General features: G+C 60.4%; 53 protein-coding genes and 1 pseudogene (2 of these 54 running past the window's edge). 33 read left to right on the plus strand and 21 right to left on the minus strand.

Features of this window, described 5'->3' with window-relative positions; genetic code table 11:
* The 6 genes in view from ACYZT8_RS28915 to ACYZT8_RS28940 are tightly spaced (at most 57 nt apart) and all read left to right on the plus strand, a layout consistent with a single transcriptional unit that may run on beyond the window.
* Positions 1-480, plus strand: partial view of an ABC transporter ATP-binding protein gene (locus tag ACYZT8_RS28915; RefSeq protein WP_461977804.1) — the 3' portion only. Its footprint begins 222 nt before the window's first position; 480 of the gene's 702 nt are visible here — the last part of the coding sequence; the start codon falls outside the window, past its left edge; it ends in the stop codon at positions 478-480.
* Positions 464-1,687, plus strand: a complete 1,224-nt coding sequence (locus ACYZT8_RS28920; RefSeq protein ID WP_461977805.1) for an ABC transporter permease — start codon at positions 464-466, stop codon at positions 1,685-1,687. Before ACYZT8_RS28915 ends, ACYZT8_RS28920 begins: the two co-directional genes overlap by 17 nt.
* The gene (locus tag ACYZT8_RS28925; RefSeq protein ID WP_461977807.1) at positions 1,677-3,221 is read left to right on the plus strand and encodes an SUMF1/EgtB/PvdO family nonheme iron enzyme; all 1,545 of its coding nucleotides are present in this window, start codon (positions 1,677-1,679) and stop codon (positions 3,219-3,221) included. The genes ACYZT8_RS28920 and ACYZT8_RS28925 overlap by 11 nt, the downstream gene beginning before the upstream one ends.
* A gap of 47 nt (positions 3,222-3,268) precedes the next feature.
* On the plus strand, positions 3,269-4,003 hold the full coding sequence (locus ACYZT8_RS28930; protein ID WP_461977809.1) for a hypothetical protein: 735 nt from the start codon (positions 3,269-3,271) through the stop codon (positions 4,001-4,003).
* A 4-nt stretch (positions 4,004-4,007) separates the two neighbouring features.
* Positions 4,008-4,514: a hypothetical protein gene (locus tag ACYZT8_RS28935; protein ID WP_461956288.1), complete on the plus strand. Its 507-nt coding sequence runs from the start codon at positions 4,008-4,010 to the stop codon at positions 4,512-4,514.
* A gap of 57 nt (positions 4,515-4,571) precedes the next feature.
* The gene (locus ACYZT8_RS28940) at positions 4,572-5,996 is read left to right on the plus strand and encodes a vWA domain-containing protein (protein ID WP_461977811.1); all 1,425 of its coding nucleotides are present in this window, start codon (positions 4,572-4,574) and stop codon (positions 5,994-5,996) included.
* On the opposite strand, the gene ACYZT8_RS28945 is transcribed toward ACYZT8_RS28940, so the two are convergent.
* Positions 5,993-6,580 (minus strand): TetR/AcrR family transcriptional regulator, encoded by a 588-nt coding sequence (locus ACYZT8_RS28945; RefSeq protein WP_461977813.1) that lies wholly within the window; start codon positions 6,578-6,580, stop codon positions 5,993-5,995. The two genes, ACYZT8_RS28940 and ACYZT8_RS28945, sit on opposite strands and share 4 nt — an antisense overlap.
* A 115-nt stretch (positions 6,581-6,695) precedes the next feature.
* Between ACYZT8_RS28945 and ACYZT8_RS28950 the strand changes: the two genes are divergently transcribed.
* On the plus strand, positions 6,696-7,619 hold the full coding sequence (locus ACYZT8_RS28950) for an ABC transporter six-transmembrane domain-containing protein (protein ID WP_461977815.1): 924 nt from the start codon (positions 6,696-6,698) through the stop codon (positions 7,617-7,619).
* A 116-nt stretch (positions 7,620-7,735) separates the two neighbouring features.
* On the opposite strand, the gene ACYZT8_RS28955 is transcribed toward ACYZT8_RS28950, so the two are convergent.
* Together ACYZT8_RS28955 and ACYZT8_RS28960 are read right to left on the minus strand one after the other, a co-directional pair.
* Positions 7,736-9,712: a methyl-accepting chemotaxis protein gene (locus ACYZT8_RS28955; protein WP_461977817.1), complete on the minus strand. Its 1,977-nt coding sequence runs from the start codon at positions 9,710-9,712 to the stop codon at positions 7,736-7,738.
* Positions 9,713-9,894: 182 nt separating this feature from the next.
* Complete coding sequence (locus tag ACYZT8_RS28960) at positions 9,895-10,815, minus strand: LysR substrate-binding domain-containing protein (protein ID WP_438658613.1); 921 nt, start codon at positions 10,813-10,815, stop codon at positions 9,895-9,897.
* Positions 10,816-10,974: 159 nt separating this feature from the next.
* On the opposite strand from ACYZT8_RS28960, the gene ACYZT8_RS28965 reads away from it, so the two are divergent.
* Positions 10,975-12,372, plus strand: coding sequence for a NorM family multidrug efflux MATE transporter (locus ACYZT8_RS28965; RefSeq protein ID WP_461977819.1), 1,398 nt, complete (start codon positions 10,975-10,977; stop codon positions 12,370-12,372).
* Between the two features lie 153 nt (positions 12,373-12,525).
* On the opposite strand, the gene ACYZT8_RS28970 is transcribed toward ACYZT8_RS28965, so the two are convergent.
* Positions 12,526-14,199 (minus strand): putative bifunctional diguanylate cyclase/phosphodiesterase, encoded by a 1,674-nt coding sequence (locus tag ACYZT8_RS28970; protein WP_461956294.1) that lies wholly within the window; start codon positions 14,197-14,199, stop codon positions 12,526-12,528.
* Positions 14,200-14,461: 262 nt separating this feature from the next.
* Between ACYZT8_RS28970 and rep the strand changes: the two genes are divergently transcribed.
* Positions 14,462-16,471, plus strand: a complete 2,010-nt coding sequence (rep, locus tag ACYZT8_RS28975; protein ID WP_461977821.1) for a DNA helicase Rep — start codon at positions 14,462-14,464, stop codon at positions 16,469-16,471.
* Between the two features lie 69 nt (positions 16,472-16,540).
* The gene (locus ACYZT8_RS28980) at positions 16,541-17,113 is read left to right on the plus strand and encodes a xanthine phosphoribosyltransferase (protein ID WP_010465159.1); all 573 of its coding nucleotides are present in this window, start codon (positions 16,541-16,543) and stop codon (positions 17,111-17,113) included.
* 129 nt (positions 17,114-17,242) lie between these two features.
* Here the strand turns inward: ACYZT8_RS28980 and ACYZT8_RS28985 are convergent, their stop codons facing one another.
* From ACYZT8_RS28985 to dadA, 6 genes are all read right to left on the minus strand, one after another.
* Entirely contained in the window at positions 17,243-19,165 is a 1,923-nt protein-coding gene (locus ACYZT8_RS28985) for an acetyl-CoA hydrolase/transferase C-terminal domain-containing protein (protein WP_461977823.1), read from the minus strand.
* A gap of 136 nt (positions 19,166-19,301) precedes the next feature.
* Positions 19,302-19,715 (minus strand): c-type cytochrome, encoded by a 414-nt coding sequence (locus tag ACYZT8_RS28990; RefSeq protein ID WP_461977825.1) that lies wholly within the window; start codon positions 19,713-19,715, stop codon positions 19,302-19,304.
* Positions 19,716-19,896: 181 nt separating this feature from the next.
* A complete protein-coding gene (locus ACYZT8_RS28995) occupies positions 19,897-20,445 on the minus strand; it encodes a cupin domain-containing protein (RefSeq protein ID WP_008150195.1) in 549 nt (182 codons plus the stop codon).
* Between the two features lie 126 nt (positions 20,446-20,571).
* The gene (gene alr / locus ACYZT8_RS29000) at positions 20,572-21,645 is read right to left on the minus strand and encodes an alanine racemase (RefSeq protein ID WP_461977827.1); all 1,074 of its coding nucleotides are present in this window, start codon (positions 21,643-21,645) and stop codon (positions 20,572-20,574) included.
* Between the two features lie 96 nt (positions 21,646-21,741).
* Positions 21,742-22,095 (minus strand): RidA family protein, encoded by a 354-nt coding sequence (locus ACYZT8_RS29005; RefSeq protein ID WP_109626698.1) that lies wholly within the window; start codon positions 22,093-22,095, stop codon positions 21,742-21,744.
* Positions 22,067-23,371: a D-amino acid dehydrogenase gene (gene dadA, locus ACYZT8_RS29010; RefSeq protein WP_461977829.1), complete on the minus strand. Its 1,305-nt coding sequence runs from the start codon at positions 23,369-23,371 to the stop codon at positions 22,067-22,069. Before dadA ends, ACYZT8_RS29005 begins: the two co-directional genes overlap by 29 nt.
* A gap of 157 nt (positions 23,372-23,528) precedes the next feature.
* On the opposite strand from dadA, the gene ACYZT8_RS29015 reads away from it, so the two are divergent.
* On the plus strand, positions 23,529-24,017 hold the full coding sequence (locus ACYZT8_RS29015; protein WP_010465173.1) for an Lrp/AsnC ligand binding domain-containing protein: 489 nt from the start codon (positions 23,529-23,531) through the stop codon (positions 24,015-24,017).
* Positions 24,018-24,155: 138 nt separating this feature from the next.
* Here ACYZT8_RS29015 and ACYZT8_RS29020 read toward each other — a convergent pair whose 3' ends face one another.
* Positions 24,156-24,509 carry a YkgJ family cysteine cluster protein gene (locus tag ACYZT8_RS29020; RefSeq protein WP_007947437.1) on the minus strand — a complete coding sequence of 118 codons (354 nt, stop codon included), beginning with the start codon at positions 24,507-24,509 and terminating at the stop codon, positions 24,156-24,158.
* 147 nt (positions 24,510-24,656) lie between these two features.
* On the opposite strand from ACYZT8_RS29020, the gene ACYZT8_RS29025 reads away from it, so the two are divergent.
* The gene (locus ACYZT8_RS29025; RefSeq protein WP_461977831.1) at positions 24,657-25,949 is read left to right on the plus strand and encodes an NAD(P)/FAD-dependent oxidoreductase; all 1,293 of its coding nucleotides are present in this window, start codon (positions 24,657-24,659) and stop codon (positions 25,947-25,949) included.
* Between the two features lie 127 nt (positions 25,950-26,076).
* Here ACYZT8_RS29025 and ACYZT8_RS29030 read toward each other — a convergent pair whose 3' ends face one another.
* Positions 26,077-26,322, minus strand: a complete 246-nt coding sequence (locus tag ACYZT8_RS29030; protein ID WP_461977833.1) for a DUF1127 domain-containing protein — start codon at positions 26,320-26,322, stop codon at positions 26,077-26,079.
* A 179-nt stretch (positions 26,323-26,501) separates the two neighbouring features.
* On the opposite strand from ACYZT8_RS29030, the gene ACYZT8_RS29035 reads away from it, so the two are divergent.
* Together ACYZT8_RS29035 and ACYZT8_RS29040 are read left to right on the plus strand one after the other, a co-directional pair.
* Entirely contained in the window at positions 26,502-27,935 is a 1,434-nt protein-coding gene (locus tag ACYZT8_RS29035; RefSeq protein ID WP_461977835.1) for an aminotransferase-like domain-containing protein, read from the plus strand.
* Positions 27,936-27,995: 60 nt separating this feature from the next.
* Positions 27,996-29,564 (plus strand): phospholipase D family protein, encoded by a 1,569-nt coding sequence (locus ACYZT8_RS29040; protein WP_461977837.1) that lies wholly within the window; start codon positions 27,996-27,998, stop codon positions 29,562-29,564.
* A gap of 164 nt (positions 29,565-29,728) precedes the next feature.
* Here ACYZT8_RS29040 and ACYZT8_RS29045 read toward each other — a convergent pair whose 3' ends face one another.
* A complete protein-coding gene (locus tag ACYZT8_RS29045) occupies positions 29,729-30,874 on the minus strand; it encodes an MFS transporter (RefSeq protein WP_461977839.1) in 1,146 nt (381 codons plus the stop codon).
* A 155-nt stretch (positions 30,875-31,029) separates the two neighbouring features.
* Positions 31,030-32,523, minus strand: coding sequence for an aldehyde dehydrogenase (locus ACYZT8_RS29050; RefSeq protein ID WP_461977841.1), 1,494 nt, complete (start codon positions 32,521-32,523; stop codon positions 31,030-31,032).
* A gap of 237 nt (positions 32,524-32,760) precedes the next feature.
* Here ACYZT8_RS29050 and ACYZT8_RS29055 point away from each other — a divergent pair, with 237 nt between their 5' ends.
* Positions 32,761-33,123, plus strand: coding sequence for a cupin domain-containing protein (locus ACYZT8_RS29055; protein WP_131060694.1), 363 nt, complete (start codon positions 32,761-32,763; stop codon positions 33,121-33,123).
* A gap of 187 nt (positions 33,124-33,310) precedes the next feature.
* Here the strand turns inward: ACYZT8_RS29055 and rpmG are convergent, their stop codons facing one another.
* Positions 33,311-33,466 (minus strand): 50S ribosomal protein L33, encoded by a 156-nt coding sequence (gene rpmG, locus ACYZT8_RS29060; protein WP_007894709.1) that lies wholly within the window; start codon positions 33,464-33,466, stop codon positions 33,311-33,313.
* An 11-nt stretch (positions 33,467-33,477) separates the two neighbouring features.
* The gene (gene rpmB / locus ACYZT8_RS29065; protein ID WP_007894701.1) at positions 33,478-33,711 is read right to left on the minus strand and encodes a 50S ribosomal protein L28; all 234 of its coding nucleotides are present in this window, start codon (positions 33,709-33,711) and stop codon (positions 33,478-33,480) included.
* Between the two features lie 444 nt (positions 33,712-34,155).
* On the opposite strand from rpmB, the gene ACYZT8_RS29070 reads away from it, so the two are divergent.
* Complete coding sequence (locus tag ACYZT8_RS29070) at positions 34,156-35,742, plus strand: ABC transporter substrate-binding protein (protein WP_461977843.1); 1,587 nt, start codon at positions 34,156-34,158, stop codon at positions 35,740-35,742.
* Between the two features lie 135 nt (positions 35,743-35,877).
* Here the strand turns inward: ACYZT8_RS29070 and radC are convergent, their stop codons facing one another.
* Complete coding sequence (gene radC, locus ACYZT8_RS29075; RefSeq protein ID WP_461977845.1) at positions 35,878-36,552, minus strand: RadC family protein; 675 nt, start codon at positions 36,550-36,552, stop codon at positions 35,878-35,880.
* Positions 36,553-36,689: 137 nt separating this feature from the next.
* Here radC and coaBC point away from each other — a divergent pair, with 137 nt between their 5' ends.
* The 4 genes and pseudogenes from coaBC (at position 36,690) to argB (ending at position 41,068) form a co-directional block, all read left to right on the plus strand.
* Positions 36,690-37,898, plus strand: coding sequence for a bifunctional phosphopantothenoylcysteine decarboxylase/phosphopantothenate--cysteine ligase CoaBC (gene coaBC / locus ACYZT8_RS29080; protein WP_077748581.1), 1,209 nt, complete (start codon positions 36,690-36,692; stop codon positions 37,896-37,898).
* A 5-nt stretch (positions 37,899-37,903) separates the two neighbouring features.
* Positions 37,904-38,359 carry a dUTP diphosphatase gene (gene dut, locus ACYZT8_RS29085; RefSeq protein WP_010465200.1) on the plus strand — a complete coding sequence of 152 codons (456 nt, stop codon included), beginning with the start codon at positions 37,904-37,906 and terminating at the stop codon, positions 38,357-38,359.
* Positions 38,360-38,719: 360 nt separating this feature from the next.
* Positions 38,720-40,123: pseudogene (locus ACYZT8_RS29090) on the plus strand (phosphomannomutase/phosphoglucomutase); the annotation flags it as partial.
* 39 nt (positions 40,124-40,162) lie between these two features.
* Positions 40,163-41,068, plus strand: coding sequence for an acetylglutamate kinase (gene argB, locus ACYZT8_RS29095; protein ID WP_045059191.1), 906 nt, complete (start codon positions 40,163-40,165; stop codon positions 41,066-41,068).
* Between the two features lie 168 nt (positions 41,069-41,236).
* On the opposite strand, the gene pyrE is transcribed toward argB, so the two are convergent.
* A complete protein-coding gene (pyrE, locus tag ACYZT8_RS29100; protein WP_461977848.1) occupies positions 41,237-41,881 on the minus strand; it encodes an orotate phosphoribosyltransferase in 645 nt (214 codons plus the stop codon).
* Positions 41,882-41,963: 82 nt separating this feature from the next.
* Here pyrE and ACYZT8_RS29105 point away from each other — a divergent pair, with 82 nt between their 5' ends.
* Positions 41,964-42,743: an exodeoxyribonuclease III gene (locus ACYZT8_RS29105; protein ID WP_007934608.1), complete on the plus strand. Its 780-nt coding sequence runs from the start codon at positions 41,964-41,966 to the stop codon at positions 42,741-42,743.
* Between the two features lie 171 nt (positions 42,744-42,914).
* Here the strand turns inward: ACYZT8_RS29105 and ACYZT8_RS29110 are convergent, their stop codons facing one another.
* Both ACYZT8_RS29110 and rph read right to left on the minus strand, forming a co-directional pair.
* The gene (locus ACYZT8_RS29110) at positions 42,915-43,283 is read right to left on the minus strand and encodes a DUF4870 domain-containing protein (protein ID WP_461977850.1); all 369 of its coding nucleotides are present in this window, start codon (positions 43,281-43,283) and stop codon (positions 42,915-42,917) included.
* 27 nt (positions 43,284-43,310) lie between these two features.
* A complete protein-coding gene (gene rph / locus ACYZT8_RS29115) occupies positions 43,311-44,033 on the minus strand; it encodes a ribonuclease PH (RefSeq protein ID WP_010465211.1) in 723 nt (240 codons plus the stop codon).
* Positions 44,034-44,313: 280 nt separating this feature from the next.
* Between rph and ACYZT8_RS29120 the strand changes: the two genes are divergently transcribed.
* From ACYZT8_RS29120 to ACYZT8_RS29150, 7 genes are all read left to right on the plus strand, one after another.
* A complete protein-coding gene (locus ACYZT8_RS29120; RefSeq protein ID WP_008150145.1) occupies positions 44,314-45,177 on the plus strand; it encodes a YicC/YloC family endoribonuclease in 864 nt (287 codons plus the stop codon).
* 12 nt (positions 45,178-45,189) lie between these two features.
* Entirely contained in the window at positions 45,190-45,810 is a 621-nt protein-coding gene (gene gmk / locus ACYZT8_RS29125; RefSeq protein ID WP_461977852.1) for a guanylate kinase, read from the plus strand.
* Between the two features lie 167 nt (positions 45,811-45,977).
* Entirely contained in the window at positions 45,978-46,241 is a 264-nt protein-coding gene (rpoZ, locus tag ACYZT8_RS29130; protein WP_007894670.1) for a DNA-directed RNA polymerase subunit omega, read from the plus strand.
* Between the two features lie 57 nt (positions 46,242-46,298).
* Positions 46,299-48,404: a bifunctional GTP diphosphokinase/guanosine-3',5'-bis pyrophosphate 3'-pyrophosphohydrolase gene (spoT, locus tag ACYZT8_RS29135; RefSeq protein ID WP_403099825.1), complete on the plus strand. Its 2,106-nt coding sequence runs from the start codon at positions 46,299-46,301 to the stop codon at positions 48,402-48,404.
* A 24-nt stretch (positions 48,405-48,428) separates the two neighbouring features.
* The gene (locus tag ACYZT8_RS29140; RefSeq protein ID WP_003229509.1) at positions 48,429-48,809 is read left to right on the plus strand and encodes a RidA family protein; all 381 of its coding nucleotides are present in this window, start codon (positions 48,429-48,431) and stop codon (positions 48,807-48,809) included.
* 58 nt (positions 48,810-48,867) lie between these two features.
* Positions 48,868-49,608 carry a hypothetical protein gene (locus tag ACYZT8_RS29145; protein WP_461977853.1) on the plus strand — a complete coding sequence of 247 codons (741 nt, stop codon included), beginning with the start codon at positions 48,868-48,870 and terminating at the stop codon, positions 49,606-49,608.
* Between the two features lie 309 nt (positions 49,609-49,917).
* A complete protein-coding gene (locus ACYZT8_RS29150; RefSeq protein ID WP_461973989.1) occupies positions 49,918-51,186 on the plus strand; it encodes an IS110 family RNA-guided transposase in 1,269 nt (422 codons plus the stop codon).
* Between the two features lie 109 nt (positions 51,187-51,295).
* Here the strand turns inward: ACYZT8_RS29150 and ACYZT8_RS29155 are convergent, their stop codons facing one another.
* Complete coding sequence (locus ACYZT8_RS29155) at positions 51,296-52,153, minus strand: SDR family oxidoreductase (RefSeq protein ID WP_461977855.1); 858 nt, start codon at positions 52,151-52,153, stop codon at positions 51,296-51,298.
* A 189-nt stretch (positions 52,154-52,342) separates the two neighbouring features.
* Here ACYZT8_RS29155 and exbB point away from each other — a divergent pair, with 189 nt between their 5' ends.
* From exbB to recG, 5 genes are all read left to right on the plus strand, one after another.
* Positions 52,343-53,311, plus strand: coding sequence for a tonB-system energizer ExbB (exbB, locus tag ACYZT8_RS29160; protein ID WP_461977857.1), 969 nt, complete (start codon positions 52,343-52,345; stop codon positions 53,309-53,311).
* A gap of 6 nt (positions 53,312-53,317) precedes the next feature.
* Complete coding sequence (gene exbD, locus ACYZT8_RS29165) at positions 53,318-53,746, plus strand: TonB system transport protein ExbD (protein ID WP_090177980.1); 429 nt, start codon at positions 53,318-53,320, stop codon at positions 53,744-53,746.
* On the plus strand, positions 53,743-54,492 hold the full coding sequence (locus tag ACYZT8_RS29170) for an energy transducer TonB family protein (RefSeq protein WP_461977860.1): 750 nt from the start codon (positions 53,743-53,745) through the stop codon (positions 54,490-54,492). The genes exbD and ACYZT8_RS29170 overlap by 4 nt, the downstream gene beginning before the upstream one ends.
* Positions 54,493-54,759: 267 nt before the next feature.
* Complete coding sequence (locus ACYZT8_RS29175; RefSeq protein WP_461956318.1) at positions 54,760-55,689, plus strand: LysR substrate-binding domain-containing protein; 930 nt, start codon at positions 54,760-54,762, stop codon at positions 55,687-55,689.
* A gap of 9 nt (positions 55,690-55,698) precedes the next feature.
* A protein-coding gene (recG, locus tag ACYZT8_RS29180; protein WP_461977861.1) for an ATP-dependent DNA helicase RecG crosses the window boundary here: on the plus strand, positions 55,699-56,425 show its beginning. The gene runs 1,349 nt beyond the window's last position; the window shows 727 of its 2,076 coding nt (coding positions 1-727); its start codon is at positions 55,699-55,701; its stop codon lies off the right edge, out of view.

Raw genomic sequence — 56,425 nt, forward strand, 5'->3', positions numbered from 1 at the left:
CTGCTGGCCAGCGACGACCAGCCAGCCTTGGCGGCCGTGCGTTCGCGTCATCTGGGGTTCATTTTACAGAGCGGCGGATTGCTGCCGTTTTTGAGTGTGCGCGACAACATCAGCTTGCCGCGTCGCTTGCTTGGTATGCCGGTCAAGAGCGCGCACATCGATCACGCGGTTGAGGTGCTGCGCCTGCAAGGCTTGCTGGATAAGCAGCCACAGGCGTTGTCGATCGGGGAACGCCAGCGCGTTGCCTGCGTTCGCGCGATTGCCCATGAACCGCTGTTGCTGTTGGCCGACGAACCGACCGCCGCGCTTGATCCGCACAGCGCCCGGCGTTTGTTCGAGTTGCTGCTGAGCCTGGTATCGAACATGGGCCTGAGTGCGCTCGTCGTGTCCCATGACTGGGCCTTGCTGAAAGATTTCGGCTTGCCGCGACTCGGCGCTATCAGCCGTCAGGGAGAGACTCTGTTTGAACCGATGGACTGATCGCTTGCGCCTGCTGGGCTCACTGGCGCTGCAAGACCTCTGGCACGACCGCAAGGTCTCGCTGTGCATCGCCGCCTCCCTGGTGGCGGTGATCGCGCCGTTGCTGCTGCTGTTCGGTCTCAAGCACGGCGTGGTCAGCCAGTTGCAGGACGAACTGCTGCGCGACCCGCGCAACCTTGAAGTGAAGATGCTCAGCAACGGCAACTACGACACTGCCTGGATCGAGCGTTTGCGCCTGCGCCCCGAGACCGGTTTTGCCCTCGGCCAGACGCGCTCGCTCAATACCCAGGCGGACCTGCTGATCGGCATGCAACGGTTTGTCGAAGGTGCAGAAATCATCGCCACCGAGCCGGGCGACCCACAACTGAACCTGGCGCCGCTCAACCCGGTCGGCAATCAAGTGATCCTCAGCGCCCGCGCCGCGCAACGTTTGCAGGCCAAGGCCGGCGACAGCGTGCAGCTGCGAGCCTTGCGCCGTCTGGAAGGTGTTAACGAGCGCGGCGAAATGACGCTGACAGTGCTGGCGGTACTCGACGGCGCCCGCTTCGGCCGCGCGGCCGGGTTTGTCGCCCCGCCGCTGCTGCTGGATCTGGAGCGCTTTCGCGACGGTTATCAGGTCAGTGCGTTCGGCGTTATCACCGGCAAGCCTCTGGGCAATCTGCAACCGCTGTACGCCCGCGCCCGTGTGTATGCACGTGACATCGATCAGGTCGCGCCGCTGGAACGCTGGCTCAACGAACAACACATCGAAACCTCGAGCCGGCTGGCCGACATCGACAACGTCAAAGCCATCAACCATGTGCTGGGGCTGATCTTCGGCGTGATCGCCGTGGCAGCGCTGATCGGCTGCGTGGCATCGATGGTCGGCGCGTTCCTGGCCAACATCGACCGTAAGCGAAAAAGCCTGGCGGTCCTGCGTCTGCTGGGTTTCAAGCGCCGGGCCGTAGGCGGTTTTGTGGTCCTGCAGGCGCTGGTGCTGAGCTTTGCGGGCTACGTCGGCGGGCTGGGTTTTTACGCCGTCGGCAGCCATTTGTTCGACTACTTGCTGGGCAGCAGCCAGGCCACCGGCACCTTCGTCTGCCAAATCACACTCTGGCACGGCTTTGCCGCCCTGCTCCTGACCTTTCTGGTCGCTGCGCTGGTGGCCGTGATCGGCGCCCTGCGAGCCATCAACATCCAACCTGCGGAGAGTCTGCGTGAGCTATAAACGTTTTGGCTTGCTGTTGCCCCTGAGCCTTGGCTGCCTGCTCGACGCCTCGGCAGCGGGCTGGGAAGAGAAGTTTTACAACCCGATGCCGGACGCCGCCGATGTGGTGCTGCCGATGCCCTGCGAAGGCTCGATGGTGTTTCGCAAGGTGTTCATCCCCGTGGCCGGGCCGCTCGATGACTACCCAATCAACATTGGTCAGGACGGCGCGGAATATGGCTACGTCGAACAGACCCGACCGACGTTCATCGCCGGCAGTTTCACTGGCGCGAAAAACGACAAATCCCGCTACTACCTGATGGCCAAGTACGAGATGAGTCAGTTGCAATACGCCGCGCTGACCGAAGCAACCTGTCCCACCGCCGCCACCAAACTGCGCGTGCCGCAAACGGCGGTGAGCTGGGTGCAAGCCGTCGAAGCGGCCGACAAATACAACCTGTGGCTGCGTAAAAACGCTGCCGGCAAATTGCCGAAAGAAGACGGTGCGCTGGGCTTCCTGCGCTTGCCGACGGAAGTCGAGTGGGAGTTCGCCGCTCGCGGCGGCCTGGAAGTCGGCGCGGCGGAATTTCGCGACACGCGTTACCCGATGCCCGACGGCATCAACGCCTACGAGTGGTTTGCCGGGGCGCAATCGTCCAACGGCAAAGTGCAGTTGTCCGGCCTGCAAAAACCCAATCCATTGGGCCTGCACGACATGCTCGGCAACGTCGACGAGATGATGTTCGAACCGTTTCGCTTGAACAAACTCGACCGCCAACACGGCCAGGCCGGCGGCTACGTGGTCCGCGGGGGCAACTACCTGACTGCGCAAGCCGATCTGCGCACCGCGTTGCGCAAGGAAGAGCCGTACTACAACGCCGAAGGTCAGGTAAAAAACAAAACCACCGGCCTGCGACTGGTGCTGGTCTCCCCGACCCTCACCTCTCGCGAACGGGTCGCCAGCATCGAAAGCAGCTGGAAGAAACTCGGCACTGGCAGCAAGGAAACTGAATCCGCCGACAAAGGCACGGTTCAATCCCTGAACACCCTGGCCTCGGGCGTCGAAGACAAGGCGCTCAAGGAAAAACTCCAGGCCCTGGAAAACCAGCTGCGCGCCAGCAATCAGCAGCAGGAAGAAACCCGCGACCAGGCGATTCGCGCCAGCCTCAATCTGGGCGCATTCTTGTGCACCAAGATGCTAGACGACGGCCAGTACGTGGACTTCCTGCAAAAGAACTACAAGCTCAATTGCGAAAGCGCGGACAAAGACGCCAGTTGCGACATGCGCAAAGGCAAACTCGACGAGCAGAAGGATCGCCTGCACAAGCTCAGCCGCTACTACGCCAGCAGCCTGGTGGAATCGGCAACCTTGTACGGCCAGCCGCTGCTTGAAACACAGGTCCCGGTGATGGAAGAAATCATCACCCGCAACAAACAGCTGCAAGACCTCAAACCTTATTTGCGCACCCACTGGGCCAATCAGAAGGCGTTCCTGCAAAAGCAGAAGATCGACACTGAAGCCTGGCTGAACAGCTGCAAAACCGTTACTCAATAATTCACCTTAATAACAACGCATCAACACCGTCACCGAGGAGTTTCACCATGTCGCGCAGCCTTTGGACTCGCTTCAAGCTACAGATCGCTTTCGTTGTCGCCGGCAGCCTGCTGCTGACCGGTTGCGCCAACACCGGTAGCTCCATGCTCGGCGAAAGCGACGGGACCGACCCACGCCTGACCCAGGGTCAAGACGCAGAGTTCTTCAGCAAGTCCGGCTACCAGGCCTGCGCGGTCGGCGCCGGTGTCGGCATCCTCGCTTGCGCGCTGTCCAACAGCAGCAACAAAGCCGTGTGCGCCGTCGCCGCCGGTATTACCGCGTGTGGCGTGGCCATGGGCGCGAACTACTACCTGGATCAGCGTCGCAGCGAATACTCGGACACCACCACCCGCTTGGCTAAAATGAACAGCGACGTCGAACAAGACACCCAGAACGTGATCGCCCGTACCGCGACCGCTCAGCAAGTGATCAATGATGATCAGGCGAAAATCGCCCAGATCAAAAAGGACATCGCCAACAAGAAAGTCGACAAGACCCAGGCCCAGGTGCAAATCGCCGAGATCGATTCGAACATCGCACGCCTGCGTAAAGACCTCGGCAACATGCGCATCAAAGTCACCGAGTACACCAAAGTGGCAAACGCCGAGCGTGCACAAGGCGCCGCCGGCGCCGAGATCAAGCAGGTGGACATGAACATTCTGAAAATGAACCAGAAAGTCGCTGCCCTGCAGAAGGAAGTCGACGGTCTGTACAGCCAACGCTCCGCAATCACCCTGGGCTAAGCACATGACGCTACGACAACTGGCGATCCTCACTGCCGTCCTGGCCTTGAGCGGTTGCGCGACCAAGCCGGGCGAATGCGATGCGACCAATCGCGACAGCAGCATGCTGACCAAGATGAACTGCGACTACTCCGGTGGTTACAGCGATCAGGTCAAGCAGAAGGAACTGGCCCTGAGCGAGTCCCGTCAGCAAAACGCAATGTTCCGTCAGGTGTACGAGAACATTCAGGCCCAGCAGCTCAGTACCAAAACCGACCTGGCCAGCCAGCAGAAAGCCCAGGCGGCGCTGAATCAGTCGCTGGGGCAACTGCTGACCTCACTCAAGGCCCGGCGCGGCAATGAAAGCCAGGTGCAGAAGCAGATTGCCGGCCTCGAGCAGCAGCTCAAGGCTTCGCAAGCGGCGCCAATGGCCAAATCAACGCCAGCGACGCTGGCGGCCAAGAAGGAAGAGCTGAAGGCGTTGCAGAAGAAAGTCAATCAGCTGCAATTCAGCCTCGGTTACGAAGAGTAACTTTTCACCCCGCAGGCTTCCCGATGGAGGCCTGCACTCTTTTCAGGAATCGTCGTCATGCAGCGGGTCATCAGGGATGCGCAAGCCACACCGGAGGGGATGAGTGCACTGCAAGCCAAAGTCGCCCTCATCCAGAAACACTTTCCACCGACCGTCGCCAGCCTCTTCGCCATCCCGCGAATGGGCAGCGGCGAGGTGCTGGAATGGTGGACCGAACTGGGTGGCCAACCCACACCCTATGCCGACCTCAACGAGGACGCGCAACGACGATTGCTGGAAACCTATGAAGTGCGTCAGACGTCCCTCGGACAGCTGGCGGACGAACTGCAAAAACGTGGTCAACCCACGGTAGCGGATGACCTGCGCAGCCTGCTCGGCACGCCCGAACTGGACAAACTCTACAGCCTCAACGGTGAGCCTTTGGTGGTGCGCTGGAACCAGCGTCCGCCAAAACCGATCGTGCCGCCGGTGGTTCCTGTGGTGCCGATCGTGCCGCCGTCGCGCCGTGGCTGGTGGATCGCGGCGGCCTTGCTGGCGCTGCTGTTGCTGCTTCTGGCGCTGTGGCTCTGGTGGTTCCTGCACCGTGAACCGGTTGTCGTGGTTCCACCGGTAGCGCCGGTTGCACCGGTGGTGACGCCCGTGGAGAAACCGGTTGAGCCGGTTCCCGAGCCTGTCGTGGAACCGGAGCCTGCTCCGAAACCAGAACCCGCGCCAGAACCGGTACCGCCACCCAAGCCGGTCCCACCACCAAAACCGGTCGTGGTCGCGCCACCACCGCCACCGCCGCCACCTCCAGCCCCGACGCTGGACAATTTCGCGTGCCGCAAAAAAGCGCCGAACGCGGAGATCCCGCAATTCGTGGTGGTGCTCGACACCTCGGGTTCGATGGATTTGAACATCAAGTCGGTGAAAGCCGACGAGGACTGGTTCTTCGGCAATGAGATGAACAAGTACCTGGACCCGAACCGCACCATGCAGATCTTCGCCAAGCCCAGCCGCATGGACGTCGCGAAGGAATCGCTGGCCGGCATGATCAATGGGCTGGACCCGAAGATCGACACGCGCCTGATCACCTTCGCCGGTTGCGAAAGAACACCGGACCAGGGCGTGTTCAAGCTTGGCGACCGCCCGCGGCTGATCAACGGGATTCGAGGCCTGGTGCCCAACGACGGCACACCGCTGGCCGACAGCCTGGCTTACGCCGCCAGCAAGGTCGACGGGCGCAATAACGATGCCGTGATCGTGATGTTCGTCGACGGAGAGGACGGTTGCCAGAAAGACGTTTGCGCGGTCTCCCGCCAAATCGCCAGGGAACAACCGCGCCTGCGGGTCAACGTGGTGAAAATCGGCGCCGGTGGCCCATCCCGTTGCATTGCTGAAAACACCGGAGGCCGGGTTTACAGCAGCACCAACGCGGCGGAGTTGGGCAAGCAGTTGAAACTGGCGAGCAAGGAAGTGTCGAGCAACGCCAAATGCGATTAGTCGCCTGCCTGGGCAAACCCCAGTAACAACGCGGCGACTTCCATGACTTCATCCAGGGCCGCTTCGGCGGCCTCGGCTGAAGGTTGCAACAGCAGGTCATCGGCATAGCCCATCGCTTGCGCAAAGATCTGCCTCGCTGCCCGTTCGGGTGAATCGCAGCGAAACACCTCAGTGACGACACCTTGCGCGATGATCTGCGCCAGCATCGCCTGCCATTGGGTGTTGACGGCCAAGTAAGCAGCCGCCAGCTCGGCGTCGTGCATCGCTTCATCCCACGCGTCCAGCCACAGCGCCCAGCCATCGTCGGCGGAGGCCGGCAGGCAATCCTTCAGAAAACCCTGCAACGCCGTCAGAGGTGCAACGCCCGCCAGCGGTGCGCGGACTTCTTCGAGCTGCTCGTTGGCAAAGCGTACGAAGGCTTCGCGTCGCAACTCCTTCCAGTCCGTGAAGTAGTGATAAACGTGACTGCGTGACAGTCCCGCGTGTTCAGCCAGATCACGGGTAGACACATCGGCGAAACCTTTGCTGCGAAACAGCTCCAGGGCGGCGGCGATGATCTGGTCTTTGCGTTCAGTGCGCGACATTTGGAAATAACCTCGTGGCGCCGGGTAGATGGACGGCGCTTGCTTCTTGAGCGGTCGCTCAAGGATACTTGAGCAGTCGCTCAATAGTAGCGTTTATCTTCCTTTTGGTGCACCCATGACAGCCGTCACCCCACACATCCTGATCGATGAAAGCAAAAAACTCGGTCAGCAATCCGCCAGCCAGACGCTCAAGGCCATTGCCAGGGCCTATCCCGCAAAGCTGTTTATTACGCTATCGCTGGTGGCGCTGGAGAACGCGCTGCTGCTGGCGTATCCGCTGTTTGCCGGGTTTGCCGTGGACTCGATCATCCGCGGCGATGCCACCAGTGCGCTGTTTTATGCGCTGGTGGTGCTGGCGTTCTGGGTGGTTGGGGCGGCACGCAGGGCGGTGGATACGCGCACGTTTACGCGGATCTATGCCGACCTCGCCGTGCCGGTCATCCTCAATCAGCGCCAGCAAAACCAGAGCACTTCCACATCGGCGGCGCGGGTGGTGCTGGCGCGCGAATTCGTGGATTTCTTCGAGAAGCATGTGCCGACCATTGCCACGGCGCTGGTGTCGATTGTCGGCGCGGCGGTGATGCTGCTGGTGATCGAACCATGGATTGGTCTGGCATGCCTGGGGGCGTTGCTGTTGTGCATGACCTTGCTCCCACGGTTCGCCCGGCGCAATCAGGAGCTGCATGAGCGGTTGAATGATCGGCTGGAGAAAGAGATCGGGCTGGTCGAGAAGGTCGGCGCTGATACGTTGCAGCGCCACTATCGAGTGCTGTCGCGGCTGCGAATCTGGCTCTCGGACCGTGAGGCAATCGCCTATCTGTTCGTAGGCTCGGTGGCGGCGGTGTTGTTTGTGATCGCCATCAGTCAGCTGGCGCTGTCGCCGGCGGTGAAGGCGGGGCATGTGTATGCGGTAATGACGTATCTGTGGACGTTTGTCAGCAGTCTGGATGAAGCGCCGTCGATGGTGGATCAGTTGGCGCGGTTGAAGGATATCGGCAAGCGGGTTGATCCGGGGCTTGGGGATAAATCTGAAAATTGAGGTGCTGCCATCGCGGGCAAGCCCGCTCCCACAGGATTTGAGTCGTTCACGAGAGAGTGAAACGACATATACCCTGTGGGAGCGGGCTTGCCCGCGATAGCTATTTCAGAGGCGACTCAACGAAACCGGTCAACCTCATGACGCAAGTCCGCCGCCAGCTTCTCCAGCTCTTTGGCAGTCACGGCCAGGTTCGACACCACTTCGCGCTGCTCACTGTTCGCCAGCGCAATGCTTTGCAGGTTGCTGCTGAGCAACGTCGCGGTGCTGCTCTGCTCCTGAGTCGCGGTGGTGATCGCCGCGAATTGCTGCCCCGCCGAACGGCTCTGCTCATCGATCCGCGCCAGGGCCGAGGCCACATTGGCGTTCCGTGACAGGCCTTCCTGCATCAGCACATTGCCTTGTTCCATGGTGCTGATGGCGTTGCCGGTTTCCTGCTGGATGCTTTGAATCATCCCGGAAATTTCATCCGTGGCCTGACGCGTGCGCGAAGCCAGGTTGCGCACCTCGTCGGCCACCACCGCAAAACCACGGCCCTGCTCACCGGCACGGGCGGCTTCGATGGCCGCGTTTAGCGCTAGCAGGTTGGTTTGATCGGCAATCGAGGTAATCACCCCGACGATGCCGCCGATTTCCTGGGAGCGCTGACCCAAAGTGTTGATGACTGTTGCTGTGCTGTTCAACGCGCCGGCGATTTGCTCCAGCGACGAGGACGCTTCGTCCATCGACGTACGACCGATCTGCGTTTGTTGTGCGTTTTCCTGCGCCAGACGCTGGGTGCTGCCCATGTTGTCGGCAATGTTCAGCGACGTCGCGCTGAACTCTTCCACGGCGCCGGCCATGCTGGTGATTTCGCCGGACTGCTGCTCCATCCCTTCATAGGCACCACCGGACAGGCCGGACAACGCCTGTGCACGGCTGTTGACCTCGCCCGAGGCCTTGCGGATGTGCTCGACCATGGTCGACAAGGCCTGGCTCATCTGGTTGAAGGCACGGGCGAGCTGACCGATTTCGTCATTGCTCGACACGTTCAGGCGCACGCTCAAATCACCGGCGCCCAAGGCTTCTGCCTGACGCACCAGATCACCCAGTGGCGCAAGTTTGCTGCGCAGCAACCAGACCGCCGAGCCGACTGCGATCAACATCGCCAGCAGACTGCCAATCGCCAATTGAATGCCGACACTCCAGGTCACGGCGCTGATTTCGTCCTGCGGCATGCTCGCCACGACCGACCACGGGCCGCCTTCAAACGGCACCGCCACGCTGTAGAAGTCTTCGGACTTGTCGCTCCAGAAATCACCCTTGCCCGGTTTTTTTGCCAGATCAACGATGGCCGGCACTGCCTGATCCAGCGCTTGCACACCCGCGATCGGCACCAGCCACTTTTTCTGCTCATCGAGCAACGCCAGCGAGCCGGTCTGGCCGATACGGAAGCGCTTGAGGTTTTCGAACTGCGCGTTCTGCGCATCGGTGTAATCGAATCCTACGAACAGCACGGCAATCACCTTGCCGCTGCTGTCGCGCACGGGCGTGTATTGCGTCATGTAGGAGCGGTCGAACAGCAAGGCGCGACCGACGTAGCTCTGCCCCGCCATCAAGCGCGCATAGGCCGGGTTAGCGTGATCCAGCAAAGTGCCGATGGCCCGATTGCCGTCCTGCTTGGTCAGGGAGGTACTGACCCGAACGAAGTCTTCGCCACTACGCACGAACACGGTCGCGACGCCCGCCGTCATTTGCTTGAATTCGTCGACTTCCTTGAAGTTGTTGTTCAACACTTCGCTGCCCAGGTGCAGGCCAGGGGTCTGGGTGCCCGCCACGGCAACCGGCTCGCCCGGGTGCACGCTCAGACCCGCGCTGAAGCGCTTCTCGAACAAACCGGCCAAGCGCTGGGTGCTCTCACGCAACGTGCCGTGAAAGGTGCTCAACTGATCGGCCAGCAACCGGGCTTCACTCGCCAGGTGCTCTTCGCGGGTGGCGAGGTTGGCGGTGTCCAGCGAACGCAGGGCGAACACGGTACTGCCAGTGATGACAATCGCCAGTATCACGGCAAGCGCAAGACCAAGCTGTGAGGCGATCCGGGCACGAGGTTGAGACATGACAGCTCCTGGCCCAGTGACCGGATCATCCTGATCACGATGCGCACTCGGCAAAAATTCAAATGGGAATTACGGCGAACCTGCACGAAGGTTCCACCTGCAGATTTTCGGCGGCAAACCTGAATACTTGAGTAATTAGCCAGGATATGGCGCAAGGCCTCTATTGCAGGGGCTCTATCGATTCAGCTCAAACGCTCGACATCCGGTAAATCCATGGCCCGGACCTCGCCTTGGAGGAAATCGCTGAGCCTGCGCAAACGTTCACCTCCAGGACGGGTTTTCGGCCAGACGAGGTAATAATTCTCGCCACTGGCGACAGCCGTCGGCCACGGCAAACTCAGACGACCCTGAGCGACATCCTCCGCCACCATCAGCAAATCACCCATGGATACGCCGTAGCCCCGCGCCGCAGCAATCATGCCCAGCTCCAGCGTGTCGAACACTTGCCCGCCCTTGAGCGACACCTGATCGGCCAGGCCCATGCGTTGCAGCCAAGTGCGCCAGTCACGCCGGTCCGGTGCGGGATGCAGCAGTTCAGTGCTGGCCAGACGTGCGACATCCCACGGTTGATCGTCCATCAGGTTCGGCGCACCGACCGGAATCAATTCCTCCGGGAACAGCAGTGTGGCCTCCCAGTCCGGTGGAAAATTCCCGGTGCTGAGGATGACGGCGCAGTCGAAGGGCTCGTGGTTGAAGTCCACCGTGTCGATGTCCATCCAGGCGCTGGTCAATTGCACTTCGTTACCCGGTTGCAAGTGCCGGAAGCGACTCAGGCGCGCCAACAGCCAGCGCATGGTCAACGTCGACGGGGCCTTCATGCGCAGGATGTCGTCTTCGGCACGCAAGGTATTGCAGGCACGTTCAAGCGCGGTAAAACCTTCACGAATGCCGGGCAGGATCAGCCGCGCGGACTCGGTCAGTTGCAAGTTGCGCCCGCTGCGATGAAACAACCGGCAGGCAAAATGCTCCTCGAGCGTACGAATGTGTCGACTGACCGCGCTTTGGGTGATCGACAATTCTTCCGCGGCGCGGGTAAACGAGCTATGCCGCGCCGCCGCTTCGAATGCGCGCAGGGCATACAAGGGAGGAAGACGACGGGACATTCGGAAAGCTCCTATAGCGCGGTTACGCCACGTTAGCAGAAACTTGTCAGCATGAGTCTGACTCATGCCACCCATCCTTTTTATCCCTTTGTGAAAACCCCGCAGAGCGCCGAGAATCGGCTCTTTCCTGTTTACTTTGATAATCGAGGCGTGATGACCATGCAGCATCCAGCACGTACCGAACTCTGGGCCATCCTGCGGCTGGCGGGGCCGTTGATTGCCTCGCAGTTGGCGCACATGCTGATGGTCCTCACCGACACCTTGATGATGGCGCGCCTGAGCCCGGAAGCGCTGGCCGGTGGCGGCCTGGGCGCGGCGACTTACTCGTTCGTGTCGATCTTCTGCATCGGCGTGATCGCGGCGGTCGGCACCCTGGTGGCGATCCGTCAGGGCGCGGGCGACATCGTTGGCGCCGCGCGACTGACCCAGGCCGGATTGTGGCTGGCGTGGTTGATGGCGTTGGTGGCCGGTCTGCTGCTGTGGAACCTCAAACCGGTGCTGCTGCTGTTTGGCCAGACCGAAACCAACGTTCACGCGGCCGGGCAGTTTCTGCTGATCCTGCCGTTCGCCCTGCCCGGCTACCTGAGCTTCATGGCCCTGCGCGGTTTCACCAGCGCCATCGGCCGGGCGACGCCGGTGATGGTCATCAGCCTCGGCGGCACCGTGGCCAACTTCCTGCTCAACTATGCGTTGATCACCGGGATGTTCGGCCTGCCGAAAATGGGCCTGGTGGGCATCGGGCTGGTCACCGCGATTGTCGCCAACCTGATGGCCGTGGCGCTGGCGCTGCACATCCGTCGGCATCCGGCTTACGACGCTTATCCGTTGCGCCAGGGTCTGTCGCGGCCAAACCGGCAGTATCTGAAAGAGCTGTGGCGCCTCGGCTTACCTATCGGTGGCACCTACGCGGTGGAAGTCGGGTTGTTTGCGTTCGCCGCGCTGTGCATGGGCACCATGGGCAGTACGCAACTGGCGGCGCACCAGATCGCCCTGCAGATTGTTTCGGTGGCGTTCATGATCCCCGCGGGGCTGTCTTACGCGATCACCATGCGCATCGGCCAGCATTACGGCGCCGGGCAGTTGCTGGATGCGCGTCTGGCCGGACGGGTCGGGATCGTCTTCGGCGCGGCGTCGATGCTGAGCTTTGCCATGGTCTTCTGGTTCCTGCCGAATCAGTTGATCGGCTTGTTCCTGGACCACAACGACCCGGCATTCCGGGACGTCATCAATCTGGCTGTGAGCCTGCTGGCGGTGGCGGCGTGGTTCGAGCTGTTCGACGGCACGCAAACCATCGCCATGGGCTGCATTCGCGGGCTCAAGGACGCCAAGACCACGTTCCTGGTCGGGCTGGGTTGCTATTGGCTGATCGGTGCACCGGCCGCGTGGTGGATGGCGTTCAACTTGAACTGGGGGCCAACGGGCGTCTGGTGGGGATTGGCGCTGGGGCTGGCGTGTGCGGCAGTGAGTTTGACGCTGGCGTTTGAGTGGAAGATGAAGCGGATGATTCGGCGGGAGCCGTTGTCAGGAGCCAGTTTCCAAATCGCGCAGCCAGACTGAGATTCCCTGTGGGGGAGCTTGTGTGGCGAGGGAGCTTGCTCCCGCCGGCCGATCCGCGCCCGGGCGAAGCAGTCGCAAAGCGTTTGGGGCCGCTTCGCGACCCAGCGGGAGCAAGCTCCCTCGCCACAAAAGCTCCCACATTTTTGTCCGTGTTTAGACCACGACTTCCAGGGCGGGCTGCTGGCTGCTTCCGAAGGTCAGATACTCAACCAGCTCAGCCAACGGCAACGGCTTGCTGATCAAATACCCCTGCACCTGATCGCAACCAAACCCGCGCAACAAATCCAGTTGTTCCGCCGTCTCCACGCCTTCGGCAACCACTTCAAGATTGAGGTTGTGCGCCAGGTTGATCATGGCGTGGACCAGTTTGCGGTTCTCTTCACGCTCCTCCATGCCGCCGACAAAGCTCTTGTCGACCTTCAGCAAGGCAATCGGCAGGCTGTTGAGGTGTACGAAAGATGAGAACCCGGTGCCGAAGTCATCCAGCGAGAAGCGCACGCCCAGGCGCCCGAGTGCATCCATGGTCTGCTTGACCAGATCACTGCGGCGCATGACCGCGGTTTCCGTCAGCTCGAACTCCAGCCATTGCGCCTCGACGCCGCGCTCGGCGATCAGCCGGCTCAGGGTCGACAGCAATTGGCTGTCCTGAAACTGCCGGAACGACAGGTTGATCGCCATGTGCAGCGCCGGCAAACCGCGTTCGCGCAATGCCTGCATGTCCCGCAGGGCCCGGGAAATCACCCAGTAACCCAGCGGCACGATCAAACCGCTTTGTTCGGCCAGCGGCACGAACTCGCTGGGCGCCAACAAGCCGCGCTCGGCATGCCGCCAGCGCACCAGCGCTTCGAGGCCGACGATCTGGCCGTCCTCAAGGTTCATGCGAGGCTGGTAATGCAATTCCAGCTCGTCACGGCGCAAGGCGCGGCGCAGCTCGCTTTCGAGGTCGGCCATGCTGCGGGCGTTGCGGTTGATGCGTTCGTTGAAGATATGAAAAGTGCAGCCCTGAGTGCTCTTGGCTTGCTGCATGGCAATGTGCGCGTGCCACATCAGCGGGTCGGCGCCGGCCTGGGCCCGGGCGTGGGCGATGCCCAGGCTGGAGCCGATCAACAGGCTCTCGCCGTCAACCCAGTAAGGCTCGGCCAGTGCTTCGGTGATGCGTTCGGCCATCCACTCGGCACGCTGAGGCGCACGGCGGGTGTCGATCAGCAGCGCGAATTCATCGCTGCCCAGCCGCGCCAGTTGATCGCCGGCCTCCAGCTGGCTTTTCAGCCGCGCGACCACTTGCAGAATCAAGCGGTCGCCGGCCTGGTGGCCGAGGGCATCGTTGGCGTGACGGAAGTTGTCGAGATCGAGGTGACCGAGGGCCAGGCCACGTCCGTCGTTTTCCGCCAGACGCGCGGCCAGCAGGGTCTGGAAACCCTGGCGGTTGGCGATGCCGGTCAGCGGGTCTTGCTCGGCCAGGCGTTGCAGGGTGTTCTCCAGCAAGCCGCGCTCGCGCACATGGCGCAGGCAGCGGCGCAGCATGCCGGGATCGAGATGATCACGCACCAGCCAGTCGCTCACACCATCGGGCGGCGTCAGTGGCTCGTGCTCAAGCAGCAACACCGTCGGCAAGCTGCAACGGCCAGGCAGAGGCTGAAGTGCAGGAATCGTCAACAACACCGCGCTGCGGTTGTCATCGAACAGACTGCTGACCGACTCCCAGCTTGGCGCGCTGATGAGCACGGCCGAGCTCCCCATCGGAGCCAGACACTCGCGCAACAACGCTGCCCACGCCGGCTCTTCGGCCAGTAACAGCAAACGCAAGGGTTCGACAGGCGTAGACAAGCTAGCTCCCTAGACTCTGCAAAGATGTAGGCGGCGGGCATTATGCCGCGCCGGTAACCAATGACCAAATGACATCAGTTATCAAACGTGGCTTTGTGTCTGGAATACGAACATTAGCCGCAAATACACCGCGCATCCTGCTTGAAAGTATCAAAACCGGCAATTAGAGATAGCGTATTGCGTCACAAGTCGGAGAGAGCAGCACAATTCGCTGAGCCTGTTAAAATGCCGGCCCATTTCGCAAATGACTCCCTGATTTCGTATGTCCCGACTCAATCCCCGGCAGCAAGAAGCCGTGAACTACGTCGGCGGCCCTCTATTGGTGCTCGCCGGTGCAGGCTCCGGCAAGACCAGCGTGATCACCCGCAAAATTGCGCACCTGATCCAGAACTGCGGCATCCGTGCCCAGTACATCGTCGCCATGACCTTTACCAACAAGGCCGCGCGCGAGATGAAGGAACGGGTCGGCACCCTGCTCAAGGGCGGCGAAGGCCGTGGCCTGACGGTGTGCACCTTCCACAACCTGGGCTTGAACATCATCCGCAAGGAACATGTGCGCCTGGGCTACAAACCGGGCTTTTCGATCTTTGACGAAACCGACGTCAAAGCCTTGATGACCGACATCATGCAGAAGGAATACTCGGGCGACGACGGCGTCGACGAGATCAAGAACATGATCGGCTCGTGGAAGAACGACCTGATTCTGCCCGCCGAAGCCCTGGAAAACGCGCGCAATCCCAAGGAACAGACCGCCGCCATCGTCTACACCCACTATCAGCGCACGCTCAAGGCGTTCAACGCGGTGGACTTCGACGACCTGATCCTGCTGCCGGTAAAGCTGTTCCAGGAACACGCCGACATCCTCGAAAAATGGCAGAACAAAGTCCGCTACCTGCTGGTGGACGAATACCAGGACACCAACGCCAGCCAGTATTTGCTGGTGAAGTTGCTGATCGGCACGCGCAACCAGTTCACCGTGGTGGGCGACGACGACCAGTCGATCTACGCCTGGCGCGGCGCCCGTCCGGAAAACCTGATGTTGCTCAAGGACGACTATCCGTCCCTGAAAGTCGTCATGCTGGAGCAAAACTATCGCTCCACCAGCCGCATCCTGCGCTGCGCCAACGTGCTGATCTCGAACAACCCACACGAATTCGAAAAGCAGCTGTGGAGCGAGATGGGCCACGGCGACGAGATCCGCGTGATCCGCTGCCGCAACGAAGACGCCGAAGCCGAGCGCGTGGCCGTGGAACTGCTGACCCTGCACTTGCGCACGGACCGGCCGTACAGCGATTTCGCGATTCTGTATCGCGGCAACTACCAGGCCAAGCTGATCGAGCTGAAGCTGCAGCACCACCAGATTCCGTATCGCCTGTCCGGCGGCAACAGCTTTTTCGGACGTCAGGAAGTGAAAGACCTGATGGCCTACTTCCGCCTGATCGTGAACCCGGACGACGACAACGCCTTCCTGCGGGTGATCAACGTCCCTCGCCGGGAAATCGGTTCGACCACGCTGGAGAAGCTGGGCAACTACGCCACCGAGCGAAAAATCTCGATGTACGCCGCCACCGACGAAATCGGCCTGGGTGAACACCTGGATGCGCGCTTCACCGATCGCCTGTCGCGCTTCAAGCGCTTCATGGACAAGGTGCGCGAGCAGTGCGCTGGCGAAGACCCGATCTCGGCGCTGCGCAGCATGGTCATGGACATCGACTACGAGAACTGGCTGCGCACCAACAGCTCCAGCGACAAGGCCGCCGATTACCGCATGGGTAACGTCTGGTTCCTGATCGAGGCGTTGAAGAACACGCTGGAGAAAGACGAAGAAGGCGAGATGACCGTCGAAGACGCCATCGGCAAACTCGTCCTGCGTGACATGCTCGAACGTCAGCAGGAAGAGGAAGACGGTGCCGAAGGTGTGCAGATGATGACCTTGCACGCCTCCAAGGGTCTGGAATTCCCTTACGTGTTCATCATGGGCATGGAAGAGGAAATCCTCCCGCACCGCTCCAGCATCGAAGCCGACACCATCGAAGAAGAACGCCGCCTGGCCTACGTGGGCATCACCCGCGCCCGTCAGACCCTGGCGTTCACCTTCGCCGCCAAGCGCAAGCAATACGGCGAGATCATCGATTGCGCGCCGAGCCGCTTCCTCGATGAACTGCCGCCGGACGATTTGGCGTGGGAAGGCAACGACGACACGCCGGTCGAAGTCAAAGCCGTTCGCGGCAATACCGCATTGGCCGATATACGCGCGATGTTAAAGCGCTAGAATTGCCTACTTTTTAACCAAACATTTTTTACAAACTAGGCGCACCCGGCGCCAGTAGAGGAACGCTTCATGGAAGCACTGCACCAGAAAATTCGCGAACAAGGCATCGTGCTTTCCGATCAGGTCCTGAAGGTCGACGCCTTTTTGAACCACCAGATCGACCCGGCCCTGATGAAGCTGATCGGCGACGAGTTCGCTGCGCTGTTCAAGGACTCGGGCATCACCAAGATCGTCACGATCGAAGCCTCGGGCATTGCCCCGGCGATCATGACCGGCCTGAACCTCGGCGTACCGGTGATTTTTGCCCGCAAGCACCAGTCCCTGACCCTGACCGAAAACCTGCTGTCGGCGACCGTTTACTCGTTCACCAAGCAGACCGAAAGCACAGTGGCCATCTCCCCGCGACACCTGACCAGCAGCGACCGCGTGCTGATCATCGATGACTTCCTGGCCAACGGTAAGGCGTCCCAGGCGCTGATCTCGATCATCAAACAGGCCGGTGCGACCGTGGCCGGTTTGGGGATCGTGATCGAAAAGTCGTTCCAGGGTGGGCGTGCTGAGCTGGATGCGCAGGGTTATCGGGTTGAGTCGTTGGCTCGCGTGCAGTCGCTGGCTGGCGGCGTCGTGACCTTCATCGAATAAACCAGTTGCACCACCGAACCTGTGGGAGCCGGGCTTGCCCGCGATGGCGGCGGAACATTCAACATCAATGTTGCATGTTTTGGCCTCATCGCGGGCAAGCCCGGCTCCCACAGGTTTTTTGTGTGGCTGCTATTGCGCGGTGGCTTTCAGGCCGGTAAGCAGCAGCCGCTGAAACAAGTCCTCTTTCAAACCCTCCGGGCTGGTCAACTGCATCCGCTCCAGATGCTCGGGAAACTCCGACGCCTGCGGCGCATCCAGCGCAGCCTTGCCCAGCTCCAGAATCTCCGTGAGCTTGAACTTGCTCTTCAGCCAGTTCAGCGCCCGCAACAGATCCTTCTCCTCAGCCGTGAAATCACAGCCCAACGGATACTCCGGAAACAGCTGCGGATGCCGCGACTGAATCGCCTGCAAGCGTTCCGGGCTGTTGTCGGCAAAACGCGGATCGATACGGAAACTCTTTGGCAACTTGCCAACGTTTTGCGCCTGCTCGATCAACCCCGGCTGGAAGCGTGAGTCGCTGATGTTCAGCAACGCCTCGATCACTGCCGCATCGGTCTTGCCACGCAGATCGGCGATGCCGTACTCGGTGACCACGACGTCGCGCAAATGCCGCGGGATCGTACAGTGGCCGTATTCCCAGACGATGTTCGAGCTCACCTCTCCGCCCGCCTCGCGCCAGCTGCGCAGAAGCAGCACCGAACGCGCGCCTTCCAGCGCATGGCCTTGGGCGACGAAGTTGTATTGCCCGCCGACACCGCTGAGTACGAGTCCGCTTTCGAGCTGATCGGCCACGCCCGCGCCAAGCAGGGTCATGGTGAACACGGTGTTGATGAAGCGCGCATCCAGGCGCTGCAAGCGTTTGAGTTCTTCCTGACCGTAAAGCTCGTTGATGTAGCTGATGCGGGTCATGTTGAATTCGAGTCGCTTGCTTTGCGGCAACTCGCGCAAGCGCTCATAGAAACTGCGCGGCCCGAGGAAAAACCCGCCATGCACGCTGATGCCGTCGGTTTGCGAGGCCTCATCCAGCGTGCCGGCATTCGCCTGTTGCTGGGTCGGCACGTTCGGGTAGACCTTGCGCCGCACGATCCCGGCGTCGGCCAGCACCAGCAAGCCGTTGACGAACATTTCGCTGCAACCGTAAAGGCCCTTGGCGAATGGATCGATGCCGCCCTCGCGGTCGATCAACTGCGCCCATTGGCTGAGATTGATATCCGCCAGCAACGCCTTGTAACCGTCATTGTCGGCCTGGCGCGCCAACAACGCCGCGGTCAGGGCATCGCCCATGGCGCCGATGCCGATCTGCAAGGTGCCGCCGTCGCGCACCAGGGTACTGGCGTGCAGGCCGATGAAGTGATCCTGGAAACCCACGGGCATGTTCGGCGTGGAGAACAACGTGGTGTTGTCCTTCTCGTCGATCAGCAGGTCGAAGGCGTCGATGCCGATTTCGGCGTCCCCGGGCATGTAGGGCAAATCGTTGTGGACTTGCCCCACCAACAGAATCGTCTCCCCCGCCGCCCGGCGTTTGGCGATCATCGGAAACAGGTCGAGGGTGATGTCCGGATTGCAGCTCAGGCTCAGGCGATCGGGATGCTCGGAATGGCTGGCCACCAGTTGCGCGACCAGGTTCAAACCGGCCGCGTTGATGTCCCGCGCAGCGTGGCTGTAGTTGCTGCTGACGTAATCCTGCTGGGCCGACGTGCTATGGAGCAGGCTACCGGGCTGCATGAAAAATTGCTGGACATGGATGTTCGCCGGCAGGCTGTCTTTGTGCAGGCCGGCGAGGAAATCCAGCTCAGGATAATCGCCGAACACCCGCTCGATGAAGGGTTCGAGAAAGCGCTTTTGCAAACCGTCGCCCAATGAAGGACGGCCCAGGCACAGGGCGGTGTAGATCGTCAGCTGCCGTTCGGGCAGTTGCGCGACGCGCTGGAACAATGCGTTGACGAAGTGGTTGGGTTTGCCCAGACCGAGGGGCAGGCCCATGTGGATATGCGCTGGCAAACGTGCCAACACGTCATCGACCGCCTGCTCGATAGAACACAGCTGCACCATCTGATCCTCCCTTACATTCCGTGAATTGGGGTTGGACCGAGCTTGCCGGGCCTTTGCTGCAAAGAATAGTCCCCGAACACAAATCGCAGGCACAAAAAAGCCGCTCGTGAGCGGCTTTTTCGCTGGAGATGAACGCTTATTTCAAGCCAGACATCTTCTGGATGGCGCCTTTGAGATCAGCGTCTGTGCAATCGGCACAGGTGCCTTTCGGTGGCATGGCGTTGATACCGGAGATCGCCTTGGCGAGCAGACCGTCAACACCCCCTTCCTTCTTGGAGCGCTCGCCCCAAGCAGCGGCATCACCGACTTTCGGCGCGCCCAACAGGCCGGTACCGTGGCAAGCGTTGCAATGTTTCGTAATCACTGAGTCAGGAGTTTTGGCATCACCGCCGCCCGCCGAAGCAGCGACTTCCATCCCCTTGCACTCTTTGCCCATCACACAGACCTGGCCGACTGGCTCAAGGCGCTTGGCAATATCGTCGTTCGTCGCAGCTTGAGCGCTGACAGCCCATAGGGCCAATACGGTTGCTGGTGCAGCCAGCATTTTCATAATTAGGTTCACGCGTTCACCCTCAATGGTGGCTAGTCACGCCCACGGCCACGGTTCGCAGGCGGGCGCAAGTATAACGGTAAGCCCGCCGCACTGAAACAACCCCAAAGTCGAAGGGGTCTTATGCGTGGCGGAAAAACAACTTGGGCACCTCCGCAATGCTGGCGGGACGCCTCTTTTCTTAGAAATTCGCTGGAGTAGCTGCGCTGATTAGTCGCGCCGGCGCATCGAACGGATTACGGAAACGGTGTGGCTTGGTACTTTCAAAGTAGTAGCTGTCGCCGGCTTCGAGCACAAAAGTTTCGAGTCCGACCACCAGTTCCAGTCGGCCTTCCAGCAAAATGCCGGTTTCCTCGCCCTCATGGGTGAGCATCTCGTCACCGGTGTCGGCGCCAGGCGGGTAGATTTCATTGAGGAACGCGATAGCCCGGCTCGGGTGCGCCCGACCAACCAGCTTCATAGTCACTGCGCCATCGGAAATATCGATCAGCTCGTTGGCTTTGTAGACGATCTGCGTCGGTTTTTCCTGCAGGATTTCTTCGGAAAAGAACTCGACCATGGACATGGGAATCCCGCCCAAAACCTTGCGCAGCGAACTGATCGAGGGACTGACGCTGTTCTTCTCGATCATGGAAATGGTGCTGTTGGTGACGCCCGCGCGTTTGGCGAGCTCACGCTGCGAAAGACCTTTGAGCTTTCGGATGGATTGCAGTCGTTCACCGACGTCCAAGCTTGCGCCTCCAAGATTCAGGTAGTAGAAATATTGAGCGTTATCATGGCGACAGCGTTCAGTATTTACAACACTTTGGCCTGAATCCTGTTCAGCCAGTTGACTTGCGGTACGGACCGCTGACCGCTAACCCTCGGAATAGAGCTTTGGCACGCGGCGCAAGTTGCAGAAGATCTGATAAGGAATTGTGTCAGCGGCTGCAGCCACCTCGCTGGCGAGGATGTTTTTGCCCCACAACTCCACGGTCGAACCCAGGCCGGCTTGCGGCACATCGGTCAGATCGATGCAAAGCATGTCCATCGATACCCGGCCAATCAACTGGCTGCGCTGTCCGGCGACCATCACCGGTGTGCCGGTGGGTGCATGACGCGGGTAACCATCTGCATACCCCATGGCCACCACGCCAACGCGCATTGGCTTGGGGGTGATGAATTTGGCGCCGTAACCAATCGGCTCGCCGGCCGGCAGTTCACGTACGCAAATCACTTTCGATTCCAGGGTCATCACCGGTTGCAGACGAGAGGCCACGGCGTTGGCTTCTTCAAACGGCGTGGCGCCGTAGAGCATGATGCCCGGGCGCACCCAGTCACTCGGAATCTGCGGCCAACCGAGCACCGCCGGCGAGTTACGCAGGCTGACCTCCGCGGACAACCCCTGGCGCGCCGCTTCAAACACCGCAACCTGTTCGGCGCTGGCCTGCTCGTGCAGCTCATCGGCGCGGGCGAAGTGGCTCATCAAGACAATCTTCGCCACCTTGCCGCTGGCCAGCAGCCGTTGATAACCCGCCTGAAAATCCTTTGGATGCAAGCCAACCCGGTGCATGCCCGAATCGAGTTTGAGCCAGACCGTGATCGGCTTGCTCAACGAGGCGTTTTCGATGGCTTCGAGCTGCCACAACGAATGCACCACGCACCAGAAATCATGCTCGACGATCAGCGACAGTTCATCGGCTTCGAAAAAACCTTCCAGCAACAACACCGGTGCCCGAATGCCCGCGGCGCGCAGCTCCAACGCTTCTTCGATACAGGCCACGGCAAACCCGTCCGCGTCGGCTTCCAGCGCCTGGGCGCAACGCACCGCGCCATGGCCGTAGGCATCAGCCTTGATAACGGCGAGGGCCTTGGCCCCGGTGAGTTCACGGGCGATCTGGAAGTTGTGGCGCAGGGCTTGAAGGTCGATCAGGGCACGGGCTGGACGCATGGCGGCAGGCTTCTAGGCGGTCATGGGAATAAAAACCGGCGCTGGCTGACGGCGTGAACCGCCAACAGCACCGGGAGAGGGATCTTTCTGACAGGCTTACGGCAGAGCGGCTACAACCGACAGCTCAACCAGGATTTCCGGTTCGCACAGCTTCGACTCAACCGTCGCGCGGGCCGGAGCGACGCCTTTTGGCAGCCACTTGTCCCATACCGCGTTCATGCCTTCGAAATGCGCATCGATGTCTTTCAGGTAAATCGTCACCGACAGCAAACGGCTTTTGTCGGTACCTGCCAGATCGAGCAAACGCTCGATGTTGGCCAGGGTTTCACGGGTCTGCTGTTCAATCCCGGCACTCATGTCGTCGCCGACTTGCCCTGCCAGATAAACGGTGCCGCTGTGGACAACGATCTGGCTCATGCGCTCATTGGTGAGCTGGCGCTGGATTGACATGTTTTGCGGACTCCTGAAGTTTGGTGCCGTAACGGGAAATATCGAGGCCTTCGGCGCTGATCTGCGGCGTTTTCTTCGCTATCAAGTCAGCCAGCAAACGGCCGGAGCCGCACGCCATGGTCCAGCCGAGTGTACCGTGGCCGGTGTTCAGGAACAGGTTGCTGAACGGCGTGGCGCCAACGATTGGCGTGCCGTCCGGGGTGGTCGGACGCAGACCGGTCCAGAAACTCGCCTGGGCCAGATCGCCGCCCTGAGGATAAAGGTCGTTGACGATCATCTCCAGGGTTTCGCGCCGACGCGGGTTCAGCGACAGGTCAAAACCGGCTATTTCAGCCATGCCGCCGACGCGGATACGGTTGTCGAAACGGGTGATCGCGACCTTGTAGGTCTCGTCGAGAATGGTCGACGTCGGGGCCATCGCCGGGTTGGTGATCGGCACGGTCAAGGAGTATCCCTTGAGCGGATACACCGGGGCCTTGATGCCCAGCGGCTTGAGCAGTTGCGGCGAGTAGCTGCCGAGTGCCAACACATAGCGGTCAGCGGTTTCCAGTTTGCCGTCGATCCACACACCGTTGATACGATCACCGGCGTAGTCGAGCTTCTGAATGTCCTGACCGAAGCGGAATTCCACGCCCAGTTTCACGGCCATTTCGGCCAGTCGAACGGTGAACATCTGGCAGTCGCCGGTCTGGTCGTTCGGCAGGCGCAGGGCACCGGCGAGGATATCGGTCACGCTGGCCAGGGCCGGCTCAACGCGGGCAATGCCGGCGCGGTCGAGCAGTTCGAACGGCACGCCGGACTCTTTCAGTACGGCAATGTCTTTCGCCGCACCATCGAGCTGAGCCTGGGTGCGGAACAGTTGGGTCGTACCGAGGCTACGGCCTTCGTAGGCAATGCCGGTTTCGGCGCGCAATTCGTCGAGGCAGTCGCGGCTGTACTCGGACAGACGGACCATGCGCTCTTTGTTCACGGCGTAACGGCTGGCGGTGCAGTTGCGCAGCATCTGCGCCATCCACAGGTATTGGTCGATGTCGGCGGTGGCCTTGATCGCCAGCGGTGCGTGGCGCTGCAACAGCCACTTGATGGCCTTGAGCGGCACGCCCGGCGCGGCCCACGGCGAGGCATATCCCGGCGATACCTGCCCGGCGTTGGCGAAACTGGTCTCCATGGCAGCGGCCGGCTGACGGTCTACCACCACCACTTCGAACCCGGCACGCGCCAGATAATAAGCACTGGTGGTACCGATGACGCCGCTACCCAAGACCATAACGCGCATTTTCATATCCCTCATCGCGGCTCGCCGCTGACGTTCGTAGTTGTAGAGCATTGATGTGCGCAGTGTAAAAAAGATTAGGCAGTGCATTTCACTATATAACTGCCTATATTTGGCGAGAATTCTCGGCAAAAACCCTTTTCACGGAGGCGCATCCCCTATGCGTACCAACACTCAAACCAAACGTGAGCTGGACAAGATCGACCGCAACATCTTGCGGATCCTGCAAGCGGATGGGCGCATCTCCTTCACCGAGCTGGGGGAAAAGGTCGGACTCTCGACCACGCCATGTACGGAGCGGGTCCGGCGGCTGGAGCGCGAAGGGATCATCATGGGCTACAACGCCCGGCTCAACCCGCAGCACCTCAAGGGAAGTCTCCTGGTGTTCGTCGAGATCAGCCTCGACTACAAATCCGGCGATACTTTCGAAGAGTTCCGACGTGCAGTGCTGAAACTTCCGCATGTGCTGGAATGCCATTTGGTGTCAGGGGATTTCGACTACCTGGTGAAGGCGCGGATCTCCGAGATGGCTTCGTATCGCAAATTGCTGGGCGACATCCTGCTCAAGCTGCCGCATGTGCGCGAATCCAAGAGTTATATCGTGATGGAAGAGGTGAAAGAGAGCTTGTGCCTGCCGATTCCGGATTGAGGTTTTTGCGGTGCCTGATCGGGCCCCATCGCGGGCAAGCCCGCTCCCACAAGGATTTGTGGCGTACACAAATGGTGTGAACACCTCTGAAACCTGTGGGAGCGGGCTTGCCCGCGATGGGCGCGACTCGGTCTCGACTTAGACGAGGACTTGTCGGGTCGACGCCATGTACTCATGAATCTGCTTCTCCACCCGCGGATGAATCAGCTCCACCGGCCCCCGCCCATTCGGGCACGGCAAAGTCTTGGTGGTGCCAAACAATCGGCAAATCAGCGGCCGCTCGTCATACACCGTGCAACCGTTCGGCCCCAGGTGCACGCAGTTGAGTTCATCCATCGCCGCATCCTGCTCGGCGCGGGTCTTGCGCGGCAGGCGGGACATTTCTTCCGGTGAGGTGGTCACCGGTCCACAGCAGTCATGGCAGCCGGGCACGCACTCGAACGAGGGAATCTGCTGACGCAGCGTGCGAATTTTCTGACTGTTGCAGCTCATCGAAGCGGTGACCAAAAGCGGGACAGACCGGGAGTCTGACGCAAAAACCCCGATCCAGACAGCATCAACCGACCAATGTTGCCCGCGCCGGAAGGTCCGGCTTATGCTCCGTCAAATTTTCCAGACACACGAATCAGGGACGCTCACATGAATGCCCGTGCTCAGCACACCGCCTCCTACTACGCCGCCAGCAGCCTGCCGCAGCCCGATCATCCGGTGCTGCAAGGCGACCTGGTGGCGGACGTGTGCGTGGTCGGTGGCGGGTTTTCCGGGCTGAACACGGCGCTCGAACTGGCCGAACGTGGTTTCAGCGTGGTGCTGCTGGAAGCGCACAAGATCGGCTGGGGCGCCAGCGGACGTAATGGCGGGCAGTTGATTCGTGGTGTTGGTCACGGCCTCGATCAGTTCACCCACGTGATCGGTGCGGACGGCGTGCGCCAGATGAAACTCATGGGCCTGGAAGCAGTGGAAATCGTCCGCCAGCGCGTCGAGCGTTTTCAGATCCCTTGCGACCTGACGTGGGGTTACTGCGATCTGGCGAACAAGCCCCGCGACCTCGAAGGGTTCGCTGAAGACGCCGAAGAGCTTCGCAGCCTCGGCTACCGCTACGAAACCCGGCTGCTGCAAGCCAACGAAATGCATATGGTTGTGGGTTCCGACCGCTACGTCGGCGGCCTGATCGACATGGGCTCGGGCCATCTTCACCCGCTTAACCTGGCGCTGGGCGAAGCCGCCGCCGCGCAGCAACTGGGCGCGAAGCTGTTCGAACAATCGGCGGTAACCCGCATCGACTACGGCCCCGAAGTCACCGTCCATACCGCCCAGGGCTCGGTTCGCGCCAAGACACTGGTGCTGGGCTGCAACGCCTACCTCAACGAACTTAATCCCGAGCTCAGCGGCAAAGTGCTGCCCGCCGGCAGCTACATCATTGCCACCGAGCCATTGAGTGAAGATCTGGCGCACTCACTTCTGCCGCAAAACATGGCGGTTTGCGATCAACGGGTGGCCCTGGACTACTACCGACTCTCGGCGGATCGACGCTTGCTGTTCGGCGGTGCCTGCCACTATTCAGGCCACGATCCGAAGGACATCGGCGCGTACATGCGGCCGAAGATGCTGGAAGTCTTCCCGCAGTTGGGCGGGGTGAAGATCGACTATCAATGGGGCGGGATGATCGGCATCGGCGCCAACCGCCTGCCGCAGATCGGCCGGCTCAAGGACCAGCCGAATGTGTATTACGCCCAGGCGTATTCCGGGCATGGGGTGAATGCCACGCATTTGGCGGGCAAGCTACTGGCCGAGGCGATCAGTGGGCAGCAGGGTGGCGGGTTTGATCTGTTTGCCAAGGTGCCGCATATCACCTTCCCGGGTGGCAAGCATTTGCGCTCGCCGTTGTTGGCGTTGGGGATGTTGTGGCATCGGCTGAAAGAGTTGGTCTGAGGAATTTGATCGTTCCCACGCTCCGCGTGGGAATGCATCCAGTGACGCTCTGCGTCACAGCGGACGCAGAGCGTCCGGGGCGGCATTCCCACGCAGAGCGTGGGAACGATCAAGGAGTGCACAAAACTTAGATCCGCCAGAAAGGCTTGAGCCCCTCCTCTCGCGCCTGCTCCCGACTCAGCCCGACATCCCTGAGCTGCTCCGGCGTGAGCTCCAGCAACGCCTTGCGCGTGTGCAGACGATGCCAGAACAGGCCCCAGCGACTCAGGCCGGACGGCGCGTTGCGCATGACCGCCTCGCGTGCCCCGTTGATTTGCCTTGCCGCCAGTTCCTGACTGTGGATCGTCAGCCGCACATCGCTCAAGCCGTTCATTTTGATTGCTCCTGTTTACTTGGGTAGCCAGAGCTTTCATGATGCGCGGACGGCAAAAAGCATTACAGATCCAACAAACCTGTATTAACTCCATACAGATTTACCGACTTAGCGTCTGAATCCTATATTTTCGCCCGATCTGTATTGGTTAACCGAATCACCCACACCGAGACTGCGCCATGACCCTTTACGTCAATCTCGCCGAATTGCTCGGCACGCGTATCGAACAGGGCTTCTATCGCCCCGGTGACCGGCTGCCCTCGGTGCGGGCGTTGAGTGTCGAGCACGGGGTCAGCCTGAGCACGGTGCAGCAGGCCTATCGCGTGCTGGAAGACAGTGGGCTGGCGACACCCAAACCCAAGTCCGGCTACTTCGTACCGGTGGGTCGCGAACTGCCGGAGCTGCCGGCCATTGGCCGCCCGGCCCAGCGCCCGGTGGATATTTCGCAGTGGGACCAGGTGCTGGAATTGATCCGCGCCGTCCCCCGCAAGGACGTCGTGCAACTGGGCCGCGGCATGCCGGACATCACCACGCCGACCATGAAACCGCTGCTGCGCAACCTGGCGCGAATCAGCCGTCGGCAGGACATGCCCGGCCTGTATTACGACAACATCTACGGCACCCTCGAACTGCGCGAACAGATCGCCCGCCTGATGCTTGATTCCGGTTGCCAATTGACTGCCCACGACCTGGTGGTGACCACCGGTTGCCACGAAGCGCTGTCCACCAGCATTCGCGCCATCTGCGAGCCGGGGGATATTGTGGCGGTGGATTCGCCGAGCTTTCACGGCGCCATGCAGACGCTCAAGGGCCTGGGCATGAAAGCCCTGGAAATCCCCACCGACCCGCTCACCGGGATCAGCCTCGATGCACTTGAACTGGCCCTGGAGCAATGGCCGATCAAGGCCATACAGTTGACGCCCAACTGCAACAATCCGCTGGGCTACATCATGCCGGAATCGCGCAAACGCGCGTTGCTGTTGCTCGCACAGCGTTTCGACGTAGCGATTGTCGAAGACGATGTGTATGGAGAACTTTCATACAGCTACCCGCGCCCACGTACGATCAAATCCTTCGACGAAGACGGCCGCGTCCTGCTCTGCAGCTCATTTTCCAAGACCCTGGCGCCGGGTCTGCGCATCGGCTGGGTCGCGCCGGGACGCTATCTGGAACGGGTGCTGCACATGAAATACATCAGCACCGGTTCCACCGCGCCACAACCGCAGATTGCGATTGCCGAATTCCTCAAGGCCGGGCATTTCGAACCGCATTTGCGGCGGATGCGCACGCAATACCAGCGCAATCGCGACATGATGATCGACTGGGTCACTCGCTACTTCCCCGCCGGCACCCGCGCCAGTCGCCCCCAAGGCAGCTTCATGTTGTGGGTTGAACTGCCGGAAGGCTTCGACACCCTGAAACTGAACCGAGCCCTGCACGATCAAGGCGTACAGATTGCCGTCGGCAGTATCTTTTCCGCCTCGGGCAAGCACCGCAACTGCCTGCGGATGAACTACGCTGCCAAGCCAACACCGCTGATCGAAGAGGCCGTGCGCAAGGTCGGCGCCGCGGCGATCAAACTGCTGGCGGAAACGGATCGCATCACCGACTGACCTTTCTCAGGAAACAGGCGTCCATATGCCGATATTTGCCGCCAATCGGAACGATCCCACGTGAGAGTCAGACAGCCACTGCTCGCTCTTCTGCTACTCGCCTCGTTCCTGGGCGGTTGCGCCAGCTTCGACGTTCAACGCGAACCGAGCCAGGCCTTGCCCGCCAGCGATTCGGCATTCGGTCGCTCAATTCAGGCCCAGGCTGCGCCCTATGAGGGCAAGTCCGGCTTCCGTTTGCTGTCCAATAGCAGTGAAGCCTTTATGGCCCGTGCCGAGCTGATCCGCAACGCCCAAAGCAGCCTCGACTTGCAGTACTACATCGTGCATGACGGCATCAGCACGCGGATGTTGGTGGACGAGTTGCTCAAGGCGGCGGACCGCGGCGTGCGGGTGAGAATCCTGCTCGATGACACCACCAGCGACGGCCTGGACTGGATCATCGCGACCCTCGCCGCGCACCCGCAAATCCAGATCCGCCTGTTCAACCCGCTGCACCTCGGGCGCAGCACCGGCGTGACGCGCACCATGGGCCGGTTGTTCAACCTGTCGCTGCAACACCGGCGCATGCACAACAAATTGTGGCTGGCGGACAACAGCGCGGCCATCGTCGGCGGCCGCAACCTGGGAGACGAATACTTCGATGTCGAGCCCAACCTGAATTTCACCGACATCGACATGCTCGGCGTCGGGCCGGTGGCCGAGCAACTTGGCCACAGCTTCGACCAGTACTGGAACAGCGCACTGAGCAAACCGATCGACGAATTCCTGTCGAGCAAACCAACGCAAAAAGACCTGCAAAATACCCGCACGCGCCTGGAAGAATCGCTGGAAGAGACCCGCAAGCAGAATCACGCGCTGTATCAGCAGCTGATGACTTACACCACGCATCCGCGGATGGACATCTGGCGCCGGGAGCTGATCTGGGCGTGGAACCAGGCGTTGTGGGATGCACCGAGCAAGGTGTTGTCAGACGGCGAGCCTGACCCGCATTTACTGCTGACCACGCAACTGGCACCCGAACTCAGGGGGGTCAGCAAAGAGCTGATCATGATCTCTGCGTACTTCGTGCCTGGGCAACCGGGGCTGGTTTACCTCACTGGCCGGGCTGACGCCGGGGTCTCCGTCAGCCTGCTGACCAACTCGCTGGAAGCCACGGACGTGCCGGCAGTCCACGGCGGTTATGCGCCTTATCGCCGAGCGCTGCTGGAACATGGCGTGAAGCTGTACGAATTGCGCCGCCAGCCCGGCGAAGGTGGCGGCAGCGGGCCGCATATTTTCTACAGCAAGTCTTTCCGTGGCTCCGATTCCAGCCTGCACAGCAAGGCGATGATCTTCGACCAGCAGAAATCCTTCATCGGCTCATTCAACTTCGACCCGCGCTCGGTGCTGTGGAACACCGAGGTCGGGGTGTTGGTGGACAGCCCTGAGCTCGCCGTTTATGTGCGCAAAGCGGCCATGGAGGGTATGGCGCCGCCGCTGAGTTATCAGGTGAAACTTGAGAACGACCGGATCGTCTGGGAGACGGAGGACGACGGCAAGATGCACGTGCTGATCAAGGAACCAGGCAGTCTGTGGCGCCGCTTAAATTCCTGGTTCAGCACGGCGGTCGGCCTGGAGCGGATGTTGTAGTCGGGAGTCGCGATCAATTGTGGCGAGGGAGCTTGCTCCCGTTGGGCTGCGAAGCAGCCCTGGATCATCCGCCTCTGTTCAAACAGGCGGAACGCGAACTCCGATTTGCGACTGCTGCGCAGTCGAGCGGGAGCAAGCTCCCTCGCCACAGGTTTGTGCAAAGTTCAGGCAGGCTCGGCAACCGTGCCAAACGCCCCCTGGCGCCTCAGCAAAATCACCAACCCGAACGCTCCCGCCGCCATCAACAACGGCAAGGCGTGCCCGCTGATCCACTGGCTGCCGGCACCGGCGGCCAACGGTCCGACCAGGCAACCAATCCCCCACAACTGCGCAATATGCGCATTGGCTCGCACCAGCGCATCGTCGCGATACCGTTCGCCGATCAGGATCAGCGACAAGGTGAACAATCCCCCGGCGCTGGCGCCAAACAGCACCCACAACGGCCAGATCAGCAGCGTGTCGATCAGCAACGGGATCGCCAGGCTCGAGAGCATCAGCACCACCGCGCAACCGGTGAACAGCGTGCGTCGCGACAGGCGATCCGCCAGTGCGCCAATCGGCAGTTGCAGCAGGGCATCACCCACCACCACGGTGCTGACCATCGCCAAAGCGATTTCTGTGGTGAAGCCCTGACGCAGGCAATAAACCGGCAACAAGGTCAGGATCATCGCTTCGAACGCGGCGAACAGCGCCACCCCCCAGGCAATCGCCGGCAGGCCTCGGCAGAAGCCCCACAAGTCGCTGAAGGTCACGCTGCAGGCTTCGCTGGTGGGCGCGCCGCTGCGGCCCAGCAGCAGGAACGGCGCTGCCGTGAGCAAACCGACGCCGACCCAGAATCCGTAATCGTGTTCGGTACCCAGAATGCCCAGCAGCAACGGCCCGGCCAGCTGACTCAGCGCATAGCTGCTGCCATACAACGCCACCAATCGCCCGCGCCATTGTTCGACCACCAATTGGTTAATCCAGCTTTCGCCGAGGATGAAAACCAGGGTCAGGATCACGCCGATCATCAGCCGTAGCACCAGCCAGATCGGGTAACTCGGCAACAGCGCCAGCAAGCCGATGGACACCGCCCCGGCCCACAGGCACAGGCGCATCAGATTGGCCGTGCCAAGCCGTGAGGCCAGATGGCTGGAGATCTTCGCCCCCAGCAGCACACCAATGGCCGGCATCGCGGCCATTACGCCGATAGCGAACGAGCCGTAGCCCCAGCTTTCCAGGCGAAACGACACCAGCGGCATGCTGACACCCAGGGCCAGGCCGACACTCAAGACAGACGCCAACACGGCGAAATAAGTCGCCCACCGCATGTTCCACGCTCCTGTGGATATTTTTTGGCAACACACAAAACAATGTGGGAGCGAGCCTGCTCGCGATGACGGAACAACATTCAACATTGATGTCGACTGTCACACCGCTATCGCGAGCAAGCCCGCTCCCACAGGGGATCTTCGTTGCGTGTTGCTTACAACTTGATCCAGGTCGCCTTCAGCTCGGTGTACTTGTCGAACGCGTGCAGCGACTTGTCGCGGCCGTTACCCGACTGCTTGAAACCACCGAACGGAGCAGTCATGTCGCCGCCGTCGTACTGGTTGATCCACACGCTACCGGCGCGCAACGCTTTGGCGGTCAGGTGAGCCTTGGAGATGTCCTTGGTCCACACCGCAGCGGCGAGGCCGTAAGGTGTGTCGTTGGCAATCGCAACAGCTTCTTCGGCGGTGTCGAAAGCGATCACCGACAACACCGGGCCAAAGATTTCTTCCTGAGCGATTTTCATCGCGTTGGTCACGCCGTCGAAAATCGTTGGTTCAACGTAAGTACCACCGCTTTCCTGAAGCGTGCGCTTGCCGCCAGCCACCAGTTTGGCGCCGTCGGCGTGGCCGGATTCGATGTAGGACAGCACGGTGTTCATCTGCTGGGTATCCACCAGCGCGCCGACGTTGGTCGCCGGGTCCAGCGGGTTACCCGGTTTCCAGGTTTTCAGCGCTTCGATCACCAGCGGCAGGAAGGTGTCCTTGATCGAACGCTCGACCAGCAGACGCGAACCGGCGGTGCAGACTTCGCCCTGGTTGAAGGCGATGGCACCGGCCGCCGCTTCGGCTGCGGCTTGCAAGTCCGGGGCATCGGCGAACACGATGTTCGGGCTCTTGCCGCCGGCTTCCAGCCAGACGCGCTTCATGTTCGATTCGCCGGAGTAGATCAGCAGTTGCTTGGCGATCTTGGTCGAACCGGTGAACACCAGCGTGTCGACGTCGTTGTGCAGGGCCAAGGCCTTGCCGACGGTGTGACCGTAGCCGGGCAGCACGTTGAGCACGCCTTTCGGGATACCGGCTTCCACGGCCAGCGCAGCGATGCGAATCGCCGTCAGCGGCGATTTTTCCGACGGCTTGAGGATCACCGAGTTACCGGTGGACAGCGCCGGGCCAAGTTTCCAGCAGGCCATCATCAACGGGAAGTTCCACGGCACGATCGCGCCGACGACGCCGACCGGCTCGCGGGTCACCAGACCCAGCTGGTCATGGGGAGTCGCGGCGACTTCGTCGTAAATCTTGTCGATGGCTTCACCGCTCCAGCTCAGGGCTTGTGCCGCGCCGGGAACGTCGATGTACAGGGAATCGCTGATCGGCTTGCCCATGTCCAGGGTTTCAAGCAGGGCCAGCTCTTCGGCGTGCTGTTTCAGCAGGCCGGCGAAACGGATCATGGTGGCTTTGCGTTTGGTCGGCGCCAGGCGCGACCAGACACCGGAATTGAAGGTGGTGCGAGCGTTTTCAACGGCACGTTGGGCGTCGGCGGCGTCACAGCTGGCAATCTTGCCCAGCAGACGGCCATCGACCGGGCTGATGCACTCGAAGGTCTCGCTGGAGACGGCATCGGTGTATTCGCCATTGATGTAGGCGCGGCCTTCGATCTTCAGATCGCGAGCCCGTTGTTCCCAATCGGCACGAGTCAGGGTGGTCATTCGAGTGTCCTCCTCTTATTGAATACGAGCGGCCCGCGGTCTTCGCGGGTGCTGTCAGGAATTCTGCCCAGCCAGCCTGATTTTCGGCCCAAGGCAACCGCCACCCTAAACCAGCGGCAGGTGAAGTTTCAATATATTTGACATAAGGCCGGCAAACGGCCTTGCGATGTTCATTTTAATAAACATAGACTTTGGGTCTTTTCAGCCATCGCGCCGCAATCACGGGGAATTACAACAATGAATATCCAGGATGTCGTCGACTTCAGCCAGGCCACAACCCAACCCGAACGCTACCGGCCCGACCCGGCAAAAGTCCTCAAGGGCGACCCCGAGCAGTCGGTCTACAACCATTACAACAGCCCTTGCGGCCAGTTGAATGCGGGCGTGTGGGAAGGCGCAGTCGGCCAGTGGCATGTGAACTTCACCGAGCACGAGTACTGCGAAATCGTCCAGGGTGTTTCAGTGCTGCGCGATAACGACGGCAACAGCAAAACCGTGCGTGCGGGGGATCGTTTCGTGATCCCGGCCGGGTTCCGGGGTACTTGGGAAGTGCTGGAAACGTGCCGCAAGATCTACGTGGCGTTTGAACAAAAAGCCTGAGGATTTTTGTTAGCTGGGCCGGCCTCTTCGCGGGCAAGCCACGCTCCCACAGGTTTTGTGATCACCACAGATCCCTGTGGGAGCGGGCTTGCCCGCGATGAGGCCCTGACAGACACCATAAAAGTCAGGCAACAAAAAAGGCCCGTATCTCGCGATACGGGCCTTTTTCGTAAGAGGGAAAAATCAATTACTTGATTTTGCCTTCCTTGTAGATCACGTGCTTGCGAACAACCGGATCAAATTTCTTGATCTCGATTTTGTCCGGGGTAGTACGCTTGTTCTTGTCGGTAGTGTAGAAGTGACCAGTACCGGCGCTCGAAATCAAACGAATCAATTCACGCATGATTAGCTCCCTTAGATCTTGCCGGCTTTGCGGATTTCGGCCAGCACGACAGTGATGCCACGCTTGTCGATGATACGCATGCCTTTGGCAGATACGCGCAGACGCACGAAACGTTTCTCTTCTTCAACCCAGAAGCGGTGATGCTGCAGGTTCGGCAGGAAACGACGACGGGTTTTGTTGTTTGCGTGGGAAATGTTATTCCCAGTCACCGGACCCTTACCGGTAACTTGACATACTCTCGACATGCCTCAGCCCTCTAAAACCACATGCCCAACCCGGCATGGGTTGGCCGCTTAATCTCTCAGTCATTTGGCGCCAGGCGCCGCGTTTCTTTAGAGGTCTTACCGGCTACACCTACAGTGAAGGAACCGGGCCCCTAGAAAAGAGCGCTGCTTTATACCAGAAAGACTGAAGAGCAACAACATTCCGTGTGCGCGGACTTGATAAATTCCCCATTTTTCCGGCGCCAGGCGCCTTGGATAAAGGCTGTCGTCGATTAAGACCGCTCGTCGCAGAGAATCGGCCAACCGGCCGAATCAGGGTTTCCTCGGCCCGCTTCACCGAAAACAAGCGCACATAGTCCCCTGAAAATGAAAAAGGGGATAGTCATTTGCAAAAGAGCCCACTAGGGTAGGCCTTTTCCAGACTGCACTTGCAGATGGGCCTTCGATCTGTAAAGGAATCCGACCATGCGCCTCGCTGCCCTACCGCTGCTGCTCGCCCCTCTTCTGCTGAGCCCATTGGCCCATGCCGCCGCCCTGAGCGTCTGCACCGAGGCAAGCCCGGAAGGGTTCGACGTGGTGCAATACAACTCGCTGACCACCACCAATGCCTCGGCCGATGTGCTGATGAACCGACTGGTGGACTTCGACACCGCCAGCGGCAAAGTGGTCGCGAGCCTCGCGGACAGCTGGGAAGTCACGCCCGATGGCCTGACGTATGTGTTCAAACTGCATCCGCAGGTGAAATTCCACCGTACCGAATACTTCAGCCCGACGCGCGACCTGACCGCCGAAGACGTCAAATTCAGCTTCGACCGTATGCTCGATCCGGCAAACCCTTGGCACAAAGTTGCCCAGAGCGGTTTCCCGCACGCCCAGTCGATGCAGTTGCCCGCACTGATCAAGAAGATCGACGCACTGGACCCGCTGACCGTACGCTTCACCCTCGATCACCCGGACTCAACCTTTCTCGCGACCCTGAGCATGGGCTTCGCCTCGATCTACTCCGCCGAATACGCCGACAAACTGCTGAAGGCCGGCACACCCGAGAAGCTCAACAGCCAACCGATCGGCAGCGGCCCATTCGTTTTCACGCGCTTCCAGAAAGATGCCTCGATTCGCTACAAAGCCAATCCGGACTACTTCCGAGGCAAGCCTTCGGTGGACCCGCTGATCTTTGCCATCACACCGGATGCCAACGTGCGGTTGCAGAAACTGCGCCGCAACGAGTGCCAGATCGCCCTGTCGCCCAAACCGTTGGACGTACAGGCCGCGCTGAAAGAACCGACCCTGAAAGTCGAAAAGACTGACGCCTTCATGACCGCGTTCGTCGGCATCAACAGCCAGCATCCACCGCTGGATAAACCTGAAGTGCGCCAGGCGATCAACCTCGCGTTCGACAAGGCCAACTACGTCAAAGCCGTGTTCGAAGACACCGCCGAGCCCGCCAACGGCCCTTACCCGCCCAATACCTGGAGCTACGCCAAAGGCTTGCCGGGCTATCCGCATGACATTGAAAAGGCCAAGGCATTGATGGCCAAGGCCGGGCTGAAGGATGGCTTCCAGACCACCATCTGGACCCGCCCTTCCGGCAGCCTGCTGAACCCGAACCCGAGTCTCAGCGCGCAAATGCTGCAATCCGACCTCGCAGAAATCGGCATCCAGGCCGAAATCCGCGTGATCGAATGGGGCGAGCTGATTCGCCGCGCCAAGGCCGGTGAACATGATTTGCTGTTCATGGGCTGGGCCGGCGACAACGGCGACCCGGACAACTTCCTCACGCCGCAGTTTTCCTGCGCCGCGGTCAAGTCCGGCACCAACTTCGCCCGTTACTGCAACCAGGACCTGGACAAGCTGATCAGCGCCGGCAAGACCACCGGCGAGCAAGGTGTGCGCACCAAGCTCTACGAACAGGCACAGGCGCAGATCCAGCAACAGGCGTTGTGGCTGCCGCTGGCCCACCCAACCGCCTTCGCGCTGACGCGCAAAGATGTAGAGGGTTACTCGGTCAGCCCATTCGGTCGCCAGGACTACTCCAAGGTCAACCTCAAGTAATCCGCAACGACACACTTCCCTGTGGGAGCGGGCTTGCCCGCGATTAGGCCAGCACATTCAACAAAGATGCTGAATGTGCTGACGCCATCGCGGGCAAGCCCGCTCCCACAGGGTCACCGCTTAGCCTTCCCTCGCTTACATCCACCCATACTCAGCCATCGACAGCGGATCGCCGTCCCCGATGATGAAGTGGTCCAGTACCCGCACATCAACCAGATCCAGCGCCTCTTGCAGGCGCTTGGTCAGCAGCCGATCGGCCTGACTGGGATCGGGATTGCCCGACGGATGGTTATGACAGAGGATCAATGCGGCGGCGTTGTGGGCCAATGCGCGCTTCACCACCTGTCGCGGATACACGCTGGTGTTGTCGATGGAGCCGCGAAACAGCACCTCGAACGCCAGCACCCGGTGTTTGGAATCCAGAAACAGGCAGCCGAAGACCTCATGCGGCTCATGGCGCAGCATCGACTTGAGGTAGTCACGCACCGCCAGTGGGCTCTCCATCACCGAATCACGCCGTAACCGTTCTGCCAGATGCCTCCGGGCCATTTCCAGCACCGCCTGCAACTGCGCAAACTTTGCCGGCCCAAGCCCGAGCTCACCGCTGAAGGTCCGAAGGTCGGCCTCGAGCAACGTGCGCAGGCTGCCGAATTGCTGCAGCAGGTGGCGCGCCAAATCCACCGCGCTTTTGCCGGACACACCGGTTCGTAGAAAGATGGCCAGTAACTCGGCGTCCGAAAGACTCGCCGATCCCTGCTCCAGTAACTTCTCCCGCGGTCGCTCCGCCGCCGGCCAATCGCGAATGCTCATAGCACCTCCATGTGTGTTTGGGCGCCGCTGTTCCATAGCGGTCGCTGTGATATCGTAGCCCATCTTTTTTGCGAGCGATTTCACTCCTGGGGAGGGGGTATCGCCACGCAGTCATCAACGAAATGAAAGGCAGACCTATGCAGCGGCTGTATCGGAAACGCATCGTTCTGGGCGTCGGCGGCGGTATTGCTGCCTACAAGAGCGCCGACCTGGTTCGCCGCCTGATCGATCAAGGCGCCGAAGTGCGCGTGGTCATGACCCGTGGCGGCAGCGAGTTCATCACCCCGCTGACCATGCAGGCCCTGTCCGGCCACCCGGTTCATCTGGACCTGCTGGACCCGGCGGCTGAAGCCGCGATGGGCCACATCGAGCTGGCCAAATGGGCCGACATGGTGCTGATCGCCCCCGCCACTGCGGACCTGATCGCCCGCCTGGCCCAAGGCATTGCCGACGACCTGCTGACCACACTGGTGCTGGCCACCGATGCGGTGGTCGCCGTTGCCCCGGCGATGAACCAGGCCATGTGGCGCGACCCGGCGACCCAGGCCAACCTGCAAACCCTCGAGAGCCGCGACATCAAGGCGTTCGGCCCGGCCTCCGGCAGCCAGGCCTGCGGTGACGTCGGCCTGGGCCGCATGCTCGAAGCCGTCGAACTCGCCCAGTGCGCGGCGGACTGCTTCAAACGTCAGGCATTGACCGGCAAACACGTGCTGATCACCGCCGGCCCGACCCAGGAAAACATCGACCCGGTGCGCTACATCACCAACCACAGCTCCGGGAAAATGGGCTTCGCGTTGGCCGAAGCCGCAGTGGAAGCTGGTGCCCGCGTGACGCTGATCACCGGCCCGGTGCACCTGCCGACCCCGGATCGTGTAACCCGTATCGACGTAGTCAGCGCTCGCGACATGCTCGCTGCCTGCGAAGCCGCAATCCCCTGCGACCTGTTTATCGCCTCGGCAGCGGTCGCGGATTACCGCCCGGAAGTCGTCGCCCCACAGAAACTCAAGAAAGACCCTACGAACGGCGACGGCTTGTTGCTACAGATGGTGCGTAACCCGGACATCCTGGCCACCATCGCCACGCGCCCCGACCGGCCATTCAGTGTCGGTTTCGCCGCCGAAACCGAACACCTGCTCGATTACGCTGCCCGCAAGTTGAAAGACAAGAACCTCGATTTGATCGTCGCCAACGACGTCGCCAACCCGAGCATTGGCTTCAACAGCGAAGAAAACGCCTGCAGCGTGATCGACCGTGAGCTGCACGCCACACTTTTCGCCCAGACCAGCAAGAGCAAAATCGCTCGCCAGCTGATCACTTTTATCGCCGAACGTCTGAACCAGGTTTAATTTACATGCACGCTTTGCAAGCCAAGATCCTCGACCCCCGCATCGGTACCGAATTCCCGCTGCCGCAGTACGCCACCCCGGGCTCCGCTGGCCTCGACCTGCGCGCCATGCTGGAAAAAGACACCGTGATCAAGCCGGGCGAAACCCTGCTGATCCCGACCGGCCTGTCCGTCTACATCGGCGATCCGGGCCTGGCGGCGCTGATTCTGCCGCGCTCCGGCCTGGGCCATAAACACGGCATCGTGCTGGGCAATCTGGTCGGTTTGATCGACTCCGATTACCAGGGTCCGCTGATGGTTTCGTGCTGGAACCGTGGCCAGACCGACTTCAACATGGTGGTGGGTGAGCGTCTGGCTCAACTGGTCCTGGTGCCGGTGGTTCAAGCGCACTTCGAGATGGTCGAAGAGTTCGTTGAAACCGAGCGCGGTGCCGGTGGTTTCGGGCATTCCGGCAGCCATTGATCGGATAGATGACAACCCTAAGGTGAGGGGGCTTGTGTGGCGAGGGAGCTTGCTCCCGCTTGAGTGCGTAGCACTCACAAAAATCGGTAATGACTTACAGGTTTTTGGGGCCGCTTCGCAGCCCAGCGGGAGCAAGCTCCCTCGCCACAGGTACGGAGCCTGCTGAAATTTGCACAACACTCAGCTGGAAGCTTTACCGCCGAAAATCAAGGCATTGACCGGTCATTACCTCGCAAACGCAGGTGGCATGGCCTTTACACACCACGAACTCTCAGTGGAAAACGCCGTCATACCCTTCAGTTTGTGCCTGCCGACGAGTTCTTCGCAGACAGATCCAGCCACCTTCGAGATGGAGCATTTCCAGTAATGAGCAGCCCAGCCCAAGTCGCACCCAAGTTCCCCGACAGCATCTTCCGCGCCTATGACATTCGCGGCACCGTCCCGGAATTCCTGAACGCTGAGACCGCTTATTGGCTCGGTCGCGCCATCGGTGCCCAGAGCCTGGCCCAAGACGAGCCGAACGTTTCCGTTGGCCGCGACGGTCGACTCTCCGGCCCGGAACTGGTCGAGCAATTGATCAAGGGCCTGGCCGACAGCGGCTGCCACGTCAGCGATGTTGGCCTGGTGCCAACACCGGCGCTGTACTACGCCGCTAACGTACTGGCCGGCAAATCCGGGGTCATGCTGACCGGCAGCCACAACCCGTCGAATTACAACGGCTTCAAAATCGTGATCGCTGGCGACACCCTGGCCAACGAACAGATCCAGGCCCTGCACGAACGCCTCAAGACCAACAACCTGAGCAGCGGCAAGGGCAGCGTCACCCAGGTCGAGATCCTCGACCGCTACAACACCGAAATCGTCCAGGACATCAAACTGGCTCGCCGCCTGAAAGTGGTGGTCGACTGCGGTAACGGCGCCGCCGGCGTGATCGCCCCACAACTGATCGAAGCCCTGAACTGCGAAGTCATCCCGCTGTTCTGCGACGTCGACGGCAACTTCCCGAACCACCACCCGGACCCGGGCAAGCCAGAAAACCTTGTCGACCTGATCGCCAAGGTCAAGGAAACCAACGCCGACATCGGCCTGGCCTTCGATGGCGATGGCGACCGCGTCGGCGTGGTGACCAACACCGGCAGCATCGTCTATCCGGACCGCCTGCTGATGCTGTTCGCCCGTGACGTACTGGCGCGCAACGCTGACGCGGAAATCATCTTCGACGTCAAATGCACTCGCCGCCTGACGCCTTTGATCAAGGAATACGGTGGTCGCCCGCTAATGTGGAAGACCGGTCACTCGTTGATCAAAAAGAAAATGAAACAAACCGGCGCCCTGTTGGCCGGCGAAATGAGCGGGCACATCTTCTTCAAGGAGCGCTGGTTCGGTTTTGACGATGGCATTTACAGCGCTGCGCGTCTGCTGGAGATCCTCAGCAAGGAAAAATCTACCGCGGAAGAGCTGTTTGCGACCTTCCCAAACGATATTTCTACGCCGGAAATCAATATCCATGTGACCGAAGAGAGCAAATTCAGCATCATTGATGCACTGCACGACGCGAAGTGGGGCGAAGGCGCCGACCTGACCACCATTGACGGCGTGCGAGTCGACTACGCCAAAGGCTGGGGCCTGGTGCGCGCGTCCAACACCACACCGGTGCTGGTGCTGCGCTTCGAGGCTGATGACGAGGCGGAATTGCAGCGCATCAAGGACGTGTTCAAAGTCCAGTTGAAGCGTGTTGCACCTGATCTCCAACTACCGTTTTGATTTATTGAAGCGCCTTTTATCGAAGTGCCGGAGCCCTGAATGACCCTCGAACGCGAAGCCGCCGCCAACACCGCCAAGGTCCTGTCCGAAGCGTTGCCTTACATTCGCCGCTATGTCGGCAAGACGCTGGTGATCAAATACGGCGGCAACGCGATGGAAAGCGAGGAGCTGAAAACCGGCTTCGCCCGCGACATCGTGCTGATGAAAGCTGTCGGCATCAACCCGGTGGTGGTTCACGGCGGCGGCCCGCAAATCGGCGACCTGCTCAAGCGTCTGTCGATCGAAAGCCACTTCATCGATGGCATGCGCGTGACTGACGCGCAAACCATGGACGTGGTGGAAATGGTCCTCGGCGGCCAGGTCAACAAGGACATCGTCAACCTGATCAACCGTCATGGCGGCAGCGCCATCGGCCTGACCGGTAAAGATGCCGAGCTGATTCGTGCGAAGAAACTCACCGTGACCCGTCAGACGCCGGAGATGACCCAACCGGAAATCATCGACATCGGCCAGGTGGGCGAAGTGGTCGGCATCAACACCGACCTGCTGAACCTGCTGGTCAAAGGCGATTTCATTCCGGTGATCGCGCCAATCGGCGTTGGCGCCAACGGCGAGTCGTACAACATCAACGCTGACCTGGTGGCCGGTAAAGTGGCCGAAGCACTGAAAGCTGAAAAGCTGATGCTGCTGACCAACATCGCCGGCCTGATGGACAAGTCGGGGACGGTCCTGACCGGCCTGACTACCCAACAAGTCGACGAGCTGATCGCTGACGGCACCATCTACGGCGGCATGCTGCCGAAGATTCGTTGCGCGCTGGAAGCAGTGCAGGGCGGCGTGGGCAGTTCGTTGATCATTGATGGTCGGGTTCCGAATGCGATTCTGCTGGAAATCTTCACCGATACCGGCGTGGGTACTTTGATCAGTAATCGCAAGCGTCCTTAAGCGATAGCGCATACAAAAAGACCCCGCTCAGCCAGGCCGAGCGGGGTCTTTTTGTATCCAACGATCCTGTGGGAGCGGGCTTGCTCGCGAAAGCGGTGTATCAGTCAACGAAGATGTTGAATGGGACTGCCTCTTCGCGAGCAAGCCCGCTCCCACAGGAGATTACGGTTAAACGCCGAATTGGGCGCGGTAGGCTTCAACGGCTGGCAAATGCTGCTTGAGCTGCGGATCATCCGCCAGGAATTCCAGCACCTGGTTCAGCGAAACAATGCTGATCACCGGGATACCGAAATCACGCTCTACTTCCTGGATCGCCGACAACTCGCCGTTGCCACGCTCCTGACGGTTCAGGGCGATCAGCACGCCTGCTGCCTTGGCGCCGTCCTGGGAAGCGATGATCTGCATCACTTCGCGAATGGCGGTGCCAGCGGTGATCACGTCGTCGATGATCAGCACTTCGCCGGTCAACGGTGCGCCGACCAGACTGCCGCCTTCGCCGTGGGCCTTGGCCTCTTTACGGTTGAAGCACCATGGCAGGTCACGGTCGTGATGTTCGGCCAGGGCCACAGCGGTGGTCGCCGCCAACGGGATGCCTTTGTAGGCTGGGCCAAACAAAACGTCGAACGAAATACCGCTCTCGGCGATGGCCGCTGCGTAGAAACGACCCAGTTGCGCCAGGGCTGAACCCGAGTTGAACAGGCCCGCATTGAAGAAGTAAGGACTGGTGCGCCCGGACTTCAGGGTGAACTCGCCGAAGCGCAAAACGCCGCGATCAATGGCAAAACGAATGAAATCGCGCTGATACGTTTGCATGAAAAAAACCCCAAATACCACGGATTTAGCTAATTAGGTTGACGCCGTGTATCATACACGCACGCGATTTTTGGGGCCATTTATGCGGATCATCAGTGTGAACGTCAATGGTATTCAGGCTGCAGTGGAGCGAGGTTTGCTCAGTTGGCTGCAAGCACAGAATGCCGACGTCATCTGCCTGCAGGACACCCGCGCCTCCGCCTTTGAACTGGACGATCCAGCCTTCCAACTGGATGGCTACTTCCTTTATGCCTGCGAAGCCGAAGTTCCCGCCCAGGGTGGCGTGGCTTTGTATTCGCGGTTGCAACCGAAGGCAGTCATCAGCGGTCTCGGCTTCGAGACGGCCGACCGCTACGGGCGTTACCTGCAAGCCGATTTCGACAAGGTCAGCATCGCGACCTTGCTGCTCCCTTCGGGGCAGAACGGCGATGAAGATTTGAACCAGAAGTTCAAGCTAATGGACGATTTCGCCCGTTATCTGGATAAACAGCGACGCAAACGTCGCGAGTACATTTATTGTGGCTCGCTGTACGTGGCGCAACAGAAGCTGGATATCAAGAACTGGCGCGACAGCCAGCAATCCCCGGGCTTCCTGGCACCTGAACGTGCCTGGATGGACGAGATTGTCGGCAACATGGGCTATGTTGATGCCCTGCGTGAAGTCAGCCGCGAAGGCGACCAGTACAGCTGGTGGCCGGACAACGAACAGGCGGAAATGCTCAACCTCGGTTGGCGCTTCGACTACCAGTTGCTGACCCCTGGCCTGCGCCGTTTTGTTCGCAGCGCACGCCTGCCACGCCAGCCACGGTTCTCGCAACACGCACCGCTGATCGTGGACTACGACTGGACGCTGACCATCTAAGCGTTTTTTCGCAGACGCAAAAAAGCCGACATCGTTGTCGGCTTTTTTGTGCGCGCTGATTTTGCTTTCTGTAGGAGCTGGCTTGCTAGCGATGGAGTGTCAGTTCACGCATGAGTAGCTGACACTCCATCGCCAGCAAGCCGGCTCCTGCACCAAAAACTGCGCTGATCGTTATTTGATCAACCGCCAGGTGAACGGATACCGGTAAGGCACCCCTTCATTGGCCTTGACACCGCCGATGATCGTCAACACCAACGCACCAATCGCCACCAGCCCGAACATGAAGAACCCGATGATCACCACCATCAGCAAGAAGCAGATGGCAGAAGCAATAGCGACGGTGATCTGAAAGTTCAGCGCCTCCTTGCCCTGCGCATCGACAAACGGGTCCATCTCGCGCTTCATCTGCCAGAGAATCAGCGGGCCGATCAGCGTACCGAACGGAATCCAGATCCCCAGCAAGGCGGACAAGTGACAAAACATTGCCCACTGCCGAACTTCTTTGCTCGGGATGGGAAGTAGCTGCTGCTCGTCACTCATGGTGTCCTCCTTGCGTGGAACATCCGATCAGTCGGCCAGTGCGGCCTTTTGCAGTTCGAAGATCTCGGTCATGCCCTTCTTCGCCAGTTCCAGCATAGCGTTCAGCTCTTCCGGCTGGAACGGTGCGCCTTCGGCAGTGCCTTGAACTTCGATAAAGCCGCCAGTGCTGGTCATCACGACGTTCAGGTCAGTCTCGGCAGCCGAATCTTCCAGGTAGTCGAGGTCAAGCACAGGCTCGCCCTGGTACATGCCCACCGAAACGGCAGCGATCATTTGCTTCAACGGGTCGCCGCCTTTCAGGCCGCCGCGCTTCTTGATCACTTTCAACGCGTCGACCAGTGCAACCATGGCGCCGGTAATAGACGCGGTGCGGGTGCCACCGTCAGCCTGGATCACGTCGCAGTCGACGTACAGGGTGACGTCGCCCAGCTTGGACATGTCCAGCGAAGCACGCAGGGAACGACCGATCAGACGCTGGATTTCCAGGGTGCGGCCGCCTTGCTTGCCACGGCTCGCTTCACGCTGGTTACGCTCGCCAGTCGCGCGCGGCAGCATGCCGTATTCGGCGGTCAACCAGCCTTGGCCCTGACCCTTGAGGAAACGCGGCACGCCGTTCTCGACGCTGACGGTGCAGATGACTTTGGTATCACCGAACTCGACCAGTACAGATCCCTCGGCGTGTTTGGTGTAGTTGCGGGTAATGCGGATCGAGCGGAGCTGATCGGCAGCGCGACCACTTGGACGTTTCATAGGGAATACCTGTACGGGGGACGGAAAACTGCCGAGCATTATAGAGCCGCGCGCCAAGACTGGGCACTTCTAAAAAATCCGCCCGACGATTGAAGGCGCTGACTAGAGCTTAGAACAGCGCTTTACCGACGGCCTGCAGCCCTTTGTCACACCGTGTGTTTGGGCGCATCCGCCCCACTGCGCTACAATCCTGCGCCTTTGCTGCCTGTCGGCTTTAATTCACAGATATCGGGTCCCGCGAAACCTTTGGTAACGCAAACCTGAATTGCGAGGTACCTCCATGGTGCACAGCATGACCGCCTTCGCCCGCGTTGAAAAAGCCGGCGCCCAAGGCACCCTGAGCTGGGAATTGCGCTCGGTCAACAGCCGCTACCTGGAACCCCATCTGCGCCTGCCGGAGTCGTTTCGCGACCTCGAAGGTGCGGTCCGCGAAGCGCTGCGTCAGGGGATCTCCCGGGGCAAGCTCGAATGCACCCTGCGCTTCACCGAAGAAAACACCGACAAACCCCTGCAAGTGGACCGCGAGCGCGCCGCGCAATTGGTCGCTGCCGCTGAGACCATCGCCGGCCTGATCAAAAACCCGGCCGCACTCAACCCACTGGAAGTCCTGGCCTGGCCCGGCGTGCTGGTGGGCGACGCCACTGACCCGCAAGCCCTGAATGCCGAGGCACTGGCGCTGTTCAATGAAGGCCTGAAAGAACTCAAGGCCGGCCGCGAGCGTGAAGGCGCGGAGCTGGCCCGATTGATCAATGATCGCCTGACCTCCATTGAAGAAGACGTGGTGACCCTGCGTGAACTGGTCCCGCAGATGCTTGCGACCCAGCGCCAGAAAGTCCTCGACCGCTTTGCCGACATGAAAGCCGAGATGGACCCGCAGCGCCTGGAACAGGAAATGGTCATGCTCGCTCAGAAGAGCGACGTCGCCGAAGAACTGGATCGCCTGAGCACTCACATCATTGAAGTTCGCCGGGTGCTCAAATCCGGCGGCGCTGCCGGTCGGCGCCTGGACTTCCTGATGCAGGAGCTCAACCGCGAAGCCAACACACTGGGCTCCAAAGCCTTCGACCCGCGCAGCACCCAGGCGGCGGTCAACCTCAAAGTGTTGATCGAGCAGATGCGCGAACAAGTGCAGAATATTGAGTAAGGCAAACCCGACATGACCCACAGTACCGGCACCCTGTACATCATTTCCGCCCCTTCGGGCGCGGGCAAGAGCAGCCTGGTCAAGGCCCTGACCGACGCTGATCAGGAGATCCGCGTCTCGGTCTCCCACACCACCCGCGCCATGCGCCCCGGTGAGGTGAACGGCGTGAACTACAACTTCGTGTCGCGCGAAGAGTTCGTAAAGATGATCGAGCACGGGGATTTCCTTGAGCGCGCCGAAGTGTTCGGCAACCTCTACGGCACCTCGCAAAGCCATTTGCAGCAGACCCTGGATGAAGGCCACGACCTGATTCTGGAAATCGACTGGCAAGGTGCCGAGCAAGTGCGCAAGTTGATGCCGCAAGCCCGATCGATCTTCATTCTGCCGCCGTCCCTGCAAGCCTTGCATCAGCGCCTGAACAATCGCGGCCAGGACAGCGACGAAGTCATTGAAGGCCGGATGCGCGAAGCCGTCAGCGAAATGAGCCACTACGTCGACTATGACTACCTGATCATCAACGACGATTTCGCCCACGCCCTGAAGGATTTGCAGGCGATTTTCCGTGCCAATCAGCTGCATCAGAAGCGTCAGCAGCAGCGTAACGGAAAACTTTTGGCTGAATTGCTCGGCTAATCAGCACTTCCCAAAACCGTTGCAAGGGCTTTACATTGGCACTTGCAGCGCGTTGAAGGGCTTGGTCAAAAAATCAGCGCTTCCCTAATCGCTGGTGATTTTTTAAACTGTTCAGTCCGCTCGCCCACCCGGGCAGCGCGCATATTGCATTCGCTCCGAGGAATACCATGGCCCGCGTAACCGTTGAAGACTGCCTGAACCACGTGGAAAACCGTTTTGAACTGGTCATGCTGTCCACCAAGCGTGCCCGTCAACTGGCCACCGGCGGCAAAGAGCCACTGGTTCAGTGGGAAAACGACAAGCCTACCGTTGTAGCCTTGCGTGAAATCGCTGAAGGCCTGATGAGCTACGAGTTCATCGCCAATGCTGAAATCGTCGAAGACGAACCGCTGTTCGCAGCGTTCGAGGACGAGTCCAACGAGGCCGTCTAAGCCTATGCCTGGTCGACGTAGCACGGCGCGGGGTCACAGCGAACGGCAGGAGTTATCATGCCGAGCATAGACGCCCTCGCCGATCGCTTATCGACCTACCTCGGCAAGGACCAGGTCAACCTGGTCCGCCGAGCGTACTTCTACGCCGAACAAGCCCACGACGGCCAACGCCGCCGCAGTGGTGAGGCGTACGTCACGCATCCTCTTGCGGTGGCGAATATTCTTGCCGACATGCACATGGACCATCAGAGTCTGATGGCTGCGATGCTGCATGACGTGATCGAAGACACCGGTATTGCCAAGGAAGCGCTGCAAGCGCAGTTCGGCGAAACCGTGGCCGAACTGGTCGACGGGGTCAGCAAATTGACCCAGATGAACTTTGAGACCAAAGCCGAAGCCCAAGCCGAAAACTTCCAGAAAATGGCCATGGCCATGGCGCGCGACATTCGCGTGATCCTGGTCAAGCTCGCCGACCGCCTGCACAACATGCGCACGCTGGAAGTCCTGTCTGGTGAAAAGCGCCGACGGATCGCCAAGGAAACCCTGGAAATCTATGCGCCCATCGCCAACCGGCTGGGCATGCACGCCATCCGCATAGAATTCGAAGACCTCGGCTTCAAGGCGATGCACCCGATGCGTTCCGCGCGGATCAACCAGGCGGTCAAACGCGCCCGGGGCAACCGCAAGGAAATCGTCAACAAGATCGAAGAATCCCTCAGCCACTGCCTGGCCATCGATGGCATTCAGGGCGAGGTCAGCGGTCGCCAGAAACACCTCTACGGCATCTACAAGAAAATGCGCGGCAAGCGTCGGGCCTTCAACGAGATCATGGACGTGTATGCGTTCCGGATCATCGTCGACAAGGTCGATACCTGCTACCGCGTGTTGGGCGCTGTGCATAATTTGTACAAACCGTTGCCGGGGCGCTTCAAGGATTACATCGCGATCCCCAAGGCCAACGGCTATCAGTCGCTGCACACCACGTTGTTCGGCATGCACGGTGTTCCGATCGAGATCCAGATCCGCACCCGTGAAATGGAAGAGATGGCCAACAACGGCATCGCCGCCCATTGGCTGTACAAATCCAGCGGTGACGAGCAGCCAAAAGGCACTCACGCCCGCGCCCGTCAGTGGGTCAAAGGCGTGCTGGAGATGCAGCAACGGGCCGGCAACTCGCTGGAGTTCATCGAAAGCGTGAAGATCGACCTGTTCCCGGACGAGGTCTACGTGTTCACGCCCAAAGGCCGGATCATGGAGCTGCCCAAGGGCTCCACGGCGGTCGATTTCGCTTACGCGGTGCACACCGACGTGGGCAACAGCTGCATTGCATGCCGGATCAATCGTCGTCTCGCACCGCTGTCCGAACCGCTGCAAAGCGGCTCCACGGTCGAGATCGTCAGCGCTCCCGGCGCGCGGCCAAACCCGGCGTGGCTCAATTTCGTGGTCACCGGCAAGGCGCGGACCCACATCCGCCATGCGCTGAAACTGCAGCGCCGTTCCGAATCCATCAGCCTCGGCGAGCGCTTGCTGAATAAAGTGCTCAATGGTTTCGACAGCTCGCTTGAGAAAGTAGCGGCCGACCGGGTCAAGGCGATGCTCGCCGAATACCGTCTCGAACTGATCGAAGACTTGCTGGAAGACATCGGCCTGGGCAATCGCATGGCCTACGTGGTCGCGCGCCGTCTGCTCGGCGAAGGCGAACAGTTGCCAAGTCCGGAAGGCCCGCTGGCGATTCGCGGCACCGAAGGCCTGGTCCTCAGCTACGCCAAGTGCTGCACACCGATCCCGGGCGACCCGATTGTCGGTCACTTGTCTGCCGGCAAAGGCATGGTCGTGCACCTGGACAACTGCCGCAACATCAGCGAAATCCGCCATAACCCGGAAAAATGCATCCAGCTCTCGTGGGCCAAGGATGTCACCGGCGAATTCAACGTCGAGCTGCGCGTCGAACTGGAACACCAGCGCGGCCTGATCGCCCTGCTGGCCAGCAGCGTCAACGCGGCCGACGGCAATATCGAAAAAATCAGCATGGATGAACGCGATGGTCGCATCAGCGTGGTCCAACTGGTGGTCAGCGTGCACGACCGCGTGCATCTGGCCCGCGTGATCAAGAAACTTCGCGCACTGACCGGGGTGATTCGCATCACCCGCATGCGTGCCTAAGCCACCTATTACAAGGAGTCATTCATGACCAAGACTGTTATCACCAGCGACAAGGCCCCGGCCGCCATCGGTACTTACTCCCAGGCGATCAAGGCTGGCAACACCGTTTACATGTCGGGTCAAATTCCTCTGGACCCAAAAACCATGGAACTGGTTGAAGGCTTCGAAGCCCAGACCGTCCAGGTGTTCGAGAACCTCAAAGCCGTAGCCGAAGCTGCCGGTGGTTCGTTCAAGGACATCGTCAAACTGAACATCTTCCTCACCGACCTGAGCCACTTCGCCAAGGTCAACGAGATCATGGGCAAGTACTTTGACCAGCCATACCCTGCCCGCGCCGCCATCGGCGTAGCCGCCCTGCCAAAGGGTTCGCAGGTTGAAATGGATGCCATTCTGGTTATCGAGTAATACATCCGGCGCAGCCTTTTCAAGGTTGCGTCGACTTCGTTTCTGAAAGGATTCCACCATGCGCCAAGCGCTAGCTCTCTCGCTGGTCGCCCTACTCTTGGGCGGTTGTGCCAGCAACCCTGCCGACCGTGACATCAGCGGCACCTGGATCAATCAGGTGGCGATCGACGCTGCGTCCAAAGGCGGCCCCCTGCGTGAAGCGCTCCAGGCTTATGGCCCGAACCTGGAATGGGACGTCAACACCAAAGCCGGTCAGGCCCGCTACACCAATGGCTTTGAAAACGTGGACGGCAAGCTGCTGGGCGAAGAGTCCGGTGCCTGGAAAGTCGACTTTTACGGCAGCTCCGCCAGCGAACTGAAGCGTGACGGCAAGCAACTGAGCCAGACCGCCAGCGAAAACGAGCCGGACCAGGTCTTTGACCGTGCGCTGATTCCAGTGCCGGACGGCGCACCGATTGGCGCGAGCTTCGAACGCGCGCTGTACACCGCCTACATGGGCGGCAGCTGGAAAATCGTCAGCGGTCCGGGTGAAGGCAATACCGTGCAATTCCAGGCCGATGGCCAGGTTGCCGGCCTGCCGGGTGCCGATCGTTATGCCCTGTGCCTGGCGGGCGATTGCGCGTCGATGAGCGGCGGCAATGACAACATGTGGCTGCAAGTGAACGGCCAGGGCAATACCTGGATCTTTGCGCGCAAGGGCAAGGAACTGGAGATTGTGCAGGCGGTGAACACGGCGCAGGCGGATGAAATGCCTCAGTTCACGCCGGGTGATCGCAAGTGGTTGCTGGAAAAGCAGTAACTCGGCGCTAAAGGCCAACACAAAATCAATGTGGGAGCGAGCTTGCTCGCGATATAGGTAGTCCGTTCCTTTCTCTTCCATACTGACTTCGCTGGAAGTTCGCTGTCGGCGAGGAAGGAACATGCACCTGCGGGCTACGAATATGCTCGCGAAGCACTCGATGATTACGCCATCACCTTCGAGCCCACAGGTGCGCTTGCGCCCTCTAACGAATTCTCAGGGAAAGCCCGACACGGCTCTCTATATCGCCTTCGCTGGACGCAAGCATGCATGTCCCTGCATGTACTTTAGCGCCTGTGGAGGTGTTCCATGCAAACGCTCCTGTCTCAGAGGTTCACTGCTTATATCGGAATTGATTGGGCAGATGCCAAGCACGACATCTGTTTGCAGATAACTGGAGAGGCTCAGCGGAGTTTCGAGGTCATCGACCACAAGCCCGAGTCGATTGATCGCTGGGCCAAGTCGCTGCATCAACGTTACGGTGGCCCGATCGCGGTCGCCGTGGAGCTGAACAAAGGGCCACTGATAGCGGCTCTGCAAAAATATGAGTTTTTTTGTATCTTTCCGATCAATCCGAGCACCTTGGCCCGGCACCGTAAAACCTTCGTCCCCAGTGGCGCCAAGGATGATCCAACGGATGCTCAATGGGCGCTTGAGCTGTTGCTGAATCACCCAGAACGGTTTCCTCAACTGGTCCAGCAAAGCTCCGCCATGCGTTCGCTCGCCAGTCTGACCGAACATCGCCGTGGGCTGGTCGATGACCGGGTCAAGATCAGCAACCGTCTGGTCTGCATGCTCAAACAGTATTATCCGTTGGCTCTTGAGCTGTTTCATGACCATGACACGCTGGTTTTCTGTGAGTTTTTGGCGCGCTGGTCGACATTTGAAGTGCTTAAGCGCGCTCGGCCGGCCAGCGTTTTGAAGTTCCTTCACGCGCATAATGTTCGCCATGCTGAACTCAATCAGCAGCGTTTGGCGTTGATCACCAAAGCCATGCCGTTGACTGAAGATCCAGGCGTGGTCAGTCCTTCAGCGCTGTATGTGCTGGCCCTGGTCTCGCAACTGAAAGGGGTCATCACGGCGATCAAAGACTTTGATCGGGAGATCGAAAAAACCGCCAATACCCTGGCCGACTACCGCCTCTTCCAGGCCTTGCCCGGCGCGGGGCAGCAGCTTGCGCCACGGTTGATGGTGGCTTTTGGTGAGCAGCGAGATCGCTTCAAGGATGCCAGTTCGATGCAGCGATACGCCGGGATCGCACCGGTTACCGAACGTAGCGGCAAGAAAAAAGTCGTTCATTGGCGCTATCAATGCGCAACTTTTTTGCGCCAGACCTTTGTTGAGTGGGCTGCACACAGCATCAATCAATCGGTGTGGGCAGAAGCTTATTATCGCCAGCAAAGGGCCAAAGGCTGCTCTTACCAAGCCGCCCTCAGGGCCTTGGCGTTCAAGTGGATCCGGATCGTTTATCGGTGCTGGAAGACCAGCACCGTGTACGACGAAAAGGTTTATTTACAGGCCTTGCTCCGGCACGGCTCGCCGTTGACCAGCGAGCTGAACACAGCAAAATCGCGTTGACGGAAAGGCTCAGGGCGTGATGGCGGCATAACAGTCAACAATGATGTTGAATGTTACGGACTCATCGCGAGCAAGCTCGCTCCCACATTTTATTTGCGGTGACTGGAAGTCAGCAGCGGCCTTCTAGGATCGCAGCGTAGCCTTCGCGATAGGTTGGGTACTTCGGCGTCCAGCCTAAAGCCTTCGCCCTGGCATTACTGCACTGCTTGCTGCCCGTACGCCGTACGCTCGCGTCATCAGCCCATTCAGTCACGCCCAGATACTCACGCAACCAGCCCACCACTTCGGCCAGCGGCGCAGGCGCGTCGTCCACTCCGATATAGACGTCATCCAGCGCCACCCCGCGTCGATCCGCTTCAAGCAGGTAAGCCATCAACCCCGCCGCGTCGTCGGCGTGAATGCGGTTGCCATACAGCGGCGGGTCAACGGCCACGCGATAACCGCGACGAACCTGAGTCAGCAGCCATTCGCGGCCGGGGCCGTAAATGCCGGTCAGGCGCACGATGCTCGCCGGGATGCCGCTTTGCAGTGCGACTTGCTCCGCCTCAAGCATCAATCGACCCGAATAGCCTTCAGCAATGGTCGGCGAAGTCTCGTCGACCCACTCGCCATTCTGCTGGCCATACACACTGCTGCTGGAAACGAACAGCAAGCGATCGGGCACCTGTCCGTAGTCGCCCAGCCACTCAAGCACATGCTTCAAGCCCTGCACATAAGCCGCGCGATAACCGGCTTCATCGTGGTCGGTGGCGGCCGCGCAATACACCAGGTAGTCCACCGCACCGACCGGCCAGGTCTGCGGGCAGTCTTCATTAAACAAATCGCCAGCGACGCCAATGACTCCCTCGGGCAGACGCGAGACATCACGCCTCAGGCCATGAACCTCCCAGCCGGAAGCCACCAATTGCGTGGCCAGACGACTGCCGACATCACCACAACCGGCGATCAAAACAGAAGGCGCAGACATCAGAAAACTCCCATCAGAAAGGCACAGACTAGCGCCGGCACAGGACGAGCGGCTAGCAATGAAGGAAAAAAAGATACTCTATTACTTCTGTTAACAAGAATTACTTGCAATAATGCACGCCACTTTTGTTCTCGGCCTCACGAGGCCTGGAAGAACATTTACCGTCTTTTCCTTTCAGGTCCGGCCAGCATGACACGCAATCAATTCCCCGCTTCGCCTACCAAACGACCTCGCGCCTGGAGCGCAGTGGCCGCCCTGCTGCTCAGCCTGATGCTGGCACCGACCGCCGCTTTCGCTGACGCACAAGCACCTGCCACTCCGGCCGCCGCCGCTGCTCCAGCCCCGGCTGATCATGCTGCTCCCGCCGTGGCGCCAGTTGCAACCGACCCGACCCAGGCAATAGACGCCGAAGACGTTCCAGAAGTCCTCGAAACCGACAACACCCTCGGCATGGCCCACGACCTGTCGCCTTGGGGCATGTACCAGAACGCCGATATTATCGTGAAAATCGTGATGATTGGTCTGGCCATCGCTTCGATCATCACCTGGACCATCTGGATCGCCAAGGGCTTCGAGCTGATGGGCGCCAAGCGTCGTCTGCGCAGCGAAATCGTCCATCTGAAAAAAGCCACCACCCTTAGAGAAGCCAGCGCGACCGCCACCAAGCAAGGCACCCTCGCCAACCTGCTGGTGCATGACGCTCTGGAAGAGATGCGCTTGTCGGTCAACAGCCGCGAGAAAGAAGGCATCAAGGAACGTGTGGCCTTCCGTCTCGAGCGTCTCGTTGCAGCCTGCGGTCGCAACATGAGCAGCGGCACCGGCGTGCTCGCCACCATCGGCTCCACCGCGCCGTTCGTGGGCCTGTTCGGCACCGTGTGGGGCATCATGAACAGCTTTATCGGCATCGCCAAAACCCAGACCACCAACCTCGCCGTCGTGGCGCCCGGCATCGCCGAAGCCTTGCTGGCCACCGCGCTGGGCCTGGTTGCCGCGATTCCTGCGGTGGTGATCTACAACGTCTTCGCCCGCTCCATCGCCGGTTACAAGGCGCAAGTATCCGATGCCTCGGCTGAAGTCCTGCTGCTGGTCAGCCGTGACCTCGATCACCTGCCGACCACCGAGCGCTCCACGCAACCCCACGTGGTCAAAGTAGGGTAATCAGCCATGGGCTTGCATTTGAAAGAAGGCGCAGACGACGATCTGGCCGAGAACCACGAAATCAACGTCACGCCGTTCATCGACGTGATGCTGGTGCTGTTGATCATCTTCATGGTGGCGGCCCCGCTGGCCACCGTGGACATCAAGGTCGACCTGCCGGCTTCCAGCGCCAAACCGGCGCCGCGGCCGGAGAAACCGGTGTTCCTCAGCGTCAAGGCTGACCAGCGCCTTTACCTCGGCGAAGAAGAAGTGAAGGCCGAAGCACTCGGCGCCACCCTCGACGCCAGGACCAAAGGCAAGAAAGACACGACGATCTTCTTCCAGGCCGATAAAGGCGTGGATTACGGCGACCTGATGAGCGTGATGGACAACCTGCGCTCCGCCGGTTACCTGAAGGTCGGTCTGGTCGGGCTCGAGACGGCAGTCAAGAAATGATCACGACGCGCCATAAGCTGACGCGTTACAGCGGGAGCCTGGCCGTGGTGCTGGGCGTCCATGCGCTGGCCATTGCGCTGGCGATGAACTGGACCGCGCGCCCACCCATCGAGCTGCCTCCGCAGGCGATGATGGTCGAGTTGGCACCGGTTCCGGCCCCGCCACCGCCGGCACCGCCGAAGGTCATAACGCCGCCACAGCCACCGGCCCCGGTGGAAGAACTGCCGATCCCGAAACTGGCTGAAGTGCCGAAGGCCGAGATCGTCGTGCCGAAACCGGTCAAGCCCAAGCCGAAGCCTCAACCGCCCAAGCCTGTTGAGAAAAAGCCGGAGCCGCCGAAGGAGAAACCGTCCGAGGAGAAGCCTAGCGACGCGCAACCGACCCAGGCACCGACGGAGAAATCCGCGCAACCGGCTCCGGGTCCATCGCCAGCGCAACAGGCGGCCAAAGCCAGTTGGGAAGGCACCCTGCTCGCGCACTTGGGCAAGTACAAAAAGTACCCGGCGAGCGCACAGAATCGGGGCAAGCAAGGCACCAACCGCCTGCGCTTCATCGTTGATGGCGAAGGTAATGTGTTGTCGTACGAACTGGTGGGCCGTTCAGGCGTTGCCGATCTGGACCGGGCCACCCTGGAAATGATCCGCCTCGCCCAACCGCTGCCCAAGCCGCCGGCCGACATGCTGACCAATGGCACCATCGAAATTACGGCGCCGTTCCTGTACTCACTGGAAAAACGCCGACGCTAAAAGCACCACCGACCCAATGTGGGAGCGAGCCTGCTCGCGATAGCGGTTTAACAGTCAACGATGATGTTGAATGTGATGGCCTCATCGCGAGCAGGCTCGCTCCCACAGGGTTATGTGCAAAGCCACAGAGGCACCGAAAGGTGCCTTTTGCATATCTGCCTGCGGCAAACCGGCATTACCCAGTGTCACTCAGCACACTCAGTCTGATAACGTGCGTCTATCGATTGCAGCCGGTATGCTTGGCTCGCAACTTCATGGACGCTTGCTATGACTCTCACAGAATTACGCTACATCGTTACCCTCGCCCAAGAGCAGCATTTCGGCCATGCGGCCGAGCGTTGCCATGTCAGCCAGCCGACCCTGTCGGTGGGCGTGAAAAAGCTTGAAGACGAACTCGGTGTGCTGATTTTCGAGCGCAGCAAGAGTGCCGTGCGCCTGACCCCGGTCGGTGAAGGCATCGTTGCCCAGGCACAGAAAGTCCTGGAACAGGCCCAAGGCATTCGCGAATTGGCCCAGGCTGGCAAGAACCAGCTGACCGCGCCGCTGAAAGTCGGCGCGATCTACACCGTCGGCCCGTACCTGTTCCCGCACCTGATCCCGCAACTGCACCGGGTCGCCCCGCAGATGCCGTTGTACATCGAAGAAAACTTCACCCACGTGCTGCGCGACAAGCTGCGCAACGGCGAGCTCGACGCGATCATCATCGCCCTGCCGTTCAACGAAGCCGACGTCCTGACCTTGCAGCTCTACGACGAGCCGTTCTACGTCCTGATGCCGGCCCAGCACCCGTGGACGCAAAAGGAATCCATCGACGCCGCCCTGCTCAACGACAAGAGCCTGTTGCTGCTCGGCGAAGGCCACTGCTTCCGCGATCAAGTGCTGGAAGCCTGCCCGACCCTGGCCAAAGGCAATGACGGCGCCAAGCACACCACCGTGGAATCCAGCTCCCTGGAAACCATCCGCCACATGGTCGCGTCCGGCCTCGGCATTTCGATCCTGCCGCTGTCAGCAGTCGACAGCCACCACTACGCCCCCGGCATCATCGAAGTGCGCCCGCTGTCGCCACCGGTGCCGTTCCGCACCGTGGCCATCGCCTGGCGCGCGAGCTTCCCTCGCCCGAAAGCGATTGAAATCCTCGCTGACTCCATTCGCCTGTGCTCGGTGGCCAAGCCGCCCGCGCCGGTGGCTGCGGCTTAAGTCGCTGTCATGACCGAGTTGTCGCAAGTGTCGGTAACGGCACTCAAGGGTGTCGGCGAGGCCATGGCCGAGAAACTGGCCAAGGTCGGCCTGGAGAATCTCCAGGACGTGCTGTTCCACCTGCCGTTGCGCTATCAGGACCGCACTCGCGTGGTCCCGATCGGCCATTTGCGACCGGGGCAAGACGCTGTGATCGAAGGCACCGTCAGCGGCGCCGATGTGGTCATGGGCCGTCGCCGCAGCCTCGTCGTTCGCTTGCAGGACGGCACCGGTGGGCTCAGCCTGCGCTTCTACCACTTCAGCAACGCCCAGAAAGAAGGCCTCAAACGCGGCACGCGAATTCGCTGCTACGGCGAAGCGCGGCCCGGTGCGTCGGGGCTGGAAATCTATCACCCGGAATACCGCGCCATCACCGGCGACGAGCCACCGCCAGTCGATGAAACCCTGACCCCGGTCTACCCGCTCACCGAAGGCCTGACCCAGCAGCGCTTGCGCCAGTTGTGCATGCAGACCCTGACGATGCTCGGCCCCACCAGCCTGCCCGACTGGCTGCCGACCGAACTGGCACGGGACTATCAACTCGCGCCGCTGGCCGATGCTATCCGCTACCTGCATCACCCGCCCGCCGATGCCGACGTCGATGAACTCGCCCTCGGCCATCATTGGGCGCAGCATCGTCTGGCCTTCGAAGAACTGCTGACCCATCAACTGTCCCAGCAACGTCTGCGCGAAAGCA

It is taken from the genome of Pseudomonas sp. LB3P93 (assembly GCF_054898025.1).

Excerpts from the sequence above, each read along its gene's own strand:
- ACYZT8_RS28930 (WP_461977809.1), top strand. The coding sequence starts at position 3,269 with ATGTCGCGCAGCCTTTGGACTCGCTTCAAGCTACAGATCGCTTTCGTT.
- ACYZT8_RS28935 (WP_461956288.1), top strand. The coding sequence starts at position 4,008 with ATGACGCTACGACAACTGGCGATCCTCACTGCCGTCCTGGCCTTGAGC.
- ACYZT8_RS28940 (WP_461977811.1), top strand. The coding sequence starts at position 4,572 with ATGCAGCGGGTCATCAGGGATGCGCAAGCCACACCGGAGGGGATGAGT.
- ACYZT8_RS28945 (WP_461977813.1), bottom strand. The coding sequence starts at position 6,580 with ATGTCGCGCACTGAACGCAAAGACCAGATCATCGCCGCCGCCCTGGAG.
- ACYZT8_RS28950 (WP_461977815.1), top strand. The coding sequence starts at position 6,696 with ATGACAGCCGTCACCCCACACATCCTGATCGATGAAAGCAAAAAACTC.
- ACYZT8_RS28955 (WP_461977817.1), bottom strand. The coding sequence starts at position 9,712 with ATGTCTCAACCTCGTGCCCGGATCGCCTCACAGCTTGGTCTTGCGCTT.
- ACYZT8_RS28960 (WP_438658613.1), bottom strand. The coding sequence starts at position 10,815 with ATGTCCCGTCGTCTTCCTCCCTTGTATGCCCTGCGCGCATTCGAAGCG.
- ACYZT8_RS28965 (WP_461977819.1), top strand. The coding sequence starts at position 10,975 with ATGCAGCATCCAGCACGTACCGAACTCTGGGCCATCCTGCGGCTGGCG.
- rep (WP_461977821.1), top strand. The coding sequence starts at position 14,462 with ATGTCCCGACTCAATCCCCGGCAGCAAGAAGCCGTGAACTACGTCGGC.
- ACYZT8_RS28980 (WP_010465159.1), top strand. The coding sequence starts at position 16,541 with ATGGAAGCACTGCACCAGAAAATTCGCGAACAAGGCATCGTGCTTTCC.
- ACYZT8_RS28985 (WP_461977823.1), bottom strand. The coding sequence starts at position 19,165 with ATGGTGCAGCTGTGTTCTATCGAGCAGGCGGTCGATGACGTGTTGGCA.
- ACYZT8_RS28990 (WP_461977825.1), bottom strand. The coding sequence starts at position 19,715 with ATGAAAATGCTGGCTGCACCAGCAACCGTATTGGCCCTATGGGCTGTC.
- alr (WP_461977827.1), bottom strand. The coding sequence starts at position 21,645 with ATGCGTCCAGCCCGTGCCCTGATCGACCTTCAAGCCCTGCGCCACAAC.
- ACYZT8_RS29005 (WP_109626698.1), bottom strand. The coding sequence starts at position 22,095 with ATGTCAATCCAGCGCCAGCTCACCAATGAGCGCATGAGCCAGATCGTT.
- dadA (WP_461977829.1), bottom strand. The coding sequence starts at position 23,371 with ATGCGCGTTATGGTCTTGGGTAGCGGCGTCATCGGTACCACCAGTGCT.
- ACYZT8_RS29015 (WP_010465173.1), top strand. The coding sequence starts at position 23,529 with ATGCGTACCAACACTCAAACCAAACGTGAGCTGGACAAGATCGACCGC.
- ACYZT8_RS29020 (WP_007947437.1), bottom strand. The coding sequence starts at position 24,509 with ATGAGCTGCAACAGTCAGAAAATTCGCACGCTGCGTCAGCAGATTCCC.
- ACYZT8_RS29025 (WP_461977831.1), top strand. The coding sequence starts at position 24,657 with ATGAATGCCCGTGCTCAGCACACCGCCTCCTACTACGCCGCCAGCAGC.
- ACYZT8_RS29030 (WP_461977833.1), bottom strand. The coding sequence starts at position 26,322 with ATGAACGGCTTGAGCGATGTGCGGCTGACGATCCACAGTCAGGAACTG.
- ACYZT8_RS29035 (WP_461977835.1), top strand. The coding sequence starts at position 26,502 with ATGACCCTTTACGTCAATCTCGCCGAATTGCTCGGCACGCGTATCGAA.
- ACYZT8_RS29045 (WP_461977839.1), bottom strand. The coding sequence starts at position 30,874 with ATGCGGTGGGCGACTTATTTCGCCGTGTTGGCGTCTGTCTTGAGTGTC.
- ACYZT8_RS29050 (WP_461977841.1), bottom strand. The coding sequence starts at position 32,523 with ATGACCACCCTGACTCGTGCCGATTGGGAACAACGGGCTCGCGATCTG.
- ACYZT8_RS29055 (WP_131060694.1), top strand. The coding sequence starts at position 32,761 with ATGAATATCCAGGATGTCGTCGACTTCAGCCAGGCCACAACCCAACCC.
- rpmG (WP_007894709.1), bottom strand. The coding sequence starts at position 33,466 with ATGCGTGAATTGATTCGTTTGATTTCGAGCGCCGGTACTGGTCACTTC.
- rpmB (WP_007894701.1), bottom strand. The coding sequence starts at position 33,711 with ATGTCGAGAGTATGTCAAGTTACCGGTAAGGGTCCGGTGACTGGGAAT.
- ACYZT8_RS29070 (WP_461977843.1), top strand. The coding sequence starts at position 34,156 with ATGCGCCTCGCTGCCCTACCGCTGCTGCTCGCCCCTCTTCTGCTGAGC.
- radC (WP_461977845.1), bottom strand. The coding sequence starts at position 36,552 with ATGAGCATTCGCGATTGGCCGGCGGCGGAGCGACCGCGGGAGAAGTTA.
- coaBC (WP_077748581.1), top strand. The coding sequence starts at position 36,690 with ATGCAGCGGCTGTATCGGAAACGCATCGTTCTGGGCGTCGGCGGCGGT.
- dut (WP_010465200.1), top strand. The coding sequence starts at position 37,904 with ATGCACGCTTTGCAAGCCAAGATCCTCGACCCCCGCATCGGTACCGAA.
- argB (WP_045059191.1), top strand. The coding sequence starts at position 40,163 with ATGACCCTCGAACGCGAAGCCGCCGCCAACACCGCCAAGGTCCTGTCC.
- pyrE (WP_461977848.1), bottom strand. The coding sequence starts at position 41,881 with ATGCAAACGTATCAGCGCGATTTCATTCGTTTTGCCATTGATCGCGGC.
- ACYZT8_RS29105 (WP_007934608.1), top strand. The coding sequence starts at position 41,964 with ATGCGGATCATCAGTGTGAACGTCAATGGTATTCAGGCTGCAGTGGAG.
- ACYZT8_RS29110 (WP_461977850.1), bottom strand. The coding sequence starts at position 43,283 with ATGAGTGACGAGCAGCAGCTACTTCCCATCCCGAGCAAAGAAGTTCGG.
- rph (WP_010465211.1), bottom strand. The coding sequence starts at position 44,033 with ATGAAACGTCCAAGTGGTCGCGCTGCCGATCAGCTCCGCTCGATCCGC.
- ACYZT8_RS29120 (WP_008150145.1), top strand. The coding sequence starts at position 44,314 with ATGGTGCACAGCATGACCGCCTTCGCCCGCGTTGAAAAAGCCGGCGCC.
- gmk (WP_461977852.1), top strand. The coding sequence starts at position 45,190 with ATGACCCACAGTACCGGCACCCTGTACATCATTTCCGCCCCTTCGGGC.
- rpoZ (WP_007894670.1), top strand. The coding sequence starts at position 45,978 with ATGGCCCGCGTAACCGTTGAAGACTGCCTGAACCACGTGGAAAACCGT.
- spoT (WP_403099825.1), top strand. The coding sequence starts at position 46,299 with ATGCCGAGCATAGACGCCCTCGCCGATCGCTTATCGACCTACCTCGGC.
- ACYZT8_RS29140 (WP_003229509.1), top strand. The coding sequence starts at position 48,429 with ATGACCAAGACTGTTATCACCAGCGACAAGGCCCCGGCCGCCATCGGT.
- ACYZT8_RS29145 (WP_461977853.1), top strand. The coding sequence starts at position 48,868 with ATGCGCCAAGCGCTAGCTCTCTCGCTGGTCGCCCTACTCTTGGGCGGT.
- ACYZT8_RS29150 (WP_461973989.1), top strand. The coding sequence starts at position 49,918 with ATGCAAACGCTCCTGTCTCAGAGGTTCACTGCTTATATCGGAATTGAT.
- ACYZT8_RS29155 (WP_461977855.1), bottom strand. The coding sequence starts at position 52,153 with ATGTCTGCGCCTTCTGTTTTGATCGCCGGTTGTGGTGATGTCGGCAGT.
- exbB (WP_461977857.1), top strand. The coding sequence starts at position 52,343 with ATGACACGCAATCAATTCCCCGCTTCGCCTACCAAACGACCTCGCGCC.
- exbD (WP_090177980.1), top strand. The coding sequence starts at position 53,318 with ATGGGCTTGCATTTGAAAGAAGGCGCAGACGACGATCTGGCCGAGAAC.
- ACYZT8_RS29170 (WP_461977860.1), top strand. The coding sequence starts at position 53,743 with ATGATCACGACGCGCCATAAGCTGACGCGTTACAGCGGGAGCCTGGCC.
- ACYZT8_RS29175 (WP_461956318.1), top strand. The coding sequence starts at position 54,760 with ATGACTCTCACAGAATTACGCTACATCGTTACCCTCGCCCAAGAGCAG.